Below are 54,290 nucleotides of genomic sequence, written 5' to 3'. Positions count from 1 at the left end.
GAGACGAGTATTGCCAACAGTGGTCTGAGCGATGTAACGTCGGTCATGGGTTCAGTAGCGGCGGAAGCGTGTCGATCAGCGTCTGTTCCAGCGTCGGGACGGCGGCGGTCAGCGCCACCGCGAGGACGGCGGCCACGACGACGACGGCGAGCATCCCCGGGGAGACAGCACTGCCCCCGTCGGCGACGGCCGGTTCCTCCTCGGTGATAGTCGGCTCGGCGAAGTAGAGCCGCTCGACCAGGCGCGAGAAGTACGCGAGCGTCAACAGCGTACTCGCGAGCAGGACGACGACGACCGGCCAGAGGCCGGCCTCGACGGCACCGACGACGATGTACCACTTGCCGACGAAACCGACCGCCGGCGGGACGCCGACCATCGCCAGTGCGAGGACGGCGAAGCCGCCGGCTCCGATCGACGACCGTTCGGCCATCCCGGCGTAGCCGTTGACCGCCGACGCGCCGGTGTCACGCTCGATGATCCCCGTCGCGGCGAACAGCCCGCCTTTCATCACGGCGTGGCCCAGCAGGTGGACCGTCGCGCCGACGACCGCCGTCGGCGTCGCGATGGCGAAGCCGGCGACCACCAGGCCGAACTGCGACACCGAGGAGTACGCCAGCATCCGCTGGACGCTATCCTGGGAGATGGCGAGCACGCTGCCGGCGACGATGCTCACCGAAGCCAGGCCGACGAGCGCCCAGCGTGCGGCCGGGACGGCCGTCAGGAAGTCGACGGTGAACACCGAGAACATGACCCGGGCGAGCGCGTAGGCCGACACGGTCGAGACCAGTGCCGAGATGAGCGCGCTCACGGTGTCGGGCGCGTTGTCGTACGCGTCGGGCTGCCAGGTGTGCAGTGGGAACAGCGCAACCTTCACGACGAGACCACCGATCATCAGGGCGAAGGCCGTGACGACCAGCGTCGAGTCGTAGCCGACCGCGGCGAGTTTGTCGGCGAGGTCGGCCATGTTGAGCGTCCCCGTCGCCGCCAGCGCGTAGCCGACCCCGAGCAGGTACAGCGACGCGCCGACGGTGCCGATGATGAGGTACTTCAGCGCGGCGACGGCGGCGCTTGCCTCCCGTCCGCTGGCGACCAGGCCGTACGCTGCCAGCCCCGTGATCTCCAGGAAGACGTAGAGGTTGAACGCGTCGCCGGTGACGGTCATCCCCGAGAGGCCAGTCACCAGAAGGAGATACTGGCTGTAGAAGGTGTTGGCGTGGGGGCCGGCCCGTCGTGCGTACGCGAGCAGGCCGAGTGCGACGAGACTGACGAGCAGGACGACGGCCGCCGACAGCCCGTCGACGACGAGTTCGATCCCGTAGGGAGCGACGAACCCGCCGAGAACGTAGGTGACGGTTCCATCGGTGACGACCGTCGCGGCCAGCCAGACCGCCAGCGCGGCGTGGACCGCGAGCGTCGCCGCCGCGACCGGCCAGCCGGCGCGGTCGGAGACGAGACTGGCGATCAGCGGGACGGCACCGCCGACGATCGGGACGACGACCAGCAGCGCGGGAACGTGTTCAATCATAGTAGAGCTGTTTCAGCGTGTCTTCGTCCAGTGTCCCGTACTCCGAGTAGATGCGGATGATGAGCGCCAGCGCCACCGCGGTCAGGCTCACCCCGACGACGATAGCCGTCAGGATGAGGACGTGCGGGAGCGGGCTGACGTACGGGCCGGCGCCTTCCTCGACGACCGGCGGGTTCGCACCCGCCCGGTAGGCCAGCGTGATGAAAAACAGGAAGATGCCCGTCTGGAAGATGTTCATCCCGATGACCTTCTTGACGAGGTTGGGCGACTCGACGAGCATGTACAGCCCGATTCCCAGCAGCAGGACCACCGCGTAGTAGTTGTAGTGGGTCGCGAGCAGATCGAGTTGAAGCGGATCGATCATCGCTCACCCTCCCGTGGCTCGTCGGTCACGTGGCCAAAGCCCGCGGCAAGCAGGAAGAAGAGACCGATCGCCACGCTGGCGACGATCGCGCCGATCCCCAGTTCGACGAGTTCGATACCGTACTTGCTCGCCTTCTCGATGATGAACGTGTACTCGGTGTACTCCAGGAACGTTCCCCCGAGCGCGATCGATCCGAGCCCGATCGTGGCGAACGTGAGGACGCCACCGGAGGCGAGTGCGGCGACGATACGGATGTCCACCCAGTCACGGGTCGACCCGATACCGTAGGCGAACGCGAGCATCATCACGACGGAGCCGGCGATGACCCCGCCCTGGAACCCGCCGCCGGGCGAGTCCGCGCCGTGGAACATCACGAACAGTGCGAACGTCAACACGAACGGGGCGACGACGCGGACGGTGGTCATGATGATGGTACTCTCGACGTACAGTCCGGGTTCCGTATCGGCGCTCATGCGAAGACCTCCTGTCTGAGGACCGACAGCGCGGCGATACCGGCGACGAAGACGACCACGGCCTCACCCAGCGTGTCGAACCCGCGGTAGGCCGCAAGCACGGCGGTCACGGCGTTGTGGACGCCGGTCTGGTCGTAGGCGTTCTCGATGTAGTACTGAGTCACCTCGCCGCCGGTGACCGGTGCCGTCGGGTCGCCGATAGCCGGCAGCGCCGGGACCGACGCAGCCATCACGGCCACGAAGACTCCGACGCCGACGACGGTCCTGACGCTGACGGGTTCGAACAGGCGGTCCTCGTCGGGTCGGACCGTGTTCGCCAGCGCGAGCAGGAACAGGATCGTCATGATGCCCGCACCCACGGCCGCCTCGGTGAGCCCGACATCGGGCGCCTGCAACACGAGCCAGATGATCGAGACGCCGAGGCTGTAGGCCGCGAAGGCCATCACCGACGCCAGCACGTCCTTGAGCATGGCGGCGCCGACGGCACACGCCAGGACGAACGCGATCAGCGCGATCTCGACGGTCGTCGGCGTCATCGCTCCCCCTCCCGGTCGTCGGTCGTCCAGGGCTCGATCCCCTGGTCCTGTGCGGCCCGGGCGATAGCGTGGGCCGCCGTCGGGTTCGTCAGGAACATAAAGACGAGTAGGAAGACGGCCTTGATCGTCGAGAGGTCGGTCTGTAACGCCAGCGCGACGGCACCGATCGAGAGGACCGCCCCGAGCGTGTCACTCTTCGATGCCGCGTGTGCGCGTGTGTACACGTCCGGGAGTCGGATGATGCCCACGGCAGCCACGAGGCCGAAGAACGCCCCGAGGACGCCCAACGCGACGGCCGCCCACTCGGTCGGTGTCACAGGACGCCCCCCTGTTCGACGTTGAACTTCGAGAACGCGATCGAGAGCAGGAAATTCAACAGCGCGTAGACGAGCGCCACGTCGAGGAACACCGGCTGGTCGAGTGCGGCTGCCACGAACGAGATCGCGATGACGGTGTTGGTCCCCGCGACGTTGACCGCGATGACACGGTCGTGGGTCGTCGGTCCAACGAAGACCCGGTACAGCGCGACCCCGCCGAAGACGACGAACGCGGCCGCAAGCGCGAGGAGCGCGGTTTCGAACTCAATCATCGCCGGCCACCTCCTCTGCCGGTGGGCCGTCCGCCGGGCCGTCGTCGCCCCGTTCCCGCGGCGAGGCGATCGCGGCCGCTTCGCGGCCGTAGAAGACGAACCGGACGGCCCGTTCGAGCGCGCCGTCGAACAGGTCCTCGCGGGCGCTCCCGGTCAGCGAGTGGATGTCGAACGCGCGGTCCGTGACGCTGACGGTGAGCGTCCCCGGGGTGAGGGTGATACTGTTTGCCAGCGTCGTCACCGCGGCGTCGCCCCAGACGGCCGCGCGCAACTGGACGACCTTCGGATCGATCGGGAGCGACGGGTGAAGTACCACGTAGGCGATCTGGAGGTTGGCAATAGCGATCTCCCACAGGAGGTACGGGATGTAGACGAGCAGACGGGCGAGTTGGACGGGGAGCCGAGTCACGGAGGGCTGTCGGCTGAACGTGACCGGGGCGAGCAGGGCCGTCACGATCGTCGCGGTGATCGCCCCCGTGAGGAAGTCGAGGGGCTTGTACGCGCTCAAGAGCAGATAGAACACGTACGAGGCACCGAACAGCGTGAGATACTTCGGGAGCGACGCGGCCCGGGCCAGCGCCGTCGGCCGTGTGCGGCGTTCGACCGGCGCACGTTCGATCTCGAACTCGCCACGCGAGAGTTCGACCTCCAGCGGGCGCAACATCGGTGCCGCTCCGCCCGGACGGTACTCCGGATCGAGGACGATCCGATCGATTCCGTGTTCGGTCGCGTACTCCAGGAGAGCGTCGGCGTAGTCTCCGGGACTGAAGAGATAGCGGTCGGAACCCAGTACGTTCTCGGTGATTGTGAGCAAGTCGGGCGGTTCCGTGCCGAGGTCCTCCTGAACCCAGACGTCGACCCGGTCCAGCAGTTCCGTCGCCGCACCCAGTTCCGCTGGGGCGTCCGGATCGACCGAGCGGGTGCTGGCGACGACGACGAAGTGGAGTTCGACCGGTCGTCCCTCGCCCGCGGTCGCCTGTGCCTGCTCGACTGCGTACGCGACGGTGTTGCGGACCGTCTCGGAGTCGGCGACCGGAACCAACAGACGACGTGCGTCAGATTCGGTCACGATAGTTCCTTGAAAATCCTGGTTTTGTGTGTCTGACGAGCGCTACGTTCGTTACCACCTTCGAGTTACGGGACACGCAAAACTATTTCGCAATCCACTGGACGCTTACCCGATGACGGCGGCCAGTTCGTCGGCAACCCGCGCCCCGAGGCCCGCCTTGTCGCCGGCGTACTCCGTCGCGCCCTCCCCGTCGACGAGCAGGGCTCTGGTCTCGGTCGCGCCCATCACGCTCGCGTCGTTGGCGACGACGAACGCGAGGTCGGCCCGGTCACGGAGCCCCCGGGCACGCTCGACGAGGGAGTCGTCGTCACCTTCGGTCTCGACTTTGAAGCCGACGATGGGGAGCGATGGGTGGTCCTCCCGCACCGTGTCGATGAGTTTCGGCGTCGGCGTCAGTTCCAGTGTCAGGTCCGACTGGCCGCTCCGGATCTTCTCGGGTGCCGTCTCGACGGTGTAATCCGAGATCGCGGCAGTGGAGACCACTGCGTCGGCCGCCCCCGCGAGGTCGGTGACGGCGGCGGTCATCTCGGCCGCGCTCTCCACGCGCTCGACGGACGCGTATGGGACCGCCGGGCCGTCGTGGACGAGCGTCACGTCGGCACCGCGAACGTGACAGGCCCGTGCGACGGCGCGCCCGGTCCGACCCGAGGCACGGTTCGAGAGCGTGCGGACGGGGTCGACCGACTCGGTCGTCGCGCCGGCGGTGACGACGACGTGGGTCCCGGAGAGCGGTCGGTCGCCGGCCGCGCGGGCCACGGCCGTCACGATCGCCTCCTCGGTCGCGATCTTGGCTTTCCCCTCCTCGATCCGCGGGTCGACGAACGTGACCCCCCAGGACTCGACGCGGTCGATCGCGTCTATCACGCCGGGATGGTCGTACATCGGTTCGTGCATCGCCGGCGCGACCACGACCGGGAGACCGGCGCCGAGGGCCGTCGTCGCACACGTCGTCACGGGCGTGTCGTCGACGGCGGCGGCGACTTTCCCGACGGTGTTTGCGGTCGCCGGCGCGAGCAGGAGCACGTCGCCCCACCCCTCCCGTCCGCAGAGTTCGACGTGTTCGACCGCCCCCGTGATCTCGGTCACGACGTCGTGTTCGGTGGCGAACTCGACGGCCCAGGGGTGGACGATGCCGCCCGCGCTGTCGGTCATCACGGCCCGGACGCTCGCGCCCTGCCGCCGGAGTTCGTGGGCGAGTTCGACCGTCTTCACGGCCGCGATAGAGCCGGAGACCCCGAGGACGACGTTGACTCCCTCAAGCATACGCCGTCGTTGGCACCCGCGGGGTAAAAGGTCACCCGGAGCGACATCGGTCGGTTCACTCCGGTCCCCGCGCGAGCGCCAGGCCGGCACCACAGCAGTCCGAGCGGTACCGCTCGCGTTCGCGGACGAGTTTGCAGTCGCGGTAGCGCCGGGCGACGAGGCCGCCACAGTCCCGGCAGGTCAGGACGTACTTCGGGTCCGCGAAGGCCGGACAGTGAACGTCGGTGTCGAGGGCGGCGGCCCGCCGGCGGAACGCCGGCCCGTGGCCGGTCGTCCCGTCGCGCTGGTACTGCTCGACGTGGATCAGTTCGTGGCGGAGCGTCGCCTCCCACTCGGATCGGTCGAACGACTCGAAAGCCGCCCGGGTCAGCGACACCGTACAGGGAAGCGGGCGGCCGTCTGCGCCGGGCACGCTGTCCCAGTCGTACGGGTCGCCGACTTTCGCGTCCGGGAGCGTCGGTCGTTCGACCGCGGCCGCCCGTCGTTTGGCCCGCGTCGAGACCGCCCACTCGACGAGGTCGAACCGGACGTCGACACCCCGCTCCCGGCGGACCGTCCGGCAGTACTCACGGGACCAGGCGATCAACTCCTCGTTTGTGTCGACGGCGTCGTACTCCGGCGGGGCCATCTACAGTCCGGTCGGACAGTCCAGGAACGTCGTCGTCGGTCCCCACTCCTCGATCAGCGCGGCCAGCGACCGGACGCCGAAGGTCTCGGTCGCGTAGTGGCCGGCCAGCAGGACGTTGACCCCGGCCTCGCGAGCCTCGTGATAGACCTGCTGTTTGCCCTCCCCGGTGACGAGCAGGTCGGCGTCGGTCGCGGCGGCCTCGTCCAGCCAGTCGACGCCGCTGCCGGTGACGATGGCCACGTCCTCGACGCGGTCGGGGCCGAAATCGAGCAGTCGGACTGGCTGGCCGCCGGTGTCCAGCGACGACTCCAGGCTGGCGGCGATATCGTCGACGGGCCGGGGGTCGGGGAGCGTGCCGGCCTGCCCGATGTGCTCCGGTCCCATCGAGCCGAACGGACGACGGTCGGTCAGTTCGAGCAGGTCAGCGACCCCGGCGGCGTTCCCGAGTTCCTGGTGGCCGTCCAGCGGGAGGTGGGCGACGTACAGTGCCAGATCGTCCTCGATCAGCGGGGCGATCCGGTCGTAGTCGGTCCCGGTGACCCGCTCGATGCTCCCCCAGACGAGACCGTGGTGGGTGACCAACAGGTCCGCGCCGGCCTCGCTTGCCCGTTCGATCGTCTCGACGGCGGCGTCGACGGCCACCGCGACGTGATCGACCGAGCGGTCGCCGGGGCCGACCTGGAGCCCGTTCGGGCTCGCGTCGACGTCCGCGTAGTCCTCGATAGCCAGTCGCTCGTCGAGTCGCGTTGCGATGTCGCCTGTGTCCATAGCCGGGGATTGCCCCGCCCGGCTGGTAGGTGTTCCTACTCCGGCGAGACGATCTGGCCGTCCCGCTCGTCGATCAGGTCCCGGTCGATGGCGGCGTCGACGATGGTGTCGAACTCACCGGGCTCGATCTCGTAGGCGTTGACGGCGACGGCCTGTATCTCCGACCGGTCGACCGGGAGCTCCCGGTTCTGGAGGAGCCGCATCACCTTGTTGTACTCCAGGCGGGTCAGCCCCTGGCCGTCGTCGGCTTCTCCGTCGTCCGATTGCTCGCTCTCGTCGGTATCGGACGCCGTCGAGCCGGTCGGTGACTCCTCGGACGACTCCTCCCGCTCCCGACTGGGCTCGGTCGGCTGTCCGTTCTCGCTCGCTCGGTTCGGGGCAGGTCCGTCGTCTGTTCCGTCCGTCGCGGTGTCCGTCCGCGTCTCGTCGACGGCCCTATCGGAACTGCCGGAAGCGGGTTCCGTTCCCGCGTTCGGATCGTCGTGGCTCCCGGTCGCAACTGGCGACTCGCTGTCGTCCTCGGTCTCGTTGGCGTCGCTGAGGTCCATCGGGTCCGGTCTCGGCTCCATGCCGGACTCGTCGAGCATCCCCGTCAGGTCCTCGTCGTCGGCGGCGCTGGGGAGTGTCTCGGCGTCACCCGTAACGCCGTCTTCGGGCGATCCTTCGCCGGCTGCCGCGACGACGGACTCGACGATGGTCGCGAGCTTTCGCCGGCAGGTCGGACAGAGCACGACGCTCCGGCCGTCAGTCCCGGCCGGCTGGAGCGCCCGGGGGACGACCGGGTACTCCGAGAGCGAGGCGTCCAGTGCCGTACCGCAGAAGTAACACGACGAGAGGCGGTCCATATCTCGGCATACGCCCCCGCGATCTTAAAACGGGGCGCAGTCTCACCCGTCCGCGTGCGCGAAGACGAACGCGCGGAGGAGTTTCGCGGCCAGCGTCGCGGCCTGGCCGTCGTCGCGGTCGTTGACCTCAACGACGTCGAATCCGATCGCGTGTGGGGCCACCGCCCGCAGGACCTCGTGCATCGTCGACGGGTCGAGCCCGAACGGCTCCGGTGTCCCCGTTCCCGGCGCGAACCCCGGATCGGCGGCGTCGATGTCCACCGAGAGGTAGGCCCGTTCGTCGTCCAGCGAGGGCGTCCAGTCGGGGACCTCCGCGGGCGGGACGGCCGTCACGTCCCCCGCTGTTGCCCGGTCCCACTCGGCTTCACTACCGGTACGTGCGCCGAGGATCACCGCCCGATCAGCACTCGCGAGCGCGTGGCGTGTGACCGTCGCGTGCGAGAGCGTGTCGCCGGCGTACGACTCCCGGAGGTCGAGATGAGCGTCCAGACAGACGAACACGTCCGGGTCCAGCGCGCGGACGGCGGCGACGGTGACAGTGTGTTCGCCCCCCAGTAGGAGCGGGACGGCACCCTCCTCCGCGAGGTCATCGACTGTCCCTTCGAGGAAGGTGAGATACTCGTCGGTGTCGGCCGTCGGCCCGACATCGCCGTGGTCGTAGACGGCCAAGTCGGTAAACTGCTGACCGGTGTGGTGGTCGTAGTCGTCGAACTGCTCGGAGAACTCGCGGGTCCGGCGCGGACCGAACCGCGTCCCGGGCCGGAACGACGTCGAGGCGTCGAGTGGCGCCCCGACGATCGCGTAGTCGGCGCGGGCGCGATCGGTGTTCGCACCGGGAAACATCGGCGTTACGTGCGCGTGATCTTGCGCTGGTCCTCGTATTCGAGGTACTCGATCTCGTCGTCGGGGCTGAGCTCGACGTCGTCGGGCATCAGCATCGTGAACGTATCGTAGGTTTCGAGATCCATGACCTGTGCGTCGGTGCCGTCGACCGAGACGACCTGTCCCTGCTTTCGGTCGATGATCGGGATCCAGACCTTCGCGTCGACCGGTTGGGACAGCGAGCGCTTCTTGCTGTCGAAGACGCCACGTGCGTCGATCCTGGCTTTCGCACTGCCGTGTTTGCCCGGCTTGGCCGTGCTGTAGGAGTCGATCTTACACGGCGTGTCTTCGATCATCACGTAGCTACCTTCGTCGAGTTCGCGAACTTCGGTCTGCTCTCTTGCCATACGGCCGGATAACTCCCGTTGTGGCATAAACGGTTTGGAATGTGGCGCTCCGAGGCTGGCATCAGGACGCCGATTCGACCGAACGGAGTCGATCGATCCGGTCCGCCGTCGGCGGATGTGAGCGGGTTTCGACGTGGAACCGATCCGTCTCGGTCCCCGTCCGGAAGCCACCGGCGAGGAAGCAGAGTCCACGAACGCCCTCGTAGGCGTGTCGCTTGTCGGTTTCCGGCGTCACCGCGACCTCGCTGTCCAGCGTCTCCAGAGCCGTGACCAGCGCGGCCGGGTCCCCGGTCAACAGCGCCGCGCTGCGATCGGCGGCGTACTCGCGGTACTTCGAGAGCGAGCGGCTCAGGACGACGACCGGAGCGGTAAACACCCCGAGCAACACGCCGCCGAGAACGACCGTGATCCCGGCGAGGACGACGAAGCCGAGGGTGAATCCGAGGCTGCCGACCGGGGCGGCCATGATTCGTGCACTCAAGAGGTACGCGCCGCAGACGGCGAGCGCTCCGACGACGAGTTTACTGCCGCGTTCGCCCGGGAGCATGTCGTCCAATAGCCCGTGTTCGCCGTTCGTCAGCGCTGGCAGGAAGCTAGCGAGGGTCATGACCGTCGCGTCCCGGTTCTTGACGTGCATCAGTTCGTGGGCCAACACGGCGTCGAGTTCGTCGCCGGAAAGCGTCTCCAGCAAGCCGTCGCTGACGACTAGTGTGGCGCTTCCGATGGTGCCGACGGCGAAACTGTTGGGGACCGCGGAGTCCGCGACCGCGATCGTCGGGGGTTTCATGTCGGCGAGCTGTGCTAGCCGGTGGACGCGTTCGCTCAGGTCGGGGTACTCCCGTTGGCTCACTTCCCTGGCGTCGACCTTGTTCAGTGTCCGCGCGCGGGTGTATCGGAGCTGTCCCCAGACGAACAGCGACAGCGCCGGCAACAGGACCGCGAGCCACCACGCTACCTGGGCCGACAGCCCGCCGAAGGGCAGCGCCGCCGCGACGGCGTCGCGGAGGGGTGCGAGCCACGGTGTCAGGAGGTATGCGGCCGTCGCGACTACCGCGAGGTCGACGACCAGCAGGAGCGCAAGCGTCAGCAGGATCCGTCTGTTGAGGTGGGTATCTCTCCCCATAGGGCGTATGGAATCTAGCTGTCAGCGAATAAAAATAGTTCTGGTGGTCGATCAGAGAGCGTCGAAGTAATGACAATATTTTATATTCGTTGGCAAGAACTATTGGATAGTGCCTTCCAGTCTCATCCGCGCCGCCCTCGCCCTCCTCTGTGCCGGCGCTGTGGTGTTCGGGACCGCATTGTTCCCCGCCGCGCTGGACGTGGAACTCCAGCCGTCGGGTCCGGAGACCGTCGGGTCGGACGCCACGAACCCCACCGAGAGTCTGCCGACCGACACCGGCGGCAGTCCGGCCACGGAAACACCGACGCCAACGCCGATGCCGACAGAGACAGCCGCCCCACCGCCCGACGACACCGGCGACCCCGATCCGAGCCTCGGCTGGCTCGCACTCGTCCCGAAGCTGTTCGGGCTCGTCGTGTTGGGCGGGCTCGGCTACGTCGGGCTCGTATTGCTCCGTGCGGCCGACATCGGCGTCGGGGACAGCGGCCTCTCGCTGGACTGGCTCACACTGCCCTCGCTGCCTGCGCCGATCGGGAACGCCCTCCAGCTCATCCCGCAGGTGACCACGACCGTCCTGCTCGCCGGCGCGGCGATGCTGGGCCGTGTCGCCGCCAGCGTCGGAACCATCGCCGCCGGGCTGGGGCGTGGGATCGCCTCGGGGCTGGGACCCCTCGGCCGGATGCTCGGCCGGAGCCTCGGCGCGCTTCCGGTCGCGTTCGGCGCGCTGCTGGCAGCCCCCCTGCAAGCGCTGGGATCGCTGGGCGGCTCCGGCGGCCTCCTGGCGTCGCTTCGGGGTGGGATCACGCGTCCCGAGTTCATGCAACCGGACGACCCGACGACGGAGGACGCCCGGGCGGTGGCCTCGACGCCGGCCGAGGAGAGCGATCCCGACCCGCCGACGCTCCGGGAGGCCTGGGAAGCGATGGTCGAACTGGTCCCTGTCCAGAACCCGGCCGCGACGACGCCGGGGGAGTACGCCCGCACGGCTATCGACATCGGCCTCCCGGCCGCGCCGGTCCGTCGACTCACGGAACTGTTCCGGGCGATCGAGTACGGCGGTGCCGACACGACGAGTTCCCGGACCGAAGCGGCTCGCGACGCGCTCGATCAGATCCGGAAGGGAGGTGACGAATGACGAGCCAGACCACGACCGTCGAACCGACGGGAGACGAGCGGCTGGCTGCCGACGACGATGGTGTCGAGGTACCGGACGAGCCAGTGCGGAACCACCACACCGAAGTGGACGAGCGAAGCCACGACCGCACCCGCGTGGATGCGCGGATCGACCGTGAACCCGCCGGCCGGCTCTGGCTCGTGTTTTCGGTTGCCGGTCTCGCCGCGCTCGGGGCCGCTGCGGTGGTCGTGACGTTCCCCGGGCTCGTCGACGTGACGGCGAGTCCCGACACGGTGGGGCAGCTCCGCAGCGCTGCGCCGGTTCTGGGGGCCGTCATCGGCGCTCTCGGTCTGTACGGCCTGTACGACAGACACGAATCCCCGGAGTGGGAGAGCGACGAACCGGTCGAACTGCCCGCTGCGAACCCGGAGATGACCCAGGGGACCGAACAGACGGTCGTCGGTGCGGACATCGACGAGCTCCTGGAGAGTATCGACGGCCGGGTCGACCCGTACAACGGCCTGGAAGCCAGTTACGCCGCCGACATTCGCCGTGAGCTACGCGAGACAGCCGAGCGAGTCATCGCTGACTCGACCGGCGTGTCGGAGTCGGTCGCCGCCGAAGCGGTCGCGAGCGGGACCTGGACGGACGACCAGCGGGCGGCCTCGTTCCTCGGCGACGAGACGGTCGCCGACCCGTCGCTGGGTGTCCAACTCCGTGACTGGGCGTCCGGCGAGGGGTTCGACCGGAGAGTCGAAGCCACGCTGGCAGCGATCGAGCGGGTCGAACGGGGTGATCTCCGATGAGTGAGCGCCTGAACGCCCGAGGTGACATCGGTATCTGGGTCGCACTGGTCGCCGGCGCGGTCGGTGTCGTCACCGGCAACACGGCCGTCTTCATGGTCGCCGTCGTCGGACTCGTCTACGCCGCCTACGAGGCGGCCGCGAGCGTCCCCGAACCGGAGTTGACGATCACTCGCGCGCTAGCGCCCGAGACGCCCCTCCCCGGGCAGGAGGTCGAGGTGACCGTCACGGTCCGTAACGACGGGCTCGACTACCTCCCGGACGTGCGGATCGTCGACGGCGTCCCGGACCGGCTCCGCGTGACCGAGGGGTCCCCACGGTTCGGGACGACCCTGGACGTCGACGAATCGGCGTCGTTCACCTACACGATCACCGCCCGCCGTGGCGAACACGCGTTCGGCGAGACGACGGTGGTGTGTCGCAACCTCACCGGCGGTGCCGAATACCGGACGACCGCAGAGATCGAAACGGAACTGGACTGCTCGACCGACGCGGAACGGCTCGACATGCCACCACAGACGCTGCCACAGAGTGGACGGGTCCAGGCGGACGCGGCCGGCGAAGGCGTCGCGTTCTACGCCATCCGCGAGTACCAGTCCTCGGATCCGATGAGCCGCATCGACTGGAACCGCTTCGCCCGAACGAACGAACTGGCGACCGTGGAGTTCCAGGAGACGAAAGCCGCAAGCGTGGTCCTGTTGGTCGACGCACGGCACCCGATCGCCGCCGAGCCGCGGGCACCGAACGCCGTCCAGTACTGCACCTACGCCGCGGAGCGACTGGCGACCGCGCTCCTCGAGGAGGAGAACCACGTCGGCGCGGCCGTCTTCGACTCCTGTGCGTATCTCCGCCCGTCCGCCGACCGTGTCCAGGCCCGGCGAGTCCGCGAGTTCCTGCTCGAAGAGATCGGGGGGAGCGACGGCTACCGCGCGACCGCCGAGGGGACCGACTGGTCGGTCAGTGATATGAGCGGACAGCGCTTCTTCGAGGGGATCGACGGGATCGAACAGCGCTACGGCGTCGCGGACGGCGGGAACCCGATCAAGACGCTCAAGCGATCGATCCCGTCCGAAGCACAGATCGTCTTCTGCAGCCCGCTGTTGGACGATACCGCCGCAGACGTGGCCAAGCGTTTCGCCGCCTACGGACACGCCGTCACCCTCGTGACGCCGGACGTGACCGGTAGCGAGACGCCTGGCGCGACACTGGAGTCCCTGGACAGGGACGACCGTGTCGACGACCTGCGCAGCGCCGTCCGTGTCGTCGACTGGGAACCCGACCAACCGCTGTCGAAGGCGCTCTTGCAGGCGATGGAGGGGTGGTCGGCATGAGCGGGATCGACACGCGGCCGGTCCGTTCGACGGCGACGCTCGCCGGCGTCCTCGCGGTCCTGACTGCGCTGGCCGTCGGTCTGAGTATCGGCGATCCGCTCCCGGTCGTGTCGGCGGTCGGAGGCGCGGTGTTACTCGCGGGCGGGACCTGGGCGCTCGGCGAGGAATCGAACGCACGTGTCGCCGCCGGCAGCGTCATGGCAGTCGCCGGCATCGTCGGCTTCGCGCTCACGGTCGTGTTCGCGGCCGGCGGGAGCAGGCTTGCAGCCTTCCTCGGGCTGGCGATCGGAACGATGTACGTCCTCTTGGACGCCGTCACCGACTCGGCCGACGATGGGAACCAGCTCGGCGCCGCACTCAGAGAGAGCGGCAACGCCCTCCTCGTCGGTATCGTCGTCGCGGTCCTGCTGAGTGTCACCGCGCAGTACAACGTCCTCTCGGGAGTGGTCTTCGGCGTGAGCGGGCTGGCCGCGATCACGCCCCTCGTCGGCTTCGTGACCCTCCAGATCGGTGCGGTCCTCGTCTTGCTGCTGTTGAATCGGGTCGTCCCGGTGCTGGAGGGGTGGCTCCCCGACCCAGGCAGCGGTGATCGGACCCTCGATACGCTATCGGAAGTCGGGATGTCCAGAACCGAGGTTCCCGTGACCGTCTGGGCGGTCCTGGGTGTCGAAGGCGTCGTCGCCCTGTTCCCCCAGGCACAGGTCCTGTTCAACGCGTTCCTGGCCGGAACGCCCGTCGTTGGGTCTCTCCTCCGGGTCGCGCTGAGCGGGCTGGTGCACGTCCCGCTGGTGGTGCTGGCGGTCGGACTGCTCGGAATCCTCCTGGCGAGCGGGCTCCAGCGGTGGGTCGTCGACTGGCTCGGCGACGACCCCGCGAGGACGCTGTCGCTACAGAGCGGCGGTATCGTCGCCGTCGTCGCGACGATCCTCGGGACCACAGCCGTCTCGCTGCTGGGGATCGACCTCTTCGGCAGGAGTACGGCGGTCTCCACGCTCATCGGGCCGGCAGCGGTCGTCCTCGGCGGGCTCGTAACGGCCGTGTTGCTGATCGGACTCGTCGTTGCGGTCGTGCCGCTGTTGTCCCACCGCGGGTTCCTCCCGCAGCCGGCCGGCGGGTTCGCACTGGGCAGCGCAGTGCTGTTCCTGACGATCCTGCTCGGGGCGGAGTTGGGTGTGCCGACGGTGCTGGTCATCGCCGGGAGCGCGGCCACGCTGTTGATCTGGGACGCCGGCGCCCACGCCAGCAGCATCGGTCTCCAGTTGGGCCGTGACGCGGGGACGAGCGACAGCGAGTTCGTCCACGTCACCGGTACCGGGCTGGTGCTCGGGCTGGCAGTCGTCGGTGCGATCGCCGCGCGTTATCTCGTGGTACCGGCGATCGCCCCACGACAGACGAGCGCGGCGGCCCTCCGCTCGGTGATCGCCCTGTTCCTCATCGTGCTCGCGATCCTGGCGCTCGGGCTCGCACTCTCCGTGCGGTCGGACTCGCCGGTCGCCGAGTGACGACCCGGTACCGGGTCGGGTTCTCCGGCCTCACAGCCACGGTGGCAAACGACGCTTGAGTCGACGAACCGCGCCGATACCGAGGATCGCACCGCGTGCAATGATCCCCGCCGGAACGGCGTCGATGGGGACCAACGGCGGGCCACGTTGGCTCGTCACGGTCTGTGTCTCGGTGAACTTGCTGATCCCCTCCGGGCCGTGTCGGCGGCCGATCCCGGAGTCGGCGACACCGCCCATCGGCGCGTCCGTCGACGCCCACATCCCGGCGAAGGCGTCGTTGATCGACACGGACCCGGCCCGGATCTGTCGGGCGAGTGATCGCCCGCGTTCGCGGTCGGCCGTCCAGACGCTGGCGTGGAGGCCGTAGTCGGTCGCGTTTGCCCGTCTGACGCCCGCTGCCGCGTCGGGGACGGGTTCGATCGTGACGACCGGGCCGAACGTCTCCGCCGTCGCGGCGGTTGCCTCGGCCGGGAGGTCGGCGAGGACGGTCGGCTCGTAGAACAGTGGCCCGACATCTTCGCGGCGCTTGCCCCCGGTCAGGACAGTCCCACCACGAGCCCGGGCGTCCTTGACGTGGGTCTCGACGACCGATCGCTGTGCCTCGCTGATCAGCGAGCCGACATTCGGGCCGAAGTCGAAGGTAGCCCCGAGCGAACGGGAGGCGGTCGCTTCGACGAACCGATCTCGGAACTCAGCGTAGACGGACTGTTCGACGTAGATCCGTTCGAAGGAGAGGCACAACTGGCCGGCGTTGGCGTAGCTCCCCCAGACGAGCGCGCGGACGGCCGCATCCAGATCCGCGTCGGCGAGAACGATCGCCGGGTTCTTGCCGCCTAACTCCAACGAGGCGTCGACGAGATGCTCCCCGGCGAGAGAACCGATCGCACGGCCGGTCTCGGTGCTGCCGGTGAAGGTGATCTGGTCGACGCCGGCGACGAGTGGCTCGCCGAGGGGTTCGCCTTCGCCGGTGACGACCTGGACCACATCCTCGGGAACGCCCGCCTCGACGAGCAGTTCGTGAGCCAGCAGCGCCGTGAAGGGTGTCTCCTCGGCGGGTTTGAGGACGACCGTGTTGCCGGCGAGCAACGCCGGGAGGAAATCCGAGATCGCGAGCGTGAGCGGGTAGTTCCACGGTTCGACGAACCCGGCTACGCCCACCGGGTCGTGGTGTGTCTCGACGCGAGTGAGCCCGGGGAGACGGCTGCCACGACGGGAGCCGGCGAGCTGTTCGGGTCCGTTCTCGGCGTAGTAGTCGGCGGTGAGGACGACGTCGAGGACTTCCGCCAGCGCGTCGAGGCGGGTCTTGCCGGTCTCGACCTGGACCACGTCGAGCAGTCGCTCGCGGTTCGCGAGGACGCTGTCGGCGAACCGCTCGAGGACGGTAGCACGGTTTTCGACCGACCGTGCTGCCCACGCCGACTGTGCCGAACGGGCTCGATCGACGGCTGCGTCGACGTCCGCCGGTCGACACCGCGGGACCGTCCCGACGACCTCGTTCGTGTACGGTGCGGTGACCGGCAGGGCCTCACGATCCCCGACCGTCGTGACCCGGTTCCGAAGGCGGTCACAGGTCGTCTCGTCGAGGCGGTCGCCGACTGACTCCGCTGCCATTGCGTCTCAGTAGGCTCCCACTCGTATGTGGTTTGCCCTGCGAGGTGTGACGGAACCGGTCGGTTGAAACCGGCGGCAGTCGGAGACCCCGGTGATGACCGAGAACGAGGACCGGGAGACGTTCCACCACGACCCGATCGGACACGCCGAGGCGCGGGCGGGGATGACCGTCGGCGAACTGGCGGACAGCTACGGCGAGGCCGGGATCGGCGCGAACGACCTCCACGAGGCCATCGACGTCTACAGCGAGATGCTCGACGACGACGTGACAACCTTCTTCGGGCTGGCCGGGGCGATGGTGCCGACGGGGATGCGGGCGATCGTCAGCGAACTGATCCGGGACGGCCACATCGACGTATTGGTCACCACCGGGGCGAACTGCACGCACGACAGCATCGAAGCCATCGGCGGCAAACACCACCACGGCGAGGTGACCCCGCCCGAGAAGACCGAGCGCGAACACGACGAGACGCTCCGTGACGAGGGCGTCGACCGGATCTACAACGTCTATCTCCCCCAGGAACACTTCGCGCTGTTCGAGAGCCACCTCCGCGAGGAAGTGTTCTCGGAACTCGAACCCGAAGGGGCCGTCTCCATCCAGCGCATGACCGAGGAACTGGGCCGGGCCAACGCCGCGGTGAACGAACGTGAAGGTGTCGCCGAGGACGCTGGCATCCTGGCGGCAGCCTACGAGAACGACGTGCCGGTCTACTGCCCGGCCGTCCAGGACTCGGTACTGGGCCTCCAGGCCTGGATGTACTCCCAGACCAGCGAGTTCACGCTCGATGCGCTCGCGGACATGACCGACATCACCGACATCGCCTACGAGGCCGACAGCGCAGGCGCGATGGTCGTCGGCGGCGGCGTCCCCAAGAACTACGTCCTCCAGACGATGCTCGTCTCGCCTGACGCTTACGACTACGCCGTCCAGTTGACGATGGACCCCTCGAACACGGGCGGCCTCTCGGGCGCGACCTTAGAAGAGGCCCGGTCGTGGGGGAAACTGGAGAAAGACGCCCGGAACGTCTCGGTGTACGCCGACGCGACCATCACACTCCCGCTGGTGGTCGCGGCGGCCCGGGAGCGAGTCGGCGAGTAGCGACGCTGTCAGCGAAGGGGTCCGAGCCCGGTGAAGTACCACTGGCCGTCGTATCGAGCCAGCGCCGCCGGGCTGTCGCTCCCGATCGAAAGACGGTCACGCAGGTCCTCGAACGCAGCTGAATCCGGCTCACAGTCGGTGTAGGTCCCGTCGACGGCCTGGTCGACGATCTCCCGTTGTCGATCCGTCAGCCCGTCGAGGACGACACCGCGCTCGCCCCCGACGTACTCGACGAACGCCTCCGGGGACTCGGCGACGAGTTCGGTACTGACCGTCGTCGTCGTGATCTCGACCGTTCGCTGCTCGCTGAACGTCAGCCGGAGCAGGGTGTCTTGCCACTCCAGGTACCACGTCTCCCGTTCCGGGACGAACACCGAGCGGGATCGGGCGTCGGCGCGTTCGTACGCGAACGTGACGGCAAACGAGTCGTAGTGAGGGGCATGGATCAGATGTGAGTTCCCGATAGCGTCGCGCAACGACTCGCGGTCGTGGGGTGGGAGGTCGGGAAACGACAGCCGGTGGTCGTCCCCGGCCGGTTCGTCGACGTCGATATCGACCGCGTACTCGTAGCCGGGTACCGGCGTCCCGTCGTGGTCGGCGGTCTCGACGCGGTAGTACCGCGGCTGCGACCCCGTGACGACGTAGTCCGTGTGTGGCTTCGGGGAGTAGTAGCCGCGAGTGGTGGCTTCACCCGACTCGCTGTCGAGCGCGTCCACGACGGTCGTCTGTGTCGCGTGCGCCAACGCGTCGACGGGCGTACTGAACTCGTTCGAGACGCCGACGGGTGTCGCCTCGTCGAACGACAGGTGGACGCTGTTCGGACACTGATCCGATCGCTCGGAGGGACTCAGACACCCCGTGAGACCAGTGACAACAGCGCTGCCGACCGCCTGCAACGCACGGCGTCGAGAGCAAGGGAGGGAGGGGCGGCTCATGTCAGTGAAGTGTCCCGCCGTGCGGATAAATATGCAGGCCGCGGGAGCGGGTCATTCCGCGTGCATGGCACTCACACACGCTCTCGCTCGCTTTGACAACGTTTTAGCCGTCGATTCGCCTCTAGTGGTCCAATGAGCTACAAGATCGGACTCGTCGGCAAGCCCTCCGTCGGCAAGTCCACGTTGTTCAACGCGGCGACGATGAACGACGTGCCCGAGGGCGCGTACCCGTTCACGACGATCGATCCCTCCGTCGGCGAGGCCTACGTCAGAGTCGACTGTGCGGCCCCGGAGTTCGACCACTCCTGTACGCCCAACCACGGCTACTGCTCGGACGGGGTCCGCTTCGTCCCGACCCAGTTGGTCGACGTGGCCGGTCTCGTCCCAGGTGCCCACGAAGGAAAAGGGCTCGGGAACCAGTTCCTCACCGATCTCAACGAGGCCGACGTGCTCGTCCACGTCGTCGATTTCACGGGCGAGACCGACCTCGAAGGGGAGCCAACCGACGACCACGACCCCCGCGAGGACATCGACTTCCTTGAGAACGAACTGGACATGTGGTACCTCGACATCTTGGAGAAGGGGATCGAACGCTACCGCTCGGGGTATCACGGCGAGGACGCCGACATCGAGGCCGACCTCGCCGAACAGATGTCCGCCTTCTCGGTCAGCGAGGAGGAGATCAAACAGATCGTACTCGCCCTGGAGCTTGCGCTTGATCCGGACAGCTGGGACGCGGAGGACCGCGAGCGACTCGCCCGCGAGATCCGCATCCGGACGAAACCGATGGTCGTCGCGGCCAACAAGATGGACACGCCGGCAGCCCAGGACAACTGGGCGACGGTCACCGAGGACCCTGACTACGAACACCTGACGTTCGTTCCGGTGTCGGCCCACGCCGAAAAGGCGCTGAAAAACGGCGACGAACAGGGCGTCCTGGCGTACCGACCCGGCGACGACGACTTCGAAGTGACCGCCGACCTCCCCGAGGAGAAAGCGGCCGGTCTGGAGCAGATCCGGGAGTTCGTCACCGAGTTCGGCGGGACCGGCGTCCAGAAGGTCCTGGAGACGGCGCTGTTCGAAGAACTGGGCGCGATCGCCGTCTTCCCCGGTGCGCGCAAGCCACAGGAGGACGGAACCTTCCTCCAGGACTGTTTCGTCCTGCCGGACGGGTCGACTGCCGAGGACTTCGCGTACTTCCTGCATACCGACATCGGCGAGGGGTTCCTGCACGCCCACGACGTCCGCTCGGGCCGGCAGGTCGGGGCCGACACGGAACTCGACCACCGGGACGTCGTCGAGATCACGACGACAAACTGAACCGAGCGCCGTGCAGGCTCACGGTCGGCCGGACCGACGACCCGCGAGTGAGACCGTTCCGGCGGACACGGCCTGTATCAGTCCTGATAACGGGTGTCCCACCTTTTTGCTCGTGAGCGGTGTAGCGGAGGCCATGACAGACTGGACCACAGCCAGCGATCGCTACGTGCGGTCGGCGTCGGAGGGAGTCCGATGACCGCTGCGACGGTGGGCAAGCGGCGACTCGGCCAGGTTCTGGTCGCCGTCGGTGCCGTCCCGATGGCCGTCGAGCCGTATCTCCCCGAGCCGCTCAGGGCGAACTTCGGGGCGCGGCTGTTCGTGCTGGCCCTGATCTCCGTCGTCGTCGGCCCGGCGATCGCGGCGACGCTGTTCTCACAGGCGCTGCCCGCCGTCACCTTCGCGGCCGGAATCGTCCTCGTGACTGGCTTTCTGGGGTACTGCGAACTGTACCGTGCGATCATCAAGATCAACGAGCAGGTCGTCGCCATCGACAACGGCAACTACGAGATCGACTTCGGCGTCGACCGGATCGACGAGATCGGGGAGACCTACGAGACGCTCGAACGGACCGCCGGGTCGATGGGGGAGACGATCCGGGCGGCCGACGAGGCACGCCAGGAGGCACAGCAGGCAGAGGCGGCCGCCGAGGAGGCACGCGAGGAAGCCGAACAGGAGCGTACCGAGATAGAAGCACTCAGCAGCCACCTCGAACTGAAGGCCCAGCAGTACGGCGACACGCTCCGGGCGGCGGCCGACGGTGACCTGACCGCCCGCGTCGACGCAGACAGCATGAGCGACGCGATGGCGGCGGTCGGCGAGGCGATCAACGACACGCTGGCGGCCCTCGAACGGGCCGTCCACCAGGGACAGACCGTCTCGAACCGGATCGCGTCCGAGAGCGCGGGGGTCGCCGACGCCGGGCGGGACGTCCGCGGCGAGGTTCGGACCGTCTCCGAGTCCGTCCAGGATATCGCCGACGGCGCCGGCCGGCAGCGCGGCCAACTCGACGAGGCGGCCGACGAGATGAGCGACCTCTCGGCGACCGTCGAGGAGATGGCCTCCTCGGTGACCGAGATCGCCGAGCGCAGCGACACGGCCGCGGAACTGGGCCGAGACGCACAGGAGTCCTCCTCGGAGGCCCAGAGCGCCGTCGACGCCATCCGCCACCAGTCGATGTCGGCCGCCGCGGAGGTCGAGCAACTCGACGAGATCGCCGAGGACATGGCCGAGATCGTCGAGGTCATCGACAGCATCGCCGAGGAGACGAACATGCTGGCGCTGAACGCCTCCATCGAGGCCGCCCGTGCGGGGGAGGCCGGCGAGGGCTTCGCCGTCGTCGCCGACGAGATCAAGAACCTCGCCGCCGAGACCCAGGACGCGACCGGCGACGTCGAGGAACTCATCGGGACGCTCCGCGGGCAGGTCGGCGACAGCGTCGAGGCTATGGACAGCATGGAGTCGGCCGTCGACCGCGGGAGCGACACGATCTCCGCGACGATCACGACGCTCGACGAGGTCGTCGACGCGACCGTCGACGTCAACGAGAGCATCCAGGAGGTCGACCGGGCGACCAACAGACAGGCCGACACCGCTCAGCAGGTCGTCGGCATCATCGACGACATCGGCGACATCGCGGCCGAGACGGCCGCCGACGCCGACGAAGTCGCAGAGACCGCAGCGCGGCAGGACGCCACGGTCGGGGAGATGGTCGACTCGGTCGAGTCGTTCGTCGACGACGCCGACCGGCTCCAGTCGGAACTCGCACAGTTCGAGACGAGCGCCGGGGAACTAGTCGAGTCGACCGCCGGGAACACGACGGCGATGACCGACGACTGATACCGTCGGCCGTAACTGGTTCGGGGCGTTCGTCACCACGGGCGGTTGGACCGTCGAACGACGTACAGCCGACAGTCCGAGCTACAACACCAGATAGGCGATCAGCGCGACGATCAGGAGCTTCTTGACGAGGAGGACCGCGATGATCGTCTGTGTCATCGAGAGACCACGAACCCGCCGGATTCCTCGGCGCACGATCGCCGGGGCGCCGGCCAGTTCCCGCGCCAGAAGCCCCAGTTCGGCACGGAAGGTCTCGCCGATCGATCCCTGGCCCTGCTCGTAGCCGGCTTCGGCGGTCGGGACCCAGCGCTGCCCGCTGTACTGGAGTTCGACGAGTGACCCTTCGAGGTGGTCGACCTGTTCGAAGGCCAGTCCGTTCGTCTCGCAGAGTCGTTCGAGCCTGGCGATACCGCGGTCGCTGTTTAGATCGTAACTGAGCCGGGTCGGCTCGGCCGCCCAGTCGAACCGACAGCGGACGACGACTTCGTCCGTACCGACCCAGACGTCGACGATCTCCGCTAGCTCGACGGTTCCCTGGGTCTCCTTCTTCTTCCGCCGTAGGTGTTCGTACTCGTCGGTATCGGTCGCGCTGACGGAGGGAGTGTCGGTCATTCGCGGGTATTGATCCGTTGCGTCCACAGCGATATAATCTTTCTCTCAGTCGGTCGAGTCGAGGTCCGTCTCCGTCGGTTCCCAGCCGACGAAGGCCGCCTCCGGGGTCACTCTCATCGCGTCGATGAACAGTCCGGTCCCGACGTAGTGACTGACGAGCAACGCGATCGCGACCAGTTCGTCGGGCTCGAAGTGGGTCCTGGCCCGTTCGTGGGCCTCGTCGGTGACCGCCCGGTCACAGTAGGCCCGGACGTACGTCACCAGCGCCGCGGCGTCGTCGGCCAGCCCGTCGGTCTCTCCTCGACCGAGAGTCCGGATCGTCGCCAGCGACAGCCCGGCTTCCCGGGCCTCGAAGACGTGCTGGTGCCACTCGTATCGGTCCCCCAGCGCCCGCGCGGCGGCCAGGATCGCGAGTTCGCGGATTCGTGGCGGGAGTGCGGCGTAGAGCACGTCCAGATACTCCAGCAGACCGGCGAAGACCTGCGGGTTGTTCCCCATCGCCCGGGCGACGTGGAGGTCGTCGATCGCCAGCGAATCGAACAGCGCCGGGGCCGCCTCGACGACCGTCGAAGAGTCCGGCAGCGGGACACGAGCGTCGGGCTCCATGCAGTCCTGTTCACACCGGCCCGATTAAATATCGACGGGACAGCCACGGATCTCGCCGCCACGCATCCCCTCGGCGAGCCAGTAGATCGAGAGGGTCACCACGACCACCGCGGCGACGGCGAACTCCAAGCCGTCGAGCGGGAGAAAGAGCAGCGTCGTCGAGATCCCGAACAGCGACAGCAGTCCCAGCAGGACCGCCGAGCCACAGGCGGCACAGCCAGCCCCGAGCGTTCCCAGGAGGACACCGGCAGCGCCGGCACCGCCCTGCTGGAGCGCCAGCCCGTGCTCCCGGAAGTGGTAGGTCACCAGCGCGATATCGACACCGGTCAACAGGGCGACCACGACCAGGATCACACCTTGCAGCGGGTGAAAGGAGGTCCCGACGAACGGATACAGCTCCAGCAGCACGATCAGCCGGTCAGCAAGCGGGAGTGAGCCTCCGAGGACCAGATCGAAGACGAGCGGGACGTTCAACGAGACGACGAACGCCGACAGGGACGCGATCGCCGCGAGAGCCGCCACCACGGCGTACCCGGGCACGCCCAGCACCAGCCGGACCGTCCGTCCCATCAGCCGCCAGTCCGCTCGACTGGTCGGGAGGCTGACGACCCCGCGAACGCGCCGGAGACCGGTACGGACCGTCATTCGCTCTCGCCGAGTGCCCGTGCGACGATCTCGTAGCTGACGCTGCCGGTGACCTTGGTGACGAACTCGCCGTCCTCGAACAGCAGGATGATCGGCGTCGATTCGCCCAGTCCGGCGTTGTCGGCCGCCGAGATATCCGCCTGAACCTGCTCGTCGTAGGCCTGTTCCCGTGCGTCGGCCACGACCGCCTGCCCGTCGAGGTCGGTCTCGCCGTCGAGGAACGTCGCCGTCCGACCGAGGACGTTGTCCGTCGAGAACGCCGACTGGGTCTCGAAGTAGTGAGCCAGCAGCGACCAGAACGCGTCGGCGTCACGGGCGAACGTCGCCTCCAGGGCCTGTGTCGCCGGCGCTCCCCACGGGTAGATGACGGGGTAGGTCCGGACGACGTAGGCACCCTTGCCCGGTTCGACGATCTCCGACTGGATCTGTGGGACCGTCCCGTCGTGGAAGTCACGACAGGTCGGACAGGAGGGGTCCTCGAAGGTCAACACGACGTGGCCGTCGAGCGAGCCCAGGTGTGGCTGGGCATCGAGGTCGGCAGCAGCGGGGTGATCGCTGATCGACTCACCGCTCGCCTCGCTACCACCACAGCCCGCGACTCCGGTGACGACACTCGCTGTCGCGAGTCCGAGAAAGCGCCGTCGGTTCATATCGGCGCTGACGCCTCCCGGGTGTTTATCAGTTTGCTACTGTGCGTGCCGATGGAGAACCGTCTTGGCTCCCGGGGCTGTAGGCCCGTCTGGCCGATGACGATATCGTACGGGTCCGAGTCCGGGTGACTCCCCGACGACGACGATCCCTATGAGTGCCGAGGCCGACTTTCTATCCATACATTTCCGAGGGAGGGTGAAAGACGACGGCATCACCAAACAACGGCCCGTCGGGAACGGAACCCCAGGTCTCGGGATCGCCGTGGCTCCCTGATCAGTAGTAGCCGAGTGCCGCCAGTTGCTCCGTGGCCGAGTCCGTGACCTGCCTCCCCTCCAGTGGCTCGCGGACACCCGGACGCTCGTCGGAGAACGCCTCGTCGACCAGTTCCGGTGAGATCCGTTCGGTCCGTGAGACGGCACCCGGTGCGTGGACGCGACACTCGATCGCCGTCTCTCCCCAGTAGTACCGTTTTCGGACGGCACCGCCTTCGTCCGGGTCCGCTCGGTAGACGGCCCGGCTCGGAGCCAGGAACGGCGACGGGTCCGCACAGGCGTCCTCGAACCGTTCACGGAGGGTCGCGGTCACGGGCTGTTTCGTCGCAAAGGCACGCTCGCGGGCGAATCCCCCCTCGACGGACGCTCCTTCGAGAGCGGACTCGACCACCTCGGGGAACGCGGTCAAGGCGGCCGGCCGGCGACAGCGACGGCCGTCACCGCCACCGGGCGGGCGAACGAGGAGCGGGACGTGCAACAGCGTCTCGTGCATCGGGACGATGTGTGAGACTGCAGGGGGCTCCTCGGAAATCCGACCGGGCCGGCCGAACCCGTCGCCGTGGTCACCACAGAGCACGACGAGTGTCTCGTCGAGGACGCCCTCGCTCCGGAGGGAGTCGAAGAGCCGCTCGACGACGGCGTCCGCCTGGCGGATTCCCCCGTCGTAGAGCCGTTCGAGGCCGTTGAGTTTCCAGTAGGGTCTGTCCCCGCCGTGGAACGCCCACTCCCAGCGTGTCGGGAGGTCCCGCTGGAGTCGTCTGGCCGCCTCGTCACCCCACTGGTCGAAGGCGGTTCGGGGTTCGAACGGACGGTGGGCGTCCATGAGGTTGACACAGGCGGCCCAGGGATCGCCCCGCTCGGACAGCCACGAGGCGAAGCTATCGGCGTAGTAGAAGCCGTCGGGACCTGGATTCAGCCGCGCGGTATCGTAGGCGTCCGGATACGACTCCGGGACCGTCTCGACCGTCTGGAAGGCGTCGTCGAGTCCCACGTCGTGGCTCGCGACGAACCCGTTCTCCGTGAACAGACCGGTATCGTACCCGCGGGCTTCGAGGCGGTCGAATACGGTGTGACCGGGCAGCAGTCGATCGTGGATAGTCACCCGGTGTTCGTGGGCCTCGAGCCCGGTGAACAGCGAGACGTGGCTCGGGAGACTCCAGTTCGACGGTGCCCGCGCCTGGGTGTACACCGTCGATTCGGCGGCGACGGACTCCAGAAACGGTGTCGTTTCACGCCGGTAGCCGTACAGCGAGCAGTTGCGTGCTCGGATGGAGTCGAGCACCACGAGTAGAACGTTCGGGGCCGCCTGGACGCCAGCCATACCGTCGTCTGTGTGCCGTCCCAGTTAGTCGTCGCTAATTGGGACCTGTGTGTGGACGGTCGTCTATTGACTGCTCGTGAGCAGTTCCGAACGCCGGGTCGAAGTCACCCCGAACCCGTCGAGGACCCGCAGCTCCCCGACCTCCCGAGAGTATGCCACCAGCGTGAGAAACGCCGGTCCATCCGCAGAGTCGACGCGGACGGTTGCGCTGATCTGTTCCATCGGCACGGGGCTAATAAGAACGCTCACTAACGTCGCGGCGTCACTCGATGTGGCCTTCCGCCCGGAGCTGGTCGGCGTCCTTACTGTCGTAGCGCCACTCGATGTTGGCCTTCTCGTCCTGCCAGTCCCACGGGTCGGCGATGACGACGTCGCCCTCGTTGATCCAGGTCCGGTACTTCATCCGGCCGGGAATCCGGCCCATCCGGTTCTGGCCGTCCTCACACTGGAGGCGCACGTGGTTGCCGCCGTTGTGTTCCGTGACGACCGCGAACAGTTCGTCGTCGGTTGGCATCCGGAGATCCCGGCGCCCTGTATCATCGCTCACACGGAGTCTCCGCCCCCGCCACGGGAAAGCGATTCGATGGTCGTGTGAACGTTCGTCGTGAGACAACCTCACGCCCGCAGGGGGTCACGGAGTATCCAACAGTTAAGACAGTGACGCTCGAACGGTCCGACTATGTCGAGCAGCCCAGACGATACCGTGGAGGGCCGGTTGGCCCAGGTGGGCGAACAGTTGCAGATCCCCAACAACACACTCCAGATCACCCAGGTCCGGCTGAACCAGTTGAGCAACGAGCCCGATGTCGACGCGAACAGCCTCGACAACGTCGCAGCGGCGGCGCTCGCCCTCTCCTCGCGCGAAGACGGGCTTCCGGTCAGCGAACACGACATCGCGAAGGCCTGGTCCGAGTTGCTCGAATCGGACGGCGATATCGCGATCTCACACCAGCAGCTCGAAGCCGTCGGCTCCTATCTCGATATCGACGATGTCCCACCCCACCCGGACGCACTCGTCCAGGGGTTCAGTGAGGCCGTCGATATGCCGGAAGAACTCGTCAACGTCGGGCACCGGATTCTCCACGACGCGTTCGAAGCCGACCCGACAGTCGTCTCGGGTGGTCCCTCGCCCGCGGCGACGGCAGGTGCGGTCCTCTCGCTGGCGGCGATCGTCAACGGTGAGGGCGAGAACTACGACCAGGACACGCTCGGACAGGCGTCCGGAACGAACGAAGTGACCGTGCGGAACCGCGCCCACGAACTCAAAGACCTCCTGGGCGAGGACCGACTCCAGCGAGACCGGTACCGGGTCGCTCCGGAGACCGACGCGGCAGACGAGGCGGCTGCTACGGACACAAGCGGTGACGAGCCGGACCCAACCGACAGCGAGAGCGACGAGCAGTCGACAGCCGCCGACGGCGCCGGTACTGCCGAAGGCGGGACGGAGGCCGCGCCCGAGGAGACGGGAGCCGAGGACGACGGAGCGGTCGCTGACACGGAGAAGTACGTCGAGACGGTCACGTCGATGTACCCGGACGAACTGCCGACCACTACCGGTGTCGCCGACGCCCACGAGGAGAGCGAGGAGACCGTCGGGGACGCGCTCGAACAACTGGCCGACAACGGGACGCTCCAGCGCAAGCGGGCCGGTTCCGTCGTCGTCTGGATCCCCGCCGAACAGGACGGTGTCGGAACGGATCTGACCGTCGACGCCGTCGAGACCGAAGTCGATGCGCTCGTCGAGGAACTCGAAATCGGTGCCTCGACGCGACTGCTGGCCCGTGGGATGGTCAGCGACGCGGTCGACGACGTCGACGTCGAGGACGCCGCCCAGTTGGCCGGCGCGACGGTGGTCGCCGCCTCCCGGATGGAGGACGGCGATATCGACGCCATCGAGGTCGCCGAGCGTCGGGAGTTCCCGCCGCGAGTGCTCGCACAGTGGCTCGACACGCTCGACGAGGCGGTCGATGTCGAGATCCCGCGACGGGAGCCCGGCGAGATCGTCGACGATCTCGCCAGCGAACTGGGGATCTCCGAGGAGATCCGCGAGGAGAGTCGCCGCTCCCTGGAGCGATACGATCCCACCGAACGCGGGACGGGATACACGGCGGCCGAGTTAGGTGCCGGCGCGGTCGTCTTCGCCGCGACCGTCAACGGGACACAGTTGGATATCGCCTCGTTGGGAGAGGTCAGCGGTGCCGACCCGAACTACATCACCGACGCGATGAACAGTATCGTCGTCTCGCTGTGTCTCGGGCTCGTCCGTGGTGACATCGACTACGCGGACTGTGCGTGGACGACGGACCTCCTGGAGTCGGAGCTGTCGCCGGACATCGGCGACTCCTATACGGGCCGTGTCATCGCACTCGCCAAGACCTACACCGCGGGCCGGGAAGGGCGTCACATCGACGACTCGACCCTCGACGTCGTGCTCGGCGAGGAGTGACGATCGGCTGGACTAGTTCGGGTCGTGCAGCGAATCCAGAATGAACTCGTCGATGGCGTTGCGCGCTTCTTCCGGTGCGTCCTCGTGACCCAGTGAGATCCGCCGCCCGCGGGCGGCGTGGATGACGTCGGTGATGAGTTGGCCCATCCGGTGGGCGTCGACGTCTTCGAACGTCCCCTCTTCTATCCCTTCTTCGATGACTTCGACGATGCTGTTGCGAATCCGATCGTAGTGGTCGTTGAATATCTCCCGGTGCTCGCCGTCGTTCTGGGCGTACGTGTACAGTTCGTGATACACCTTCATCCGGTCCCAGTGACCGAACTCCTCGAACTCCGGGCCGAACAGACACTGATCGATCCGGGCGTTGAGTTCCGTTCTGACATCGGCGTCCTCGTTGACCTCGACGCTGCCCTCGTACTGGTCGATGATGTGTTTGAGAAAGGACGACAGGAGGTCGTACTTGCCGTCGAAGTGGTAGTGGATGACCTGCCGGGTGAGTTCCATCTCCTCGCCGATGTCGCGCATACGGAGATCCTTGTATCCGTGCTTGCTCAGCGCACGGAACGTGGCTTCCATGATGATCTCCCGGGTGTCCTTGGAGGAGACCTTCTCGCGGGATTCGCTCATACTCGTGATCGACGAGCGGGAGACATAATACGATTGCTCCGAGCGCCGCGTCAGCAGTTGTTTACCAGACAGTAAACTTTTAACCTCGTGGTCAAACATAGCAACCGTTCATGTCACGAACGATCATACAGAATGGGACGGTCGTCTCCCTCGATCCGGAGATCGGGCAACTGGACGACGCCGACATCCTGATCGAGGACGGCGAGATCGTCGAGATCGGTCGTGGGCTCTCGGCGTCGAACGCGGACAGTATCGACGCGGAGGACCACATCGTCGTCCCCGGATTCGTCGACTCGCACATCCACCTCGCACAGAGTCAGGTCAGGGGTATCGCCGGGGACTGGTCGCTCATGGGGGAGTACTTCGACCACATGCTCGGCAACATCACCGGCCTCTATCAGCCCGAAGACATGTACCTCGGCGGCCTCTTCGGCGCGTTCGAGAAGCTCTACACCGGGACAACCACGGCCCTGGACTGGTCGTACCCCAACACGCTCGAACACGGCGAACGGGCCGTCGACGCGCTCCAGGACGCCGGACTGCGAGCGGTATACACCTACGGCCCGCCGGGCGACGACGCGGCGAAGTGGTGGTACAACAGCGACGTCGGTCTCCCCGAACAGAAGATCCGCGAACTCCACGAGGAGAAGATCCGCGACGACGACCTGCTCAGCCTGGCGCTCGGACTCCGTGGGCCGGACTTCTGCGTCGACGAGACCGCCCTCGCCGACCTGGAACTGGCACGCGACCTGGGAGTGCTCTCGACGATCCACATGGGTGCCGCGCTGTGGCCGTCGTCGGTGTACGGCGACGACTACCAGGGCTTTGGCTGCCTCGAAGACGAACTCGGCCCCGACGTCAACGTCGCCCACGGGAACCACTTCGCACAAGAAGACATCGACCACGCCGTCGAACAGGGCGTCTCCTTCTCCTCGACGCCGGAGGTCGAGATGCAGATGGGGCACGGCATCCCCGTTACCGGAAAGGTTCTGGAAGCGGGCGGCCGCCCGGCGTGGGGCGTCGACGTCTGTTCGAACATCAGCGGCGACATGGGCGCCCAGATGCGGATCGGGATGCAACTCCAGCGCATGTTCGACAACCAGGCGATCCTCGACGGCGACGAGGAAGTCTCCGAGGTGAGTATCACGGCCCGTGAGACGCTCGAAATGGCGACCATCGAGGGTGCGAAGGCGCTGAACATGGCCGACGAGATCGGGACCCTCACACCGGGCAAGCGTGCCGACATCGTGTTGATAGATGCGAACGACTTCATGACAGCGCCGTCTCACTCCCCGATCCAGACCGTGGTGTTCCAGTCCGATCCGTCCCACATCGAGACGGTGCTCGTGGACGGCGAGCCGGTCAAACGCGACGGCGAGTTGCTGAACCCCAAGGTAGACGAGGAGTTCGATCGATTCGTCGAGTCCGGGCGGCGCCTGCTCGACGAGGCCGGGTTGGATCTCTGAACTGCGGTGCGTGAGCGGACAACAACGATTCAGGACTACAAATGCGAGTAGGACAATATCGAACGGCAGCGACGGAGGAATCGTGGTGTGGCGTATCGACCGACGACGGAACGGTCGTCAACCTTCCCGAAGCGGGCGACGCTATCGGGATCCACATCGAGACCGAGACGAGCGCGCTCCTCGAAGACTGGCAGTGGCAACGGAAGGCCGAGATGGCGGTCGAGTACGCCGAGGAAACCGGCGTCGGCGTCTACGATAGCGACGACATCGAGCAGAGCGCACCCGTCACCGATCCGGAGAAGATCGTCTGTGTGGGACTCAACTACCGGGACCACGCAGAGGAAGGGGACAACGAGATCCCGGACACGCCGGTGCTGTTCTCGAAGTTCCCGACGACCGTCACCGGCCCGGGTAGCGACATCTCCTGGGACCCGGAGCTGACCGAAAAGGTCGACTACGAGGCCGAGTTGGTCGTCGTCATCGGCGAGGAGACCCGGCGCGTCGAGCAGGACGAAGCGCTCGATCACGTCGCGGGGTTCATGATCGGCAACGACGTCTCCGCCCGTGACCTCCAGCACGGCGACGGCCAGTGGGTCCGGGGAAAGAGCCTCGATTCCTTTGCCCCGACCGGCCCGGAACTCGTGACGAAAGACGAGGTGTCAGACCCGCACGACCTCGACATCTGGGCGGAGGTGAACGGGGAACGGCTCCAGGAATCGTCGACCTCGAACCTCATCTTCGGTATCGACGAACTGGTGTCGTTCTGTAGCCAGGCGTTCACACTCAAACCGGGCGACCTGCTGTTTACCGGAACACCGCCAGGCGTCGGCGTGTATCGGGAGCCGCCGGTCCTGCTCGAAGACGGTGACGAAGTGACGATCGGCGTCGAGGAGATCGGCGAACTGCACAACAGGTGTCGATACGACTGACGGCGCTCACCCGATGTCGTGTTGCCCTGCTGTGGGCGGCGACTCCCGTCAGGCGTCGAACCCGAAGACGTCACGCGGGTTCTCCAGGACGACCGTCCGGATCGCGTCTTCGTCGATCCCGTACCGGTACAGCTCGAAGATCGCTCGTTTCAGCGCGAACGGGTCCGTTCTGAGGACGTTCGCACAGTCCGTGTCGATCATGATCCGCTCCGGGCCGTACTCGTCGATCGCGTCCGCCACCTCGGCCGCGGTCACGCCGATGAGCCAGGAGTGCCCGATCGTGTAACTCAGGTAGCAGTCGGTGTTCTCCATCAGGTACTCGGTGTTGTTCTCGTCGGCGTGTGACGCGACGACCTGTCGGTCGGCCAGCCCGGCGGCACGCATCGCGTCGACGTCCTTCTTGACCGCGTCGAGTGCGGGGTTGTCGCTGTCGATCACGGGCTCGGCCCCGAGACCGGTGTTCTTCTCGTATCCCGGCGTCCCGATACCGTTCCGATACGAGCGCTTCGAGTCGGTGGACTGGTTGGGCGTGTGCAGGAGGACCGGGAGGTCGTGCTCGTCCGCGAGTTCCATCTGTCCCTGGACGATCGCTTGCTGGTGGTCGACGTCCCAGCGACTCACGTGCTGGGCGGGCGTGACACCCGTCTCGCCGATCGCGATCACTTCGTCGAGGTCGCAGTACGCGTCCATCGCCGCCAGTAACTCGTCCGGGTTTTCGATCCGGACACCCGTATGGATGCCGAGTCCGAGTTTGGCTTCGAAGAAGTGATTCCGCTGGATTGCCGCGCGACGGTTGATGGCGTCGTCCCAGAGGAACCGGATGTCGTCGGCCTCGACTGGTTTGTAGGGTGTCCAGTGGTAGCCGGACGCGACCATCATCATCGACCGACAGCCCGCAAGCGCGTACCGCTCCCGGTCTTCCCACGAGAGCGTGTGTGCGTGGTTGTGGATGTCGATCCACGGGAGGTTGAGGAGTTCCGGCGGGAGTTCGATGTCGCTGTCGAGGTGCGCTGCGTCTGTCGGTCGCTTGGTCGGGTGCGCTGAGGTCATGATCTGTTGGTGTGCGGGAGAGAGCGACCCGCAGTGTGCGGTCGTCTCACCGTTTCCGCCGCTCCCACTTAGCGTTTTACAGCCTGGTAAAACTTTAGTACGAGTCGGCCGTTCGGGTACGTATGACACTGTTAATCGGGACAGATGACGGTCTGTACCGGACCGAGGACGTGCCGTTCGACTCCGGCGACCTCGAACGCGTCCTCGATTGCGAGGTCGTGACCGCGGTCGAGTCGTGGGACCACACGGAGGGCGTGTTCGTCGCGTCGTCGACGGGGGCGTACCGCTCGCTGGACGGGGGACGGACGTGGGACGACCTCGGTGTCCCGCTCGGCGACCGGTTCTGGCACGCCGGACAGAGCGAGGTCTGGTCGGTGCTGGCGACGGCGGACGGAGCGCTCTACGCCGGAACGAACGACCCGTACATCTTCCGGTCCGTCGACGGCGGGGAGACGTGGTCCGAGTTGAAGGGGTTCCGGGACCTCCCGTCGCGGGGTCACTGGGAGTCACCGATCGACCCACACTACGCCCGGCTCCGTGCACTCGAAGTCGTCCCGGGGCGACCGGAACAGTTGATCGCCGGCGTCGAGGCGGGCGGGATCCACCTGAGCGACGACGGCGGCCAGACGTGGACGGATCGACGCGACACCATCGTCGACGACGTCCATCAAGTGCTCCCGATCTCCGAGGACGTCTGGCTCGCGACGACCGGCTATCTCGACCACGATCTGGAGAACCTCGGCCTCGGCCACGCTGTCGGCGAAGGGGGACTCTACCGGACGACAGACGCCGGAGACACCTGGACACGGCTCGACCACGGTAACGACTTCTCGTACATCCGGCGCGTCTTCGTCCACGACGGAACCGTGTTCTTCTGCGGGGGCGAGGAGGCACCACCGGCGTGGGTCGACGACGACCACGAGGTTGCGCTGTTCGAATCGACGAACTTCGGTCGGGACTTCGAACGTGTCTCGTTCCCGGGCGAACCCCACGAGGTCGTCGAGACGTGGGACGTCTACGACGGGACCGTCGTCTGTGGCTCCGGACTCTTCGACGTGCCGGACCAGCGCGACGATGTCGAAGGGCGGATCATGCGTCGGACGGACGCCGGCGAGTACGAGACGGTCGGGCAGGTTCCGACGAACGTCAGTCGTATCGAGGCGGTGGAACCATGACGGAGTCCGAGTCGGCACCCGCACCGTCGCGTCTGGGGCGGGCACTGTACGGCGGCATCCTGGCGTACATGGCCGTCGACGGGTTCAGGAACAACGACAAGCGCGTCGCCATCGCCGAAGAGAAAGGCGTCCCGATGCCGGACGTCCTCGTCCCGTTCGTCACCGGCATGCTCTTCGTCGCGAACCTCGGCATCGTTCTCTGGAAGTTCCCGCGGGCATCGGCCGGCGCACTGATCGTGTTCTTCCTCGGGACGACGCCGTTCATCCACAACTACTGGACGATGGACGGGAAGGAACGCCAGGGGAACAAGATCAACTTCCTCAAGAACGTCGCTCTTCTCGGCGGTGCGATCGTGCTTCTCGACGAAGCATCCGATCAGTAGCCGTCCCTTTCGCTTCGCGCTTCTGGAGTCGAGATCCTGTCGCTGAGACGCTCCGGAAGTGGCCGATACTGCGCCGATAACTGCCTGAGCGAGCGATAGCGGCGATATACGGGCCGGATCGTCGTCCCTCGTTGTCTCGTGTGAACGTGCGATCTCACGAGCAACAAGCTACTTGTGTCGTGGTGTCGACATTCCATCCAGAACGGACATGAGCGACGACAACGACCCACAGGACGATCTCCCGTTCGATGCCGGCGGCGGGACCGAAGAGACCGACCATCCGGCCGACGATCCCGGGACAGGTGGCGGCCAGAGCATCGAGCGGGAGGAACGCCTCAACGAGTGGGAACAGCGCCTCGAACAGCGTGAACGCGAACTCGACCAGCGGGCACAGGAACTCGATCAGCGCGAGCGTGAACTCGACCAGCAGGAGGAGGAGACGCTCAAACGGCGCGAACAGACCGTCGATCTCCGCGAAGAACTCGACGACAAGGAAGCCGAACTCGCCGAGTTCGAGTCGAACCTCGAAGACCGGCGGACCGCCCTCAACGAGCGCGAGCGCGAACTCGACGAGCGGGCAGCGGAACTCGACCGGGAGGCCCAGACACTCGAAGCGTACGTCGGCGATCAGCTCGGCGAACTCGAAGAACAGTTGGGAGAACAGGTCGAATCGTCGGTTACGGCCGCACTCGAAGCACAGGAGTTCGGTTCGGGTGGTGGCCGACTCGGCGCGCTTCGTGGCGTGTCGCTGGGCCTGATCGGTCTCGTCCTCGTCGTGGGTGCCGTCGCCAACGTCATCGCGATGCAGACCGGGGCGCTTCCGACGTTGTTCGCCCCGGCGGCCGCGACCCTGAACTACGCCGCAATCACGGTGTTGCTCCTGTTTGGCCTCTCGGTGAACCTCGCCGCCGCTGCCGGACGGGTGTGACTCAGGGCTGTCGTTCTTCGAAGGGCTGGACGACGACGAACCCCTCCGTTCCCTCGAAGGCCAGTTGATAGGTCTCGCCGGAGGACTGCCCGACCATATCCGAGAGGCTCCGGTTGACGCTACTGGTGGGAGCGGCGGTCCCGCTCCAGGCGACGGTCGCCGCCGGGTCCGTCGTCACCGGCGGTTCCAGGACGATCGGGTCACCGTGAGTGGTGATCGCGATCTGGCCCGGCCCCTCCAGGAAGACGTTCGTGAGCCCGCCCGTCGAGGAGCCGGCGAGACTGTCGATGGTACTGATCTCGTAGTCGACGCGGTCCTCGAAGGCGAGGACGTCGTCGCCGTTGACCGAGATCGTCTCGCCCTCGTCGAGATCGAGCACCTGGATCTCCTTCGCACCGTCGGCCACGTAGAGCGTCCCGCTGCCCTCGGCCTGCATCACGTCGGTCCCTTCGCTCGTCGCCGCGTCCTTCAGGAAGCCGGTTATCCCGCCTTCGGCCGACGACTTCCCGGTAAACGATACTGCTCCAGTGTAGGCGACCATCGCGCCGACCTTCGCGAACACCGGCTCGTCGACCTCGATGGCGAGGAGTTTGCTGTTTTCGAGACTGAACCGGTCGGTACCCGCTTCGGGGTCGTTCGCGTCGATGAAGTCCTCGGATTCCATGGTACACACAGAGCCGATCGGCTCCGGATGGCCGGTACACTCCGACGGAGCATACCAGTGGCGATATACTACCTGACTGATAGTATCGCGACGGCCACATCTGTCGAAGAGGAACTACTTTACTCCGGTCGCGTGTACGGACAGCTATGGGACTCGAAGCGTATTTCGACGACATCGGTCCAGCAACGATGGGGCTCATCGGTGCCGTCCTGTTCGTGATTCCGGAGCCGGCGACCTCTGCGCTCGGGGCCGGACTCCTGTTGCTCGGAGGCTCGTGGTGGTTCTACGAGTGGAAACGGTGAGCTACCAGTCGTAGCGCTCGTGGATCTCCCGCCCGGCGGCGTTGCTGTGTGGGCCGACGACCTCGGTGACACCGTCGAGGATGGCCGCCGAGCGGACGGGCGCACCCTGGTCGGTGAACTCGCCGATCTCGTCGCCACCCACGCTGTAGACGACCCGGCCCAGCCCCGCGTGTCTGATGCCGCCGGCACACATCGGACACGGCTCCGTGCTCGTGTACATCACTGTCTCGGCGCGTTCCTCGACGGTCAGCTCCTGGATGGCACGCGTTGCGAGCTCTAGCTCGGGATGACGCCGAACGTCGTCCTCGGTGACGACGCGGTTCGACGCCTCCATGACGATCTCGTCGTCCCGGACGAGGACCGACCCGAATGGTCGATCACCGCGTTCGGCTGCGACGCGGGCACGGACGAACGCTTTGGCCATGTGGGCGTCGTGGTCGAACGCATCGAAGTCGACGGGCATACCCGGACCTCGGGCGGGACGGGCAAACGTCTCACGGTCCCCACGCCCGCGGACGCGACACGTCTCCGGCCGTCCTGGAGTGGACACAGCGTTTTTGCCCGTTCACACCCTGGCACAGATGATGACGGGACCCCCATCGGACGACAGCGGGTCGCTGTTCACGCTCCGGCGGGAACGGCGGATGACCCGAACCCACACGGCTCTGTGGGGAGTGATCCTCGCCGCGACGACCGCGGATATCCTGCTGACGATGATCGGGCTGGCCAGTGGATTCGAGGAAGGGAACCTCGTCGTGGCGACGCTGCTCGCGGAGTTCGGGCTCGCCGGCCTGTGGCTCGTGAAGTTCGGGGCGATGGTGTGGCTCGTCGGCGGGTGGGCACTGCTTTCGGACCGGAACGCGGCCGTCTTCCTGGGGTTGTTCGCGCTCGTCACGGTCGCCGTCGTCGTCCACAACGCCGCACTACTGGTGGGCGTCTGATCGACGAACAGCAAGACGGTGAACATCGCGTGGCGAACTGTCGCCGTCGCTGCGAGACTCCGGGCGGTCCGCCCGAAGTTACTATGGCGACCGTCGGTCGAAATCGGGGACTGCTTCGGGATACTGCCCGCGGTTCTGCTCGTAGTAGCGCGCCACGGACGCGACGAAGGCGAATTTCAGCACCATCGAGAGGACCGTCGCGGCGGCCGTCCGTAGCGGCTGTCGTCGATAGGCGGCGTACACTGCGTAGGCACTGACCGGCCCGTTCACGTAGTTGAGGAGGTCGACGGGTCGACGGCCCTCGCGGTGGCGGTAGTACATCCGCTCGCCGAGGACGACCCGCGTCATCCAGGCGTCGGCGTCTTCCGGCGGCGGGAACAGGACCGGATTGACGACGGTAAAGGTCAACGCGGCGACGACGAGCCGTGGCCGGCGGGTGTAGATACCGTACAACAGGAGCGGGAGGACGACGGCCCGGTACCACCCACTCAGCGGGTTCGCGTGTCGCCGCCAGAGCGCGTCGGCGAATCGTCGGCGAACGCCGTGTTCCGACCGGCTGCTGTCGGACATACGCGTCCGTTCTCTCCGCGGCGACAATACTGTTGTCCCGTAGTCGATGGCAGGGGAACGCGGGAGCTAAGTACCACTAGGTTTGACCACCGGGTGATGGGAAAACCGGGGCTCCGGCAGGCGATCCGGCGGCAGTTCGACCGACGGGCGCTGCCTGCGCTGGCTGCCGGAACCCTGCTCGTCCTCGTCGTCCTGTTCTACTACCCGATCTCGACGGTCTTCGTCGACAGTATCTTCGTCGACGGCCGGCTGACGCTGTCGGTGTTCTGGACGATGCTCTCGGACCCGTTCTACTTCGGCGAGCCCGCGCGGTTGCTGACCGGGGACTCGCCGGCGGCGGTCGCCCGCGCCACGCTCTCGCCGGACCGGCGGCTCGGCATCGTCGGCTTCACCGCCTACCAGGCCGCGGTCTCGTCGGTCGCGAGCGTGGCGCTCGGTCTGCCGGCGGCCTACCTGCTCGCCCGCTACGAGTTCCCCGGCCGGCGGACGCTGCGGTCGCTGACGATCCTCCCGTTCGTCCTGCCGTCGATGATGGTCGCGGTCGGCTTCGTCGCCACGTTCGGCCGGAACGGGACGCTGAACGGCGTTCTGACCGCAGCGGGACTCCAGCGAGTCGAGTTGCTGTTCACCCTGGAGGCGGTGATCATCGCCCACGCGTTCTACAACGCGCCGCTGGTGGCCCGCGTGACGACGGCCGCCTGGGAGTCGGTCGACGCCAGCGCGGTCGAGACGGCCCGTAGCCTCGGTGCGAGCCCGCTGCGAGCCTTCCGGGACGTCGTCGCGCCGCAACTGTATCCGGCGGTCCTGATGGGGGCCGCGCTGACGTTCGTGTTCACCTTCAGCACGTTCCCCATCGTGCTCGCGCTCGGCGGCTACCAACTGGCGACCGTCGAGGTGTTCGTCTATCGGCTCGTCGGCGAGTTCGACTACGCCGAGGCGGCGGCGCTCGCGCTGATCGAACTGGGCATCTCGCTGGGGCTGTTGTACGCCTATCTCCGGTACGAGGCCCGCAACACCGTCCAGCGTAGCGGCGGCGACCCGCTCCCGCGGAAGCCCCTCGTTCCCGACCGCTGGTCCCTCCGAGAGACGGTTCCTCGTCTGGGACTCGCCGCCTACGCCGTGCTCGCGCTGGCGGTGTTCGTCGGCCCCATCGCGAGCATGCTGCTGGCGAGTGTCACCGGCCCGGACGGGCTGACGCTGACCCACTATCAGTTCCTCCTGCGCCGACAGGCGACCGGCGCGGCGTTCCAGGTCAAGCCCTGGGACGCCGTGGTCAACTCCGTGCTGTTCGCCGCGGCGTCGCTGCTGATCGCGCTGCCGATGGGCGTGGTCGTGGCCGTGCTGACGACCCGGGACTACCGGGGCCGGAAACTCGTCGACGCGCTGGCGATGGCCCCGCTGTCGGTCTCGGGGATCGTCGTCGGCCTCGGCCTGCTCCGCGGGCTGGTCTTCGGTGTCGAGATCGGCGACACGCGGCTTGCCGTCGGCGGCGCGCTGGCGATCGTCGGCGCACACGCCGTCGGCGGCTACCCCTTCGTCGTCCGGACCGTCGGGCCGGAACTGGACAGCTTAGACCAGTCGCTCGTCGAGTCCGCACGCGCCCTGGGGGCACCGCGGGCGCGGACGCTGATCGACGTCGAACTGCCGCTGGTCTGGCCGGCCGTCGTCGCCGGGGCGGCCTTCGCCGTCGCGCTCTCGATCGGCGAGTTCTCCGCGACGGTCGTACTGGCGACCGGGACGAGCCAGTTCACGATGCCCATCGCCATCGAGCGGTTCATCGGCCGGCGGCTGGGGCCGGCGACGGCGATGGGCGTGGTCTTGCTCGCGGTCACGAGCGTGAGTTTCTTCGTCATCGACCGACTGGGAGGTGAAGACGTTGGCTTCTGAACCGGCCGTCGAACTCGACGGCGTGAGAAAGCGGTACGGCGAGACCACGGCCGTCTCGGAACTCTCCCTGTCGATCCGCGACGGCGAGTTCTTCACGCTCGTCGGCCCCTCGGGCTGTGGGAAGACGACGACGCTCCGGCTGTTGGCGGGGTTCGAGCGACCGACCGACGGGGTCGTCCGCTTCGACGGGGCGTCGGTCACCGGCGTCCCGCCCGAGGAGCGCAACGTCGGCGTCGTCTTCCAGAGCTACGCACTGTTCCCACACATGAGCGTCGGCGAGAACGTCGCCTACGGGCTCAACTTCGCCGAGCCGCCGGGCGGGGTCAGTGACAGCGAACGCGTCCGGGAGCTCCTGGAGTTGGTCGACCTGCCGGGGATGGCCGATCGGGACCCCGACACGCTCTCGGGCGGGCAACAACAGCGTGTCGCGATCGCCCGTGCGCTGGCACCGGGTCCGGAGATCCTGCTGTTGGACGAGCCGATGAGCGCACTGGACGCGAAACTCCGCGAACGGCTCCGGGTCCAGGTCCGGGAGATCCAGCAGGAACTGGGGATCACGACCGTCTACGTCACCCACGATCAGGAGGAGGCGCTGGCGATCTCCGACCGAGTCGCGGTGATGCGGGACGGAACCCCCGAGCAGGTCGGCCCGCCCCGCGAGATCTATCGGCGGCCGACGACGCCGTTCGTCGCGGACTTCATCGGCGACAACAACGTCATCGAAGGAACGGTGACCGACCTCCGTGAGACCGCCGACGGGCGGGTCGCGGACGTGTCGGTCGGCGAGGAGACGCTGACGGTCGGACTGGAGGGGGCGGCTACTCGCGGTGACGAGATCACGTTCTGTGTCCGGCCGGAGCGACTCGCCGTCGGCGACGGACCGAACGCGCTGTCGACGACGGTGACCAGCGCGGAGTTCCTCGGCGAGACGACCCGCGTCCACCTCGACTGGGGCGGCCGACCGCTCCGGCTCCGGACCCGATCACCGCCCACGGGGACGGCGACCGTCACGTTCGCACCCGAGGACGCACACGTCATCACAGTCAGGTAGGCACGACCCCGCCGGACGGTCAGTCTCCCTCGCCGAACTCACCACGGTCCGGTTGGCTGACGACGTCACCGTCGAGGGTGATCGTTCCGTCACCGTCGAGCGTGACCTCGTGGCCGGGGACCGAGAACGTCAGTTCCCACTCGTGGTTGTCCATCTGTGCCAACCGCTCGATGGCGTCGGTGTCGACGTAGTTCGCCAGTGAGTAGCCCAGTCGGTGTGGCGCTCGTCCCTCGCTCTCGGCGATCGCGTGTGCGATCGCGACGGTCACGTGCTGTTCGAGGCTCATCGAGCGTCAGTTCCTCCCGGCCGGCGACTGACAGCCTTCGGCCGGTCCTGGCGGACCGTGTTCGATACGCTCTCCGAACGGATGGATAGCAGTGTTCCATCGCTCGATCGCCCCCAGTTCGTGCCGCCCCCGTGTCCTTTCACACGTGGAGACGTGCTGGGAGACGCATAACAGTTTGTACCGAATCACCGTCCGAAAGCGGCGTCGGGTTTGTCCACTGGGTTCAAGACCGACGGCGGCGAAAGACGCCTGTGCAGCCGACCCGTCGTGCGTTCCTGGCGTCGGTGCTGTCCGGAACCGGGATCGCTGGCTGTCTCGGCCGCGTTCCCGAGCCCACGTGCCCGCCGCCCGTCGAGAGCGACGGCCCGGTCCGGATCGGGTTCGCCGGGGACGTGATGCTCGGCCGGAACGTCGACGAGACCTGGCGCGACGGCGATCCGGTCGGCGTCTGGGGATCGACGATCGACCGCCTGCGCGCGCTCGACGGTCTCGTCCTGAACCTGGAGTGTTGTGTCTCCGACCGAGGGCAGCGCACGCCCGGCCGAGGGTTCTACTTCCGTGCCGAGCCGGAGTGGGCCGTCCCGGCACTCGACGCAGCGGGGACGAGTGTCGCGGGCCTGGCGAACAACCACCTGCTCGATTTCGGGCCGCAAGCGCTCCGCGATACCGTCACGCACCTCGAAGCCGCCGGGATCGCGACGGCCGGCGCGGGCAGCGACCGGACCGCCGCGTTCACACCGGCGACGGTGACCGTCGGCGGGATCGAGATCGCGGTCGTCGCGTTGACCGACCAGGCGCCGCTGTACGCCGCCCGCGGGGACAGTCCCGGAACGGCGTTCACGACGCTGTCGACGGGCGATCCGCTGTCGAAACGGCGGGTCGACGCCGCACTGGCCCGAGCCAGGGAACGGGATCCGGACCTGCTCGTGGCGACGTTGCACTGGGGGCCGAACTGGGAGGTCAGGCCCTCGGAGGGGCAACAGCGGGTCGCCCGCTGGCTGATCGACCGCGGCGTCGACGTTGTCCACGGCCACAGCGCCCACGTGATCCAGGGGGTCGAGACCTACCGCGGTCGACCGATCATCTACGACGCCGGGGACTACGTCGACGACTACCTGATCAAGGAGGGACTCCACAACGACCGGAGCTTCCTGTTCGAACTGGTCGTCGCCGACGGAACCCTCCGGGCGTTGCGCCTGGTACCGGTCGAGATCGACGACTCGGCGGTCGGTGCGGCGAGTGAGACGGCCGCACAGTGGCTCCGCGAGCGGATGCGGACGCTCTCGGGACCGTTCGGAACGACCGTCGAGCGGGCCGGCGACGGCCTCCGGATTCCGCTTGGGGAGTGTTGAAACCCGGACAGCGTTGCTCGCCGTTCAGAAGGGTTGAGGGGCATGGCGACGGTTCGATAGACTATGGATGCTATCGAAGTGACCGAGTTCGGCGGCCGCGAGGGACTGTCGGTGACAGAGCGGGCCGTTCCCGAGCCGGGGCCGGGCCAGCTCCGGATCGAGGTCGAAGCGGCGGGCATCAACTTCGCGGACATCATGCAGCGGCGGGGCCACTACGAGGGTGGACCGGAGCCGCCCTACGTCCCCGGGATGGAGGTCGCCGGTCGGATCGACGCCGTCGGCGAGGACGTGGGGCTCGACGAGGGGGACCGCGTCGTCGCGCTGGTCGACGAGGGCGGCTACGCCGAGTACGCGTTGGCCGATCCACAGCTCACGTTCCCCATCCCCGGCGAGATGAGCCTGACCGAGGCCGCGGGCTTTCCCGTCCAGTTCCTGACCGCCCACAACTGTCTGTTCGAGTGGGGCGAGCTAGAGGGGGAGGAGTCGGTGCTGATCCACGCGGCCGCCGGCGGCGTCGGGACGGCCGCGGTCCAACTGGCCAGTCGGGCGGGCGCGGAGGTGTTCGGGACCGCCAGTACGGCCGAGAAACTCGGGCTCGCGGAGCGGTTGGGCTGTGACCACCCGATCAACTACACCGAGGACGACTTCGTCGAGGCGGTCCACGCCGAGACCGAGCACGGCGTCGACCTGGTGTTAGACGGCGTCGGCGGCGACACGTCGAGCGAGTCGCTGGACGCACTGCGGCAGTTCGGCCGGATGGTCGTCTACGGAGCCGCGAGCGGTCGCCCGGGATCGCTCTCGACCAGCGACCTCCTGTTCGCCAACCAGCGAGCCATCGGCTACCACCTCGGTCGCGGCCTCGTCCACGAGCCACAACGGGTGATGGCGGCGGTTCCGGACCTCCAGGAGGGGCTGGCAAGCGGCGATCTGGAAGTGATCGTCGGCGAGACGTTCGCGTTAGCCGACGCCGCCGCGGCCCACGAGCACATCGAGAGCCGCGCCTCCAGCGGGAAGGTCGTCCTGGAACCGTAACGGCAGGCGTCTGTCACCACTCCTCACAGAGACGCTTTACGTCTGTGGCCACAGGATTCCGTATGAACTACGAGCAGGCACTCGACCGAGCGTACGACGTACTGCCGGACCAGCCCAGAGAGGCCGGCGAACGGCTCTCGGTCCCCGACCCCGAGGGACAGACAGACGGGGCGTTCACACGACTGACGAACCTCGGCGCCATCGCCGACGCCCTCTCCCGGGAGTCGCGTCACCTCCACCGCGCGATCCAGCGGGAGTTCGGGACCAACGGCCAGTTCGACGGCAACGAGGCCCGCTACAACGGCTCGTTCGACATCGCTGACTTCCAGGCCGCCATCGACGCCTACGTCGCCGAGTACGTCACCTGTTCGGAGTGTGGCCTTCCCGACACCGTCCTCAAGACCGAGGACGGCGTCGACATGCTCCGCTGTCAGGCCTGTGGTGCCTTCCGCCCGGTCGCGAAAGGCGGGAGTTCCACCCAACAACACGACCGTCCGACCCTCGAAGAGGGCGAGACCTACGAGGTCAAGATCACCGGTACCGGCCGCGAGGGCGACGGCGTCGCCGAGAAGGGCAAGTACACCATCTTCGTCTCCGGTGCCCGCGAGGGGCAGGTCGTCACCGCCTACATCGAGTCCATCAGCGGGACGCTCGCGTTCGGTCGCGTCCAGTAACCCCGCTCGTTCTCCCGACCGTTCGTGACAAGACACTTACCGACCGGTGTATGAAACCGGCGTATGGCACGTCCAGGTACCGATCCAGGGGTGTCCGTCGTGGGCGCACTCGCCGTCGGTCTCGGGTTCCTCCAAGCCGTATCCGGGGTGACAGCGCTCCTCTTTGCCCTGGGATCGCTCCCGGCAGTGGCGTTCGCCGCCGCCCAGACTGTCGCCGGTACCGTCCTCCTCCCCGCTGGCATCGGGATCGTGCTCCGGAAGGGGTGGGGGCGGACCCTCGGTATCGTCGCGTTCGCCGGCGTTGCCGTCCTCCAGATCACGCCGCTTCTGGGCGGGACCGGCGTCGGCGTCCCGCTGGTGGGACTGGCTGTCTCCGCCGGGGGTTCGATCTACCTCCTGTTGGCGGGCGAAGCCTTCGCCGACGGCGACGACACCCGGCCGCTCTCGAAAGACGAGAGCGCACACGACTTCGTCCGCTGAGGGGTCTCAGGCCCACAGCTCCGTCGAGAGGTACCGCTCGCCCGTGTCCGGCAGGACGGCGACGACCGTCTCTCCGGGGTTGTCCTCGGCGTAGGCCGTCGCGGCGTGTAGCGCCGCCCCGGAGGAGATACCGACCATCAGCCCTTCCTCGCTGGCCAGTCGCCGGGCCGCCGTCCGGGACTGCTCGGCACTCGCGGTCCTGACCTCGTCAAGTAGCTCCGTCCGGAGGATGTCCGGGACGAAGCCGGGGCCGATCCCCTGGATGTCGTGGCTGTCGGGGTCGTCGTTCGAGAGCAACTGCGAGGACTCGGGCTCGACGGCGACCGACGTGAGGGCGGCACCCTGTCGCTCTTTGATATACTCCGAGATGCCGGTGATCGTCCCGCCGGTCCCGACGCCGGCGACGACGGCGTCGACCGCGCCGTCGGTGTCACGCCAGATCTCCGGGCCGGTCGTCTCCCGATGAGCGCGGGGGTTCGCCGCGTTCTCGAACTGACGGGCACGGACGGCGTCCTCGGCCGCTGCGAGTTCGTCGGCCCGGTCGATCGCGCCGCCCATCCCGTCGTCGGCGGGCGTGAGTTCGAGCTCCGCGCCCAGCGCCGACAGCAGGCGTCGGCGCTCCTCGCTCATCGACTCGGGCATCGTCAACACGCAGTCGTAGCCCCGCGCGGCCGCGACCATCGCCAGCCCGATCCCGGTGTTACCGCTCGTCGCCTCGACGACGGTGCCGTCCGGCGGGAGCGCGCCCGACTCGGCGGCGGCCTCGATCATGTACAGTGCGATCCGGTCTTTGACCGAGTAGGGGTTTGCTGCCTCGTATTTCCCGTAGAGGTTCTCGGCGAAGGCGTCGAGACGGACCAGCGGCGTCTCGCCGACGAGATCTGTCACGCTTGTGGCGACTGGACCCTCGGGCTCTGGCTCGACCGATGTCTGCATACACTGCCGTAGCCCAGTCGGGCCGGTAAGCAACCCACCAGAATACTGTGGGTTCCTACGCGTCGACTTCCTCGATCAGTCCCGGGTGGTCGTTGCCAGGGCTGTTGACCGCCGTCGAGACCGGGTAGCTCCGCATCGGCCCGTCGTAGGGGTCGAGCACGGCCGCGCGGTCGTCGGCCTCGCCCGCGAGCCACGTCGACTCCTCCTCGGGTGCCAGGACGACGGCCATCCGGTGGTGGAGCCGTGCGACCACGTCGTTCGGCTCGGTCGTCAGGATCGTGAACGTCTCGACGACGTCGTCCTCGCCGCCCTCGCCGCTCGCACCGAACTCGCCGAGCCCGGTCTGTCGCTGTGGCGGGCGCCAGCGCTCGTAGAGGCCGGCCATCGCGAAGAGTTCGTCCTCCGGCAGTGCGACCCGGTACGGTTGTTTGCCGCCCTCGCGGTCGACCCACTCGTAGAATCCGTCGGCGGGGACCAGACACCGGCGCGCCTCGTAGGCGTCCGCGAACGACGCCCGATCCTCGACTGTCTCGGCGCGAGCGTTGATGTGGCCGTGTTCGGAGCGGTCCTCGGCCCACGAGGGGATCAGCCCCCACTCCATCCGCTGGATGGTCTCGGGAGCATCGCTGGTGACGACCGGGAGCGACTGGCTCGGCGCGGCGTTGTAGGTCGGCTCGAACGGTGCCTCGAAGGTCGCTCCGAACCGGCGCTCGATCTCGTCGGGCGGCGTGAACAGGCTGTACCGGCCACACATACCCGCTTCCAGGGACCGAGCGGACAAAAACACGGCCCATCGCCGAGCCAGGAAGAATATACCCCTGGCGCTCGCAGTCGAGGGCGAGACAATGGTCCCTCCAACGCGACGGCGTTTCCTCCACGGAGCCGCAGGCATCGCAGCCGCCCTGGCCGGGTGTAGCGGGCTGACGGGCGGTTCGGCGAGTAGCACAGCGACGGCCGGCGAACGCGACGACGCCCCGCCCGATAGCGGCCGCGCGACCGACCCCGACAGCGTGGTCCTCCGGACCGACAGCGAACGGCCGCCGATCTGGCTCACCGACCCGGACGGGGACGGCGAGCGGCCCGACCCCGACGACCGACGGCTCCACATCGCGTCGACGCTCGTCGATTCGCCCGAACGCGCGGACCGCGTGGCCGTCGCCGACATCGACGGGAAGGAGCGGGTCACTGCGTTTCTCGACGCCACCGACTTCGCGAGCGAGACGCTGTATTTAGAGACCAACCGCGTCGAGGAGTGTTTCGAGCTGACGCTGTGTAGCGTCTCCTGGTCGCCCGACGACATCGAAACCGACTACGCCCGGACGATCCGCCCGTACAACGAGGCCTGTGCGGTCGAGAACCGGGTCGTCGAGGCACGGCTCATCCGCATCCCGGCCCCACTCGACGAGGACGAGATCAACAGCCACGGCTCGTCGGTCGGGTCGGGGACGTGCAACCGGGGGCCGGAGATGGCCCCGGAGCACAGCGGGGACGAGTCGGACGCTGGGACCGCCGAAAGCGGTGATGGCGAGGCGACGACCGTCGCCGAATCCGGCTCCGGGTCCACCGAGACGACATCGGGAGGTGACGCCTGATGCGGGATACCACGACCCGCCGCGGGTTCCTCTCGCTCGTCGGCGTCGGCGCGCTCGCCGGCTGTTCGGCACTCGACAACGTCACCGACAGCGAGGAGCCACGGATCAGTACCTACGGCTTCCCCGACGTCGAGGACGACGAGTATCCCGACCGGCCCGTCCCGCCGTCGGTCCCGGTCGACATCGGGACGGCACACCTCGAAGCCGAACGGTCCAGAACGACGTCGCTGCTGTCGGAACTCCCGACACCGCTCGGTCCCGACGACATCCCGAACGGGCACATCCGAGGCCACCTCACCTCGGCCGCCGCCGACGCGCGAGCCAACCTCGACGAGGCCCTGCAAGCATCGACGGAACTCACCGCGCTCACGTCGCTCCGACAGGCCCGCGAGCGGGCCCGGTACGCCGCAGAAGGGTGGGCGTTCGTCACCGATGGGCGGACCGTGCCGGAGCTACGCCGGGAGCGCAGCGAGGCCGTCTCGTCGGCCCGGTCGTTCCGCGAGCAGTACGAGTACGTCGGCGACGATCCGGTCAGGGCCGCGGTCGTCCACGGTGAGATCGAGGAGACACTGGAGCATGCGACGGACGAAGACCGCGTCCACGTCTCCCACGGCGGGACGCTCCTGACGGTGGCCGAATGGGGCGAGGAGATCGAGTCGGTCCAGGCACGCCTCGACAGCGCCCGGCACCTCGCCGAACGGTTTACCGAGTCGCTCCCTGCTGATGTGGGAACGGTCGAGGCCGTGCTCCGGAGCGCACAGGAGACGCTGGCCGCAGACGTAGAGCAACGCCAATCCGGACTGCCGCCCGAGCAGACGGCCGACGAATGGGGGCCACGGGAGGAACTGCTCGACAGTCTCCGCTGGCGGGCCGAAGACAGCGCAGAGACCGTCAGAACCCGTCCTGGACCGGCGAGCGGCGTCGTCGACGGCGCACGCCTCCTGTCGGTCCACGGCGCGAGCGACCGCGTCCAGCAGCGGCTCGACGAGGGCGAGAGTTTCCGGGTCGAGAGTCGAGAGGCGGTCCAGCGCTATCGACAGACGGCCCACGAGGCACTCCAGACGGCACTGGAAGACAGTCAGTCGACACCTCTGGCCCGGGCAGTCGTCAGCGACGCAAGCTCTTCGGTCTCGAGGGCCGACTGGGAACTGGGCCGACTGGACGGCGACGTCAGAGCGTCACGCGTCGAGGACGCCGTCGTCGGCTACGTCATCGCGACGGCGATGGCGCGGGCCACACCCACAGCCGTCGACCGGGCCGTCGAGGTGCTCGAATCGGCCTGAGACGGGGCATGTTTTTAATCCCGCAGGCGCCCAAGCCCGGTACAGAGCCGATGAGCACCGACCCGTCCTTCGACATCCCCGCTCGGCCACAGCGGCGCTTCCCCCACGACAGCGGGGTCGAGTACGAGGGCGGGACGGAGTTTCGGTTGCTCCCCGGCCGGTCGTTCGACGACGGTGCGCTCGCGACGAGCGTCCTCGACATCCTCACGGCAGGCCCGTACCGCTACGGTGATTTCCACGACCTGCCGATGCCGCTATGGCTGGTCCGCGACGAGGAGACAGCCGACGTGTTCCGTGTCGCCGTCCGTGACGGCAGCGTCCGGCTCCACGTCCTCCCGACGACCGAGTCCGAAGGGCTGCGACGGTTCTACGATCGGCTTCGGGACAGCAACGACACGGCCTGGACCGTCGAACGGCGCGTCGACGGGCACTGACGCGGCAGGTCTGATCGGGGCGTCGTCTGAGACGACTTCCAGCGAGTTCGACATGTGATCGTGAACCGGTCGCAGTGTCTCTGGGCATTCCCGGCTCTGCAGGCTGGTGTTTATCCGGACGGTACCGGAGCCCCGCGGTCGATGCTCGGGGGAATCGGTCCGGCGCTGCCGGCCGCCGAAGTCGGGGTGAAAGTGAGGCTATTCCCCGACCGGAACCGCGTCGGCCCACAGCGCCTGAAACTGGCAGTCGAACTCCTCGACGATATCGCTGTCCTGGATCGCGAGGACGCCGATCCGGTCGGCACCGTCCTGTGGATGTGGGAGATCGATCGTCGTCACCGTCTGGTCGACGACGTCGAACGACACCGGTAGTTCCGGAACTGCCCTGATGTCGACCTCGGTCGGTTGGGCATCGACAGTGTCGAAGAACGCTGCCGGGAGTGTGTCCAGAACCGTCTCGCTGACCACCAGCGAGACGACGACGTCCGGTCCGACCCCGTCGAGAAACGCCGCCACTTCCCGATGGAGTGTCTCCCACGGAGCCGACTCGTACGGTGGGCCGACCACAGCCTGGACAGACGAGGTGGCCGTCCGTCCGTGCTCCCCCAGCGCCGTCTGCATCTCCTCGCCCCCCAGCCTGCCGAGCCAGACGTCGGCGTCGGCCGGGACGGTCGGGAGCAGGTTCGACCGTACCGTCTCGGCGACTTCCCGATACCGGAGCCACTCCGCGCGGAGTTGCGCCGCGCGCTCGGCGAGGAGTCGCTGGACAGCTTCGTCGGGAGCCACCGGGACGTATTCGGTCGGGTCCGTCCCGCGGGTCCGAACCAGTTGTCGGGCTTCGAGACCGTTGAGGACGTCGTAGATCCGCCCTCTCGGGACGTCACTCGCTTCGGAGATCGCTGCCGCCGTCCCGGTACCCGTGATCAGTAGCGTGCGGTAGACCTGCGCTTCGTAACTGGAGAGGCCGAGTTCCCCGAGATCGGTCATCGACAGTCGGTAGCGCCCGCCCGGGAGTAGAATCTACGGGTCTCGTCCGCCTCGGCGGGGTCACGGTCGGACCGGAAAACCGACCGCAAGTGGCAGCGTATTCCACAACCACCAACGTCGATGGACGACCACCACCGGGCGTGAACCCGTACGTACTACTCGGCGGCGCGATCGTCTCCGAACTCGTCGGGACGACCGCGCTCAAACTCTCGGATGGCTTTACGAACCCGGTCCCGACGCTCGGGGTGGTGATCGGCTACGGGCTTGCCTTCTACCTCGTCTCGCTTACCCTGGAAGAACTCCCGGTCGGCGTCGTCTACGGGACCTGGGCCGCACTCGGTGTCGTCGGCGTCGCAGCGATCGGCGTGGTCGTCTTCGAGGAGTCCGTCGACGCGGCCGGCCTCGTCGGGATCGGTCTCATCGTCGCGGGCGTGTACTGTCTGAACGTCCTCTCCGGGATGTCTGCCCACTGATCCTTTCGGAGAACGCGCGTCTGCGGCCCACCCAAACCGACTTACTCGCTTGCCTTCTCAGTCCCCCCATGACCGTCTCCCGCGTCGTCGAACTGGAGGGACACATCATCGACTCCGGAACGATGCAGTCCTGTTTCGGCCTCATCATGGACCTGGGCGGCTCCTTTACCGTCGAGGCGTTCGACATCGGCCGGCGGAAGGAGGAGGAGTCCTACGCCCGCCTGCTGGTTGAGGCCGACGACGAGGACGCCCTCCAGACGATCGTCCACGAACTCCACCAGATCGGCGCGAACCCCGCCGACCCCAAGGACGCGACGTTCGAACCCGCTCCCGCCGACAAAGTGGTGCCACACGGCTTCTACTCGACGACGAACCACCCGACGGATATCCGCTACGAGGGCGAGTGGCTCACGGTCGACGACATCGAGATGGACTGTGCCGTGGTCGTCGAGGACGGCGATCGGAGTCCAACGGGCGACCCCCGAGCGTACACGAAGGTCCTCAACGCCGTCGAGGCGGGCGATCTGATCGTCACCGGCGACACCGGCATCCGTGTCCGGCCCCCGGACCGGCCGCGGGACACCGGCGGTGCCTTCGGCTTCATGAAAGGCGGCGTCTCCTCGGAACGGCCCTCGGAGTCGACGATCCGGAAGGTCGCGACGGCGATCGAGGAGACGAAAAACGAGGGCGGAACCGTCCTCGCGGTCTGTGGCCCCGCGCTCGTCCACTCCGGCGCTCGCGAGGACCTCGCCCGCCTGGTCCGAGAGGGGTACGTCGACATGCTCTCGGCCGGCAACGGCTTCGCCGTCCACGACATCGAGCGGGACCTCTATGGCACCTCGTTGGGGATGGACACGGAGACGCTCGATCACCCCCGCCACGGCCACAAACACCACATCTACGCCATCAGCGAGGTGATCCGCGAGGGCTCTATCGAGGCCGCCGTCGAGTCCGGGACCATCGAGTCCGGCGTCATGTACGAGTGCGTCGAGCACGACCGGCCGTTCGTCCTGGCCGGGTCGATCCGCGACGACGGCCCGCTGCCCGACACCATCACCGATGCCGTCGAGGCACAGAACGCCATCCGCGAGCAGGCCCACGAGGCCGACATGGTGTTGCTGCTCTCGACGCTGTTGCACTCGGTCGCCGTCGGGAACTGTCTACCCTCGACGGCTCGGGTCGTCTGTGTCGATATCAATCCCGCGACGGTCACGCAGTTGCTCGATCGTGGCTCTGCCCAAGCCGTCGGGATGGTCACCGACATCGGGACCTTCGTGCCGATTCTGGCCGACGAGTTGATCGACGGGGAGTAGGACCACGAACGAGGCGAGTGGAGACAAGCTTATGTCGCCGGTTAGATAATTCGACGGTGTGTTCCGACGAACGTTCGTCACCGCGGCCGCGACCGCCCTGGCCGGCTGTGGCCTCGCCCCCTCGGAGCCCTCCACGGAGGGGTACCCGCAGTCCCCGCCCAACGCCCTGTTCTCCTTCGAGTGGCGGCCCGAGGAGTCCGGCTACGAGGTGCGATTCGACCGCGGGAACGCCCTGACAGCAACGAACACGAGCGCCCTCTACGTCGTTTCCGACGACACCGAGACGCTCTGGGCCGCAAGCGAGGACGCGGGATACGGCGACATGGGACCGCCGGTCGACTCGTTCCCCGTCGAACCCGGCGCGTCGCTGCTCCACCCCTGTGACCGGACCACGGAAGTGCGTCTCATCTGGGAGGGGGCCGACGAGGACACCTCCGTCGCACTCGACGAGTACCAGTCCCGACCGACAGCGACCGAGGAGGGAGCGGGATGAACCGACGGAGCTACCTCGCGGCCGCAGGGACCGCGGCGGCAGGGCTGTTCGGCTACGCCGGCGTCCGCGTCGCCGACCTCCGGCCGTACGACCCAGACCTCCCCGCCGGTGAGACGCCAAACGAGCGGATCGTCGACGCGGCCCGACACCGCTATGCCGCCGATCATCGGGCGATCACGACAGTGACCGTGACACGCGACAGTGCCGGCGAGAGCGGCTACCGGGTCGGCCGCGTCCGCGAGCACCACGAGCACTCCCGCCGGAAACACTGCTACGTCCTCACGACCGAGCGGGCACCACCACAGCCGAGCCCGCAACCGTATCAGGGGTTGCTCGGCCTGTTCCACTGGACGAACGTGACAGCGGAGTCGCTCCCGACGAGTTCGGTCGTCTACCTGACCGACAGCGAGAGCCTCCAGAGCTGGACCGCACCGGCACCCGAAAGCGTCACGACACGGCCGGAGTTGGGTGCCGAGCCACGCCACTCCCAGCAGGCCATCGAGGACTCGGGGATGTTCAGAAACGTTCTCCGTCCCCACGACGCGGCGTGGACCACCGTCGACAGCGGGACCTACGAACTCACCGACCGCGACGCCTACGCCAAGGCGGTGGTGCTCCCACGGCAGATCGAACGGCTGAGCGAGGGGTGTCGGGTCCGTGTCACCCTCGACGGAAACGGGCGGCTCAGCCGGGTCGTCGACGACTGTGCGGTGATCTTCGATCCGAGAGCACTGGCAGACGACGACGAGCGGGGCGACCTGCCCGCCTCCCGGACGGTCACCTTCCGCCGGGTGACCGCGTTCGATCGGTACGGGACCGCGACCGCGCCGCGTCCGACCGGCAGCGTCGACGTCGATCCGGGCGACCGCCTTCGGACGCTGCTCACCGACCTCACGATCTACTGACCGGGAACGGGCCGGTATCGCCGGCCCCCACGGACGAGAAACAGTACCGGGACGGTCCGCCTCAGACGCCGTCGAGGTCCGAGCGGTAGTCGTTGATGTGGTCGTCGGCCTCCGAGATCGACGCCGCCACGTCGCTGCCGTCGCCGCTACCGAGGTCGTCGAGCGCCGACTGAATCCGGGCGAGTCGCCCGTGGTCGGGACCGCGGTCCGCCGTCGAGAGCCGGTCGAGCTGTGCGGCCAGCTCCGAGAGGCGTTCGCGGGCGTCGTCGCTGTCTGTCGATTCGGCGGCCGATTCGAGTGCTTCGCTCGCTGCACCGAGTTCCTCGCGAGTCATACTCGGCCGTTCGACCAAGGGGGGTAAAACCGTTCCGACGGCGCGGAGCTATTTACCCCGCCAGCGAGATGTCACCGTATGGATACCCGGAACTTCCTCTTCTGTTCGCTGGACGCCGCGCTGATCACCGATCTCGCCTGGCAGGTCCATCGCGAGGGCCACGACGTGAAATACTACATCGAAGCCGAGAGCGACCGGGAGATCGGCGACGGGTTCGTCCCGAAGACCGACGACTGGCGTGCGGACGTCGAGTGGGCCGACGTGATCGTCTTCGACGACATCTGGGTCGGCTCGGAGATCGGGACCGGCGAACTCGCACGGGAGTTACGCGAGCAGGGGAAAGCCGTCGTCGGCGGGACACCGAACACCGACCACCTCGAAGAGGACCGCGGCTACGCGATGGAGATTCTCGAAGAGCACGGCGTGAATACCGTCGAACACCGCGTCTTCAGCGACTTCGATGCCGGCATCCAGCACGTCCGAGAGAACCCTGCCCCGTACGTCATCAAACCGCTGGGCGAAGTCCAGAACGTCAAGCGCTTGCTCTACGTCGGCAACGAAGACGACGGGAGTGACGTCGTTGACGTGCTGACGGCGTACAAGAAGGCGTGGGGCCACCGGATGAAAGGGTTCCAGCTACAGCGGAAAGTCGACGGCGTCGAAGTCGCGATCTGTGGGTTCTTCGACGGCGAAGAGTTCATCGATCAGGTCAACTTCAACTTCGAGCACAAGAAGCTGTTTCCGGGAAACATCGGTCCCTCGACCGGCGAGATGGGAACGTCGATGTTCTGGGCCGGACAGAACAAATTATTCAAAGAAACGTTCGGCAAACTCGAAGGCTGGCTCGCCGAGGAGGGGTACGTCGGGAGCATCGACCTGAACTGTATCGTGAACGACAACGGGATCTACCCACTGGAGTTCACGCCGCGGTTCGGCTACCCGACGATCGCACTGCAGGAGGAATCGATCGAGTCCTCGACCGCCGAGTTCTTCTACGACCTCGCACACGGTAACGACCCCGAGCTGGCGGTCCACGGCGGCTATCAGGTCGCGGTGCGGGTCGTCCTGCCGCCGTTCCCGTTCGACGACGGGAAGACCTACGACGAGAACTCCCGGAACGCCGCGGTCGTCTTCGAGACCGATCACCGCGACGGCGTCCACATCGAGGACGCGAAACGGGTCGACGGCCAGTGGCGGGTCGCGGGCGACAACGGCATGCCGGTCGTC

The 54,290-nt window shown here is 67.4% G+C and carries 63 protein-coding genes (2 of these 63 running past the window's edge); 29 read left to right on the top strand and 34 right to left on the bottom strand.

The genetic code is table 11. The features are described 5' to 3' along the window. From P0204_RS15240 to P0204_RS15170, 15 genes are all read right to left on the bottom strand, one after another. Positions 1-47 carry the 5' end (the start) of a cation:proton antiporter gene (locus P0204_RS15240; protein WP_276180777.1) on the bottom strand. 1,621 nt of this gene lie to the left of the window's left edge, so 47 of the gene's 1,668 nt are visible here — the first part of the coding sequence; the start codon lies at positions 45-47; its stop codon lies beyond the left edge, outside the window. Beyond that, on the bottom strand, positions 44-1,525 hold the full coding sequence (locus P0204_RS15235; protein ID WP_276180774.1) for a monovalent cation/H+ antiporter subunit D family protein: 1,482 nt from the start codon (positions 1,523-1,525) through the stop codon (positions 44-46). The genes P0204_RS15240 and P0204_RS15235 overlap by 4 nt, the downstream gene beginning before the upstream one ends. After that, entirely contained in the window at positions 1,518-1,889 is a 372-nt protein-coding gene (locus P0204_RS15230; RefSeq protein ID WP_276180772.1) for a cation:proton antiporter subunit C, read from the bottom strand. The genes P0204_RS15235 and P0204_RS15230 overlap by 8 nt, the downstream gene beginning before the upstream one ends. Further along, positions 1,886-2,362 carry a Na(+)/H(+) antiporter subunit B gene (locus P0204_RS15225; protein ID WP_276180770.1) on the bottom strand — a complete coding sequence of 159 codons (477 nt, stop codon included), beginning with the start codon at positions 2,360-2,362 and terminating at the stop codon, positions 1,886-1,888. The genes P0204_RS15230 and P0204_RS15225 overlap by 4 nt, the downstream gene beginning before the upstream one ends. Continuing rightward, entirely contained in the window at positions 2,359-2,898 is a 540-nt protein-coding gene (locus P0204_RS15220) for a DUF4040 domain-containing protein (RefSeq protein WP_276180768.1), read from the bottom strand. Before P0204_RS15220 ends, P0204_RS15225 begins: the two co-directional genes overlap by 4 nt. Next, on the bottom strand, positions 2,895-3,215 hold the full coding sequence (mnhG, locus tag P0204_RS15215) for a monovalent cation/H(+) antiporter subunit G (RefSeq protein ID WP_276180766.1): 321 nt from the start codon (positions 3,213-3,215) through the stop codon (positions 2,895-2,897). The genes P0204_RS15220 and mnhG overlap by 4 nt, the downstream gene beginning before the upstream one ends. After that, positions 3,212-3,487 (bottom strand): cation:proton antiporter, encoded by a 276-nt coding sequence (locus P0204_RS15210; protein WP_276180764.1) that lies wholly within the window; start codon positions 3,485-3,487, stop codon positions 3,212-3,214. The genes mnhG and P0204_RS15210 overlap by 4 nt, the downstream gene beginning before the upstream one ends. Continuing rightward, positions 3,480-4,556, bottom strand: coding sequence for a monovalent cation/H+ antiporter subunit E (locus P0204_RS15205; protein WP_276180762.1), 1,077 nt, complete (start codon positions 4,554-4,556; stop codon positions 3,480-3,482). Before P0204_RS15205 ends, P0204_RS15210 begins: the two co-directional genes overlap by 8 nt. 105 nt (positions 4,557-4,661) lie before the next feature. After that, positions 4,662-5,819, bottom strand: coding sequence for a bifunctional phosphopantothenoylcysteine decarboxylase/phosphopantothenate--cysteine ligase CoaBC (gene coaBC, locus P0204_RS15200; RefSeq protein ID WP_276180760.1), 1,158 nt, complete (start codon positions 5,817-5,819; stop codon positions 4,662-4,664). Between the two features lie 55 nt (positions 5,820-5,874). Then, positions 5,875-6,447 carry a SprT-like domain-containing protein gene (locus P0204_RS15195; protein WP_276180758.1) on the bottom strand — a complete coding sequence of 191 codons (573 nt, stop codon included), beginning with the start codon at positions 6,445-6,447 and terminating at the stop codon, positions 5,875-5,877. After that, positions 6,448-7,215: a Nif3-like dinuclear metal center hexameric protein gene (locus tag P0204_RS15190; RefSeq protein WP_276180756.1), complete on the bottom strand. Its 768-nt coding sequence runs from the start codon at positions 7,213-7,215 to the stop codon at positions 6,448-6,450. Between the two features lie 35 nt (positions 7,216-7,250). After that, positions 7,251-8,060, bottom strand: a complete 810-nt coding sequence (locus P0204_RS15185) for a hypothetical protein (protein WP_276180754.1) — start codon at positions 8,058-8,060, stop codon at positions 7,251-7,253. A gap of 42 nt (positions 8,061-8,102) precedes the next feature. Beyond that, positions 8,103-8,903: an agmatinase gene (speB, locus tag P0204_RS15180; protein ID WP_276180752.1), complete on the bottom strand. Its 801-nt coding sequence runs from the start codon at positions 8,901-8,903 to the stop codon at positions 8,103-8,105. Between the two features lie 5 nt (positions 8,904-8,908). Next, complete coding sequence (locus P0204_RS15175; RefSeq protein WP_276180750.1) at positions 8,909-9,289, bottom strand: translation initiation factor IF-5A; 381 nt, start codon at positions 9,287-9,289, stop codon at positions 8,909-8,911. 61 nt (positions 9,290-9,350) lie between these two features. Next, positions 9,351-10,412 carry a M48 family metalloprotease gene (locus P0204_RS15170; protein ID WP_276180747.1) on the bottom strand — a complete coding sequence of 354 codons (1,062 nt, stop codon included), beginning with the start codon at positions 10,410-10,412 and terminating at the stop codon, positions 9,351-9,353. A 109-nt stretch (positions 10,413-10,521) separates the two neighbouring features. Between P0204_RS15170 and P0204_RS15165 the strand changes: the two genes are divergently transcribed. Genes P0204_RS15165 through P0204_RS15150 form a run of 4 tightly spaced genes read left to right on the top strand, consistent with a single transcriptional unit; the run spans position 10,522 to position 15,162 of the window. Beyond that, positions 10,522-11,547 (top strand): DUF4129 domain-containing protein, encoded by a 1,026-nt coding sequence (locus P0204_RS15165; RefSeq protein WP_276180745.1) that lies wholly within the window; start codon positions 10,522-10,524, stop codon positions 11,545-11,547. After that, positions 11,544-12,332, top strand: a complete 789-nt coding sequence (locus P0204_RS15160; RefSeq protein ID WP_276180742.1) for a DUF7269 family protein — start codon at positions 11,544-11,546, stop codon at positions 12,330-12,332. Before P0204_RS15165 ends, P0204_RS15160 begins: the two co-directional genes overlap by 4 nt. Beyond that, on the top strand, positions 12,329-13,660 hold the full coding sequence (locus P0204_RS15155; protein ID WP_276180740.1) for a DUF58 domain-containing protein: 1,332 nt from the start codon (positions 12,329-12,331) through the stop codon (positions 13,658-13,660). The genes P0204_RS15160 and P0204_RS15155 overlap by 4 nt, the downstream gene beginning before the upstream one ends. After that, positions 13,657-15,162: a DUF7519 family protein gene (locus P0204_RS15150; protein ID WP_276180738.1), complete on the top strand. Its 1,506-nt coding sequence runs from the start codon at positions 13,657-13,659 to the stop codon at positions 15,160-15,162. The genes P0204_RS15155 and P0204_RS15150 overlap by 4 nt, the downstream gene beginning before the upstream one ends. 30 nt (positions 15,163-15,192) lie before the next feature. Here P0204_RS15150 and P0204_RS15145 read toward each other — a convergent pair whose 3' ends face one another. Further along, positions 15,193-16,773, bottom strand: a complete 1,581-nt coding sequence (locus tag P0204_RS15145; RefSeq protein ID WP_276180736.1) for a succinic semialdehyde dehydrogenase — start codon at positions 16,771-16,773, stop codon at positions 15,193-15,195. 94 nt (positions 16,774-16,867) lie between these two features. Between P0204_RS15145 and P0204_RS15140 the strand changes: the two genes are divergently transcribed. Next, on the top strand, positions 16,868-17,872 hold the full coding sequence (locus P0204_RS15140) for a deoxyhypusine synthase (RefSeq protein WP_276180734.1): 1,005 nt from the start codon (positions 16,868-16,870) through the stop codon (positions 17,870-17,872). Between the two features lie 8 nt (positions 17,873-17,880). Here P0204_RS15140 and P0204_RS15135 read toward each other — a convergent pair whose 3' ends face one another. Further along, positions 17,881-18,807, bottom strand: coding sequence for a hypothetical protein (locus P0204_RS15135; RefSeq protein ID WP_276180732.1), 927 nt, complete (start codon positions 18,805-18,807; stop codon positions 17,881-17,883). A gap of 132 nt (positions 18,808-18,939) precedes the next feature. On the opposite strand from P0204_RS15135, the gene P0204_RS15130 reads away from it, so the two are divergent. Both P0204_RS15130 and P0204_RS15125 read left to right on the top strand, forming a co-directional pair. After that, a complete protein-coding gene (locus P0204_RS15130) occupies positions 18,940-20,127 on the top strand; it encodes a redox-regulated ATPase YchF (protein WP_276180730.1) in 1,188 nt (395 codons plus the stop codon). Positions 20,128-20,319: 192 nt separating this feature from the next. After that, the gene (locus tag P0204_RS15125) at positions 20,320-21,963 is read left to right on the top strand and encodes a methyl-accepting chemotaxis protein (RefSeq protein ID WP_276180728.1); all 1,644 of its coding nucleotides are present in this window, start codon (positions 20,320-20,322) and stop codon (positions 21,961-21,963) included. Positions 21,964-22,044: 81 nt separating this feature from the next. Here P0204_RS15125 and P0204_RS15120 read toward each other — a convergent pair whose 3' ends face one another. The 7 genes from P0204_RS15120 to P0204_RS15090 all read right to left on the bottom strand — a co-directional run bounded on the left by P0204_RS15120 (position 22,045) and on the right by P0204_RS15090 (position 26,617). Then, positions 22,045-22,575: a hypothetical protein gene (locus P0204_RS15120; protein WP_276180726.1), complete on the bottom strand. Its 531-nt coding sequence runs from the start codon at positions 22,573-22,575 to the stop codon at positions 22,045-22,047. Between the two features lie 45 nt (positions 22,576-22,620). Further along, positions 22,621-23,181 (bottom strand): carboxymuconolactone decarboxylase family protein, encoded by a 561-nt coding sequence (locus P0204_RS15115; protein WP_276180724.1) that lies wholly within the window; start codon positions 23,179-23,181, stop codon positions 22,621-22,623. Between the two features lie 24 nt (positions 23,182-23,205). After that, positions 23,206-23,826: a hypothetical protein gene (locus P0204_RS15110; protein WP_276180722.1), complete on the bottom strand. Its 621-nt coding sequence runs from the start codon at positions 23,824-23,826 to the stop codon at positions 23,206-23,208. Continuing rightward, entirely contained in the window at positions 23,823-24,476 is a 654-nt protein-coding gene (locus tag P0204_RS15105; RefSeq protein ID WP_276180720.1) for a DsbA family protein, read from the bottom strand. Before P0204_RS15105 ends, P0204_RS15110 begins: the two co-directional genes overlap by 4 nt. 274 nt (positions 24,477-24,750) lie before the next feature. Beyond that, a complete protein-coding gene (locus P0204_RS15100) occupies positions 24,751-26,070 on the bottom strand; it encodes a sulfatase (protein WP_276180718.1) in 1,320 nt (439 codons plus the stop codon). 63 nt (positions 26,071-26,133) lie between these two features. Then, entirely contained in the window at positions 26,134-26,292 is a 159-nt protein-coding gene (locus P0204_RS15095) for a hypothetical protein (RefSeq protein WP_276180716.1), read from the bottom strand. 40 nt (positions 26,293-26,332) lie between these two features. Further along, a complete protein-coding gene (locus tag P0204_RS15090; protein WP_379801853.1) occupies positions 26,333-26,617 on the bottom strand; it encodes a translation initiation factor eIF-1A in 285 nt (94 codons plus the stop codon). A 132-nt stretch (positions 26,618-26,749) separates the two neighbouring features. Here P0204_RS15090 and P0204_RS15085 point away from each other — a divergent pair, with 132 nt between their 5' ends. Beyond that, positions 26,750-28,516, top strand: coding sequence for a transcription initiation factor IIB family protein (locus P0204_RS15085; RefSeq protein WP_276180714.1), 1,767 nt, complete (start codon positions 26,750-26,752; stop codon positions 28,514-28,516). Between the two features lie 12 nt (positions 28,517-28,528). Here P0204_RS15085 and P0204_RS15080 read toward each other — a convergent pair whose 3' ends face one another. Continuing rightward, a complete protein-coding gene (locus tag P0204_RS15080; RefSeq protein ID WP_276180712.1) occupies positions 28,529-29,143 on the bottom strand; it encodes a TetR/AcrR family transcriptional regulator in 615 nt (204 codons plus the stop codon). 110 nt (positions 29,144-29,253) lie between these two features. On the opposite strand from P0204_RS15080, the gene P0204_RS15075 reads away from it, so the two are divergent. Next, entirely contained in the window at positions 29,254-30,609 is a 1,356-nt protein-coding gene (locus tag P0204_RS15075) for an amidohydrolase family protein (protein WP_276180710.1), read from the top strand. 41 nt (positions 30,610-30,650) lie between these two features. Beyond that, positions 30,651-31,538, top strand: coding sequence for a fumarylacetoacetate hydrolase family protein (locus P0204_RS15070; protein ID WP_276180708.1), 888 nt, complete (start codon positions 30,651-30,653; stop codon positions 31,536-31,538). Between the two features lie 48 nt (positions 31,539-31,586). Here the strand turns inward: P0204_RS15070 and P0204_RS15065 are convergent, their stop codons facing one another. Beyond that, a complete protein-coding gene (locus P0204_RS15065) occupies positions 31,587-32,588 on the bottom strand; it encodes a TatD family hydrolase (protein ID WP_276180706.1) in 1,002 nt (333 codons plus the stop codon). A gap of 122 nt (positions 32,589-32,710) precedes the next feature. On the opposite strand from P0204_RS15065, the gene P0204_RS15060 reads away from it, so the two are divergent. The 3 genes from P0204_RS15060 (at position 32,711) to P0204_RS15050 (ending at position 35,074) form a co-directional block, all read left to right on the top strand. Further along, complete coding sequence (locus tag P0204_RS15060) at positions 32,711-33,763, top strand: WD40/YVTN/BNR-like repeat-containing protein (protein ID WP_276180704.1); 1,053 nt, start codon at positions 32,711-32,713, stop codon at positions 33,761-33,763. Then, positions 33,760-34,146: a DoxX family protein gene (locus P0204_RS15055; protein ID WP_276180702.1), complete on the top strand. Its 387-nt coding sequence runs from the start codon at positions 33,760-33,762 to the stop codon at positions 34,144-34,146. The genes P0204_RS15060 and P0204_RS15055 overlap by 4 nt, the downstream gene beginning before the upstream one ends. Positions 34,147-34,354: 208 nt before the next feature. Continuing rightward, positions 34,355-35,074 (top strand): AAA family ATPase, encoded by a 720-nt coding sequence (locus P0204_RS15050; RefSeq protein WP_276180700.1) that lies wholly within the window; start codon positions 34,355-34,357, stop codon positions 35,072-35,074. A 1-nt stretch (position 35,075) separates the two neighbouring features. Here the strand turns inward: P0204_RS15050 and P0204_RS15045 are convergent, their stop codons facing one another. Further along, positions 35,076-35,738, bottom strand: a complete 663-nt coding sequence (locus tag P0204_RS15045) for an AIM24 family protein (protein ID WP_276180698.1) — start codon at positions 35,736-35,738, stop codon at positions 35,076-35,078. Positions 35,739-35,884: 146 nt separating this feature from the next. On the opposite strand from P0204_RS15045, the gene P0204_RS15040 reads away from it, so the two are divergent. After that, positions 35,885-36,040: a hypothetical protein gene (locus P0204_RS15040; RefSeq protein ID WP_276180696.1), complete on the top strand. Its 156-nt coding sequence runs from the start codon at positions 35,885-35,887 to the stop codon at positions 36,038-36,040. A gap of 1 nt (position 36,041) precedes the next feature. Here the strand turns inward: P0204_RS15040 and P0204_RS15035 are convergent, their stop codons facing one another. Further along, positions 36,042-36,503, bottom strand: a complete 462-nt coding sequence (locus tag P0204_RS15035; RefSeq protein WP_276180694.1) for a nucleoside deaminase — start codon at positions 36,501-36,503, stop codon at positions 36,042-36,044. 121 nt (positions 36,504-36,624) lie between these two features. On the opposite strand from P0204_RS15035, the gene P0204_RS15030 reads away from it, so the two are divergent. Further along, positions 36,625-36,981 carry a DUF5658 family protein gene (locus tag P0204_RS15030; protein WP_379801852.1) on the top strand — a complete coding sequence of 119 codons (357 nt, stop codon included), beginning with the start codon at positions 36,625-36,627 and terminating at the stop codon, positions 36,979-36,981. An 81-nt stretch (positions 36,982-37,062) separates the two neighbouring features. Here the strand turns inward: P0204_RS15030 and P0204_RS15025 are convergent, their stop codons facing one another. Next, positions 37,063-37,551 (bottom strand): DUF6653 family protein, encoded by a 489-nt coding sequence (locus tag P0204_RS15025; RefSeq protein ID WP_276180689.1) that lies wholly within the window; start codon positions 37,549-37,551, stop codon positions 37,063-37,065. Positions 37,552-37,647: 96 nt separating this feature from the next. On the opposite strand from P0204_RS15025, the gene P0204_RS15020 reads away from it, so the two are divergent. Both P0204_RS15020 and P0204_RS15015 read left to right on the top strand, forming a co-directional pair. Further along, positions 37,648-39,438, top strand: coding sequence for an ABC transporter permease (locus P0204_RS15020; RefSeq protein WP_276180687.1), 1,791 nt, complete (start codon positions 37,648-37,650; stop codon positions 39,436-39,438). Then, positions 39,428-40,489 carry an ABC transporter ATP-binding protein gene (locus P0204_RS15015; RefSeq protein WP_276180685.1) on the top strand — a complete coding sequence of 354 codons (1,062 nt, stop codon included), beginning with the start codon at positions 39,428-39,430 and terminating at the stop codon, positions 40,487-40,489. The genes P0204_RS15020 and P0204_RS15015 overlap by 11 nt, the downstream gene beginning before the upstream one ends. Positions 40,490-40,508: 19 nt before the next feature. Here the strand turns inward: P0204_RS15015 and P0204_RS15010 are convergent, their stop codons facing one another. Further along, entirely contained in the window at positions 40,509-40,775 is a 267-nt protein-coding gene (locus P0204_RS15010) for a HalOD1 output domain-containing protein (protein WP_276180683.1), read from the bottom strand. 251 nt (positions 40,776-41,026) lie between these two features. Between P0204_RS15010 and P0204_RS15005 the strand changes: the two genes are divergently transcribed. From P0204_RS15005 to P0204_RS14990, 4 genes are all read left to right on the top strand, one after another. Further along, on the top strand, positions 41,027-42,127 hold the full coding sequence (locus P0204_RS15005; RefSeq protein WP_276180681.1) for a CapA family protein: 1,101 nt from the start codon (positions 41,027-41,029) through the stop codon (positions 42,125-42,127). Positions 42,128-42,190: 63 nt separating this feature from the next. After that, positions 42,191-43,159, top strand: coding sequence for a quinone oxidoreductase family protein (locus P0204_RS15000; protein WP_276180679.1), 969 nt, complete (start codon positions 42,191-42,193; stop codon positions 43,157-43,159). A gap of 62 nt (positions 43,160-43,221) precedes the next feature. Further along, the gene (locus P0204_RS14995) at positions 43,222-43,833 is read left to right on the top strand and encodes a translation initiation factor IF-2 subunit beta (RefSeq protein WP_276180677.1); all 612 of its coding nucleotides are present in this window, start codon (positions 43,222-43,224) and stop codon (positions 43,831-43,833) included. A gap of 63 nt (positions 43,834-43,896) precedes the next feature. Next, positions 43,897-44,313 (top strand): hypothetical protein, encoded by a 417-nt coding sequence (locus P0204_RS14990; RefSeq protein WP_276180675.1) that lies wholly within the window; start codon positions 43,897-43,899, stop codon positions 44,311-44,313. Between the two features lie 6 nt (positions 44,314-44,319). Here P0204_RS14990 and cysK read toward each other — a convergent pair whose 3' ends face one another. Together cysK and P0204_RS14980 are read right to left on the bottom strand one after the other, a co-directional pair. Next, positions 44,320-45,249, bottom strand: a complete 930-nt coding sequence (cysK, locus tag P0204_RS14985) for a cysteine synthase A (protein ID WP_276180673.1) — start codon at positions 45,247-45,249, stop codon at positions 44,320-44,322. Between the two features lie 55 nt (positions 45,250-45,304). Further along, positions 45,305-46,003, bottom strand: coding sequence for an SOS response-associated peptidase (locus P0204_RS14980; RefSeq protein WP_276180671.1), 699 nt, complete (start codon positions 46,001-46,003; stop codon positions 45,305-45,307). A 91-nt stretch (positions 46,004-46,094) separates the two neighbouring features. On the opposite strand from P0204_RS14980, the gene P0204_RS14975 reads away from it, so the two are divergent. From P0204_RS14975 to P0204_RS14965, 3 genes are read left to right on the top strand one after another with little or no spacing between them, the layout of a single operon-like run. Further along, a complete protein-coding gene (locus tag P0204_RS14975) occupies positions 46,095-46,841 on the top strand; it encodes a hypothetical protein (protein ID WP_276180669.1) in 747 nt (248 codons plus the stop codon). Next, positions 46,841-48,124 carry a hypothetical protein gene (locus P0204_RS14970; protein WP_276180667.1) on the top strand — a complete coding sequence of 428 codons (1,284 nt, stop codon included), beginning with the start codon at positions 46,841-46,843 and terminating at the stop codon, positions 48,122-48,124. Before P0204_RS14975 ends, P0204_RS14970 begins: the two co-directional genes overlap by 1 nt. Positions 48,125-48,174: 50 nt before the next feature. Continuing rightward, positions 48,175-48,558 carry a hypothetical protein gene (locus tag P0204_RS14965; RefSeq protein ID WP_276180665.1) on the top strand — a complete coding sequence of 128 codons (384 nt, stop codon included), beginning with the start codon at positions 48,175-48,177 and terminating at the stop codon, positions 48,556-48,558. Between the two features lie 198 nt (positions 48,559-48,756). Here the strand turns inward: P0204_RS14965 and P0204_RS14960 are convergent, their stop codons facing one another. After that, entirely contained in the window at positions 48,757-49,545 is a 789-nt protein-coding gene (locus tag P0204_RS14960; RefSeq protein ID WP_276180663.1) for a TrmB family transcriptional regulator, read from the bottom strand. A gap of 140 nt (positions 49,546-49,685) precedes the next feature. Between P0204_RS14960 and P0204_RS14955 the strand changes: the two genes are divergently transcribed. The 4 genes from P0204_RS14955 (at position 49,686) to P0204_RS14940 (ending at position 52,729) form a co-directional block, all read left to right on the top strand. Continuing rightward, positions 49,686-50,018 carry a DMT family transporter gene (locus tag P0204_RS14955; RefSeq protein ID WP_276180661.1) on the top strand — a complete coding sequence of 111 codons (333 nt, stop codon included), beginning with the start codon at positions 49,686-49,688 and terminating at the stop codon, positions 50,016-50,018. Between the two features lie 68 nt (positions 50,019-50,086). Beyond that, on the top strand, positions 50,087-51,331 hold the full coding sequence (locus P0204_RS14950; protein ID WP_276180658.1) for an ornithine cyclodeaminase, nickel-pincer nucleotide-dependent: 1,245 nt from the start codon (positions 50,087-50,089) through the stop codon (positions 51,329-51,331). Positions 51,332-51,389: 58 nt separating this feature from the next. Beyond that, positions 51,390-51,824 carry a hypothetical protein gene (locus tag P0204_RS14945; protein WP_276180656.1) on the top strand — a complete coding sequence of 145 codons (435 nt, stop codon included), beginning with the start codon at positions 51,390-51,392 and terminating at the stop codon, positions 51,822-51,824. Beyond that, on the top strand, positions 51,821-52,729 hold the full coding sequence (locus tag P0204_RS14940) for a hypothetical protein (protein WP_276180654.1): 909 nt from the start codon (positions 51,821-51,823) through the stop codon (positions 52,727-52,729). Before P0204_RS14945 ends, P0204_RS14940 begins: the two co-directional genes overlap by 4 nt. A 61-nt stretch (positions 52,730-52,790) precedes the next feature. Here the strand turns inward: P0204_RS14940 and P0204_RS14935 are convergent, their stop codons facing one another. Beyond that, positions 52,791-53,063 carry a DUF7553 family protein gene (locus P0204_RS14935; RefSeq protein WP_276180652.1) on the bottom strand — a complete coding sequence of 91 codons (273 nt, stop codon included), beginning with the start codon at positions 53,061-53,063 and terminating at the stop codon, positions 52,791-52,793. 78 nt (positions 53,064-53,141) lie between these two features. Here P0204_RS14935 and P0204_RS14930 point away from each other — a divergent pair, with 78 nt between their 5' ends. Next, positions 53,142-54,290, top strand: partial view of a phosphoribosylamine--glycine ligase gene (locus P0204_RS14930; RefSeq protein ID WP_276180650.1) — the 5' portion only. 162 nt of this gene lie beyond the right edge of the window; only the first 1,149 of its 1,311 coding nucleotides appear in the window; its start codon is at positions 53,142-53,144; its stop codon lies beyond the right edge, outside the window.

This window comes from Haloarcula halophila, from assembly GCF_029278565.1.
Lineage (GTDB): Archaea > Halobacteriota > Halobacteria > Halobacteriales > Haloarculaceae > Haloarcula > Haloarcula halophila.
The sequence above is the reverse complement of the archived record's forward strand: the minus strand, read 5'-3'. Positions and strand labels throughout refer to the sequence as shown.

Excerpts from the sequence above, each read along its gene's own strand:
- P0204_RS15235 (WP_276180774.1), bottom strand. The coding sequence starts at position 1,525 with ATGATTGAACACGTTCCCGCGCTGCTGGTCGTCGTCCCGATCGTCGGC.
- P0204_RS15230 (WP_276180772.1), bottom strand. The coding sequence starts at position 1,889 with ATGATCGATCCGCTTCAACTCGATCTGCTCGCGACCCACTACAACTAC.
- P0204_RS15225 (WP_276180770.1), bottom strand. The coding sequence starts at position 2,362 with ATGAGCGCCGATACGGAACCCGGACTGTACGTCGAGAGTACCATCATC.
- P0204_RS15220 (WP_276180768.1), bottom strand. The coding sequence starts at position 2,898 with ATGACGCCGACGACCGTCGAGATCGCGCTGATCGCGTTCGTCCTGGCG.
- P0204_RS15210 (WP_276180764.1), bottom strand. The coding sequence starts at position 3,487 with ATGATTGAGTTCGAAACCGCGCTCCTCGCGCTTGCGGCCGCGTTCGTC.
- coaBC (WP_276180760.1), bottom strand. The coding sequence starts at position 5,819 with ATGCTTGAGGGAGTCAACGTCGTCCTCGGGGTCTCCGGCTCTATCGCG.
- P0204_RS15195 (WP_276180758.1), bottom strand. The coding sequence starts at position 6,447 with ATGGCCCCGCCGGAGTACGACGCCGTCGACACAAACGAGGAGTTGATC.
- P0204_RS15190 (WP_276180756.1), bottom strand. The coding sequence starts at position 7,215 with ATGGACACAGGCGACATCGCAACGCGACTCGACGAGCGACTGGCTATC.
- P0204_RS15185 (WP_276180754.1), bottom strand. The coding sequence starts at position 8,060 with ATGGACCGCCTCTCGTCGTGTTACTTCTGCGGTACGGCACTGGACGCC.
- speB (WP_276180752.1), bottom strand. The coding sequence starts at position 8,903 with ATGTTTCCCGGTGCGAACACCGATCGCGCCCGCGCCGACTACGCGATC.
- P0204_RS15175 (WP_276180750.1), bottom strand. The coding sequence starts at position 9,289 with ATGGCAAGAGAGCAGACCGAAGTTCGCGAACTCGACGAAGGTAGCTAC.
- P0204_RS15170 (WP_276180747.1), bottom strand. The coding sequence starts at position 10,412 with ATGGGGAGAGATACCCACCTCAACAGACGGATCCTGCTGACGCTTGCG.
- P0204_RS15160 (WP_276180742.1), top strand. The coding sequence starts at position 11,544 with ATGACGAGCCAGACCACGACCGTCGAACCGACGGGAGACGAGCGGCTG.
- P0204_RS15155 (WP_276180740.1), top strand. The coding sequence starts at position 12,329 with ATGAGTGAGCGCCTGAACGCCCGAGGTGACATCGGTATCTGGGTCGCA.
- P0204_RS15150 (WP_276180738.1), top strand. The coding sequence starts at position 13,657 with ATGAGCGGGATCGACACGCGGCCGGTCCGTTCGACGGCGACGCTCGCC.
- P0204_RS15145 (WP_276180736.1), bottom strand. The coding sequence starts at position 16,773 with ATGGCAGCGGAGTCAGTCGGCGACCGCCTCGACGAGACGACCTGTGAC.
- P0204_RS15140 (WP_276180734.1), top strand. The coding sequence starts at position 16,868 with ATGACCGAGAACGAGGACCGGGAGACGTTCCACCACGACCCGATCGGA.
- P0204_RS15135 (WP_276180732.1), bottom strand. The coding sequence starts at position 18,807 with ATGAGCCGCCCCTCCCTCCCTTGCTCTCGACGCCGTGCGTTGCAGGCG.
- P0204_RS15130 (WP_276180730.1), top strand. The coding sequence starts at position 18,940 with ATGAGCTACAAGATCGGACTCGTCGGCAAGCCCTCCGTCGGCAAGTCC.
- P0204_RS15125 (WP_276180728.1), top strand. The coding sequence starts at position 20,320 with ATGACCGCTGCGACGGTGGGCAAGCGGCGACTCGGCCAGGTTCTGGTC.
- P0204_RS15120 (WP_276180726.1), bottom strand. The coding sequence starts at position 22,575 with ATGACCGACACTCCCTCCGTCAGCGCGACCGATACCGACGAGTACGAA.
- P0204_RS15115 (WP_276180724.1), bottom strand. The coding sequence starts at position 23,181 with ATGGAGCCCGACGCTCGTGTCCCGCTGCCGGACTCTTCGACGGTCGTC.
- P0204_RS15110 (WP_276180722.1), bottom strand. The coding sequence starts at position 23,826 with ATGACGGTCCGTACCGGTCTCCGGCGCGTTCGCGGGGTCGTCAGCCTC.
- P0204_RS15105 (WP_276180720.1), bottom strand. The coding sequence starts at position 24,476 with ATGAACCGACGGCGCTTTCTCGGACTCGCGACAGCGAGTGTCGTCACC.
- P0204_RS15100 (WP_276180718.1), bottom strand. The coding sequence starts at position 26,070 with ATGGCTGGCGTCCAGGCGGCCCCGAACGTTCTACTCGTGGTGCTCGAC.
- P0204_RS15095 (WP_276180716.1), bottom strand. The coding sequence starts at position 26,292 with ATGGAACAGATCAGCGCAACCGTCCGCGTCGACTCTGCGGATGGACCG.
- P0204_RS15085 (WP_276180714.1), top strand. The coding sequence starts at position 26,750 with ATGTCGAGCAGCCCAGACGATACCGTGGAGGGCCGGTTGGCCCAGGTG.
- P0204_RS15080 (WP_276180712.1), bottom strand. The coding sequence starts at position 29,143 with ATGAGCGAATCCCGCGAGAAGGTCTCCTCCAAGGACACCCGGGAGATC.
- P0204_RS15075 (WP_276180710.1), top strand. The coding sequence starts at position 29,254 with ATGTCACGAACGATCATACAGAATGGGACGGTCGTCTCCCTCGATCCG.
- P0204_RS15070 (WP_276180708.1), top strand. The coding sequence starts at position 30,651 with ATGCGAGTAGGACAATATCGAACGGCAGCGACGGAGGAATCGTGGTGT.
- P0204_RS15065 (WP_276180706.1), bottom strand. The coding sequence starts at position 32,588 with ATGACCTCAGCGCACCCGACCAAGCGACCGACAGACGCAGCGCACCTC.
- P0204_RS15060 (WP_276180704.1), top strand. The coding sequence starts at position 32,711 with ATGACACTGTTAATCGGGACAGATGACGGTCTGTACCGGACCGAGGAC.
- P0204_RS15055 (WP_276180702.1), top strand. The coding sequence starts at position 33,760 with ATGACGGAGTCCGAGTCGGCACCCGCACCGTCGCGTCTGGGGCGGGCA.
- P0204_RS15050 (WP_276180700.1), top strand. The coding sequence starts at position 34,355 with ATGAGCGACGACAACGACCCACAGGACGATCTCCCGTTCGATGCCGGC.
- P0204_RS15045 (WP_276180698.1), bottom strand. The coding sequence starts at position 35,738 with ATGGAATCCGAGGACTTCATCGACGCGAACGACCCCGAAGCGGGTACC.
- P0204_RS15040 (WP_276180696.1), top strand. The coding sequence starts at position 35,885 with ATGGGACTCGAAGCGTATTTCGACGACATCGGTCCAGCAACGATGGGG.
- P0204_RS15035 (WP_276180694.1), bottom strand. The coding sequence starts at position 36,503 with ATGCCCGTCGACTTCGATGCGTTCGACCACGACGCCCACATGGCCAAA.
- P0204_RS15030 (WP_379801852.1), top strand. The coding sequence starts at position 36,625 with ATGACGGGACCCCCATCGGACGACAGCGGGTCGCTGTTCACGCTCCGG.
- P0204_RS15025 (WP_276180689.1), bottom strand. The coding sequence starts at position 37,551 with ATGTCCGACAGCAGCCGGTCGGAACACGGCGTTCGCCGACGATTCGCC.
- P0204_RS15020 (WP_276180687.1), top strand. The coding sequence starts at position 37,648 with ATGGGAAAACCGGGGCTCCGGCAGGCGATCCGGCGGCAGTTCGACCGA.
- P0204_RS15010 (WP_276180683.1), bottom strand. The coding sequence starts at position 40,775 with ATGAGCCTCGAACAGCACGTGACCGTCGCGATCGCACACGCGATCGCC.
- P0204_RS15000 (WP_276180679.1), top strand. The coding sequence starts at position 42,191 with ATGGATGCTATCGAAGTGACCGAGTTCGGCGGCCGCGAGGGACTGTCG.
- P0204_RS14995 (WP_276180677.1), top strand. The coding sequence starts at position 43,222 with ATGAACTACGAGCAGGCACTCGACCGAGCGTACGACGTACTGCCGGAC.
- P0204_RS14990 (WP_276180675.1), top strand. The coding sequence starts at position 43,897 with ATGGCACGTCCAGGTACCGATCCAGGGGTGTCCGTCGTGGGCGCACTC.
- cysK (WP_276180673.1), bottom strand. The coding sequence starts at position 45,249 with ATGCAGACATCGGTCGAGCCAGAGCCCGAGGGTCCAGTCGCCACAAGC.
- P0204_RS14980 (WP_276180671.1), bottom strand. The coding sequence starts at position 46,003 with ATGTGTGGCCGGTACAGCCTGTTCACGCCGCCCGACGAGATCGAGCGC.
- P0204_RS14975 (WP_276180669.1), top strand. The coding sequence starts at position 46,095 with ATGGTCCCTCCAACGCGACGGCGTTTCCTCCACGGAGCCGCAGGCATC.
- P0204_RS14970 (WP_276180667.1), top strand. The coding sequence starts at position 46,841 with ATGCGGGATACCACGACCCGCCGCGGGTTCCTCTCGCTCGTCGGCGTC.
- P0204_RS14965 (WP_276180665.1), top strand. The coding sequence starts at position 48,175 with ATGAGCACCGACCCGTCCTTCGACATCCCCGCTCGGCCACAGCGGCGC.
- P0204_RS14960 (WP_276180663.1), bottom strand. The coding sequence starts at position 49,545 with ATGACCGATCTCGGGGAACTCGGCCTCTCCAGTTACGAAGCGCAGGTC.
- P0204_RS14950 (WP_276180658.1), top strand. The coding sequence starts at position 50,087 with ATGACCGTCTCCCGCGTCGTCGAACTGGAGGGACACATCATCGACTCC.
- P0204_RS14940 (WP_276180654.1), top strand. The coding sequence starts at position 51,821 with ATGAACCGACGGAGCTACCTCGCGGCCGCAGGGACCGCGGCGGCAGGG.
- P0204_RS14935 (WP_276180652.1), bottom strand. The coding sequence starts at position 53,063 with ATGACTCGCGAGGAACTCGGTGCAGCGAGCGAAGCACTCGAATCGGCC.